The following is a 57,671-nucleotide window of genomic DNA, read 5'->3' on the forward strand; positions in this document are numbered from 1 at the left end:
ATAACCTGTCAGTATGGTAATGTTGGGTTTGGGTTTAGAATAATTTACCAAATAATTGAAAGTATCAATTGCACCATAATCAAAAGGATAGGGTTTGCCAGCCCAAATAATTTGAACAGGATAGTTGCCATTGGAAATTAGCCTTTCAAAACGCTCTATATCAAAAAGTAATAAGTCCGCTCGCTTATAAGCTGCAAATCGTCGTGCCCAAACTATAGTTAAAGTATTAGGGTCGAATTGCTTACCAGTTTGATTAAAAACCTCTTGGAAGAGCACTTTTTTTAATTCCTTTTTTCTTTTGGTATAGGCTTTTGCATTTTTTTTCGCCGCTGCTTTTTTTATACTGGTGTCTTGCCAAAATTTTTGATTTTGGGCGTTGGTAATGGGAATAATGTTACTGATTGCCTCAAAACCTTTCCACATATCTTTTGCAACCTTTGCATGCAATTTAGAAACCGCGTTCGATTTTTTAGCCATCCTAAGGGCAGCAACGGTATAATTTATCATTCCGCCATTAACAACCTCTTTTTCCAGTTCTTTTTGCGATAAAAATTTTCCAAAGAAACCACAGCGGTTTAAGTGACGAGCTTCACGCTCTTCGTTTCCTGCTGCAACCGGAGTATGGGTTGTAAAAACCATTTGATTTTTTTTAATGCCTTTATCTTTCAAATAATAAAAAGCCGGCAATGCATGACCTTCATTTAGATGATAAACATCCGCTCCTCCCAAGGCTTCTACGATTTTTGCACCTCCAATACCCAAAACAATGCTTTGTGATACCCGAGTTACTTCGTTCGAATCATATAAATGATTTGTAATTGTTCTTGATAAATGATCATTCCTATCTACATCCGTGGTCAATAAATAAATAGGTACCGTACCGAATATTTCTGGTTTTAACACCATGGCACGAACTTTTACCGAGGCATTGTCGTGAATTTTAATCTCAACTTCCAAGCCTGAGTCTTCTAAAAAATCATAATGTTTTTCAGTAAAATCAACTTTTAAGGTTTGATCGTCATTCCTGTTTTGGTCATAGTAGCCATATTTCCATAATATGCCAATTCCAATTTGGTTTTGTTTTAGCTCAAATGCCGATTTCATATGTGACCCAGCTAAAAAACCAAGTCCGCCAGAGTAAATCTTCAATGCTTGGTCAATACCAAACTCCATACTAAAATAAGCTACTTTTTTGTTAAATTGTTTTGCGGGTTTATAGGGATGGTACCATTTATTGTACTTAGAAGACATTTTATTAGGGATAAGGTTTAAGGTTTAATTTTACTTTTTAAAAGGGATTTCCAAATGTGTGTCACTTCCCGAAATAATATTGGCAATGACTCTGGTTTGAGGATACTGTTCTAAAATTATTTTTATAAATACAGTAATAGGAATAGACATTATCATGCCAGGAACGCCCCAAATAAAGCCCCAGAACATTAACATTACCAATACGGTTATAATATTTATGGAGAAGGATTTTCCCATGAAAATGGGCTCTAAAATACTGCCAAATAATACCTGTACACCAGTGATGGTTATTATAAAAAACAATAATATACTGTTCGGGTCTAATTCGACAAAAGCAAATAACGATAGTAAGATTACAGTGATAAAAGAACCTACCATTTGAACAAAATTTATTGTAAAAGCAAACAAGCCCCAAAAAATAGGAAAGCTTACATCAAAAAAGTAACAGGCCAATCCAGTACAGATTCCTGTACCTAAACTGACTAAAAACTTAACTTTTATAAACTTTGCAATATCCTTCTCAATTTTTATAAAAGTTTTTACAGAAGTGTGTTTTTGTTTAAGGATGGTGTTGTTCATTAATTTTTGAACATTAATAGATTCGGCCAACCAAAGTACCACAAAAAAGGCTGTCATCAATGTCATTGTTATTGTATTGCCTATATAACTTACTGTAGTGCCAAAATTGTCTTTGTTTAGAAACTGCTTTAAAAAATTTCTATCAGTTCCGTAATCAATTCCAAAAAACTGCTCTATTGAATTAAGCAGAGCCAACAATTTTACCTGTGCCTTTTCTATAAAAGCATCATTTGTCGCTATTATTTCCCTACTTGATAAGTGAATTAGTTCGCCAACAATTTTTAAACCTCCAATAATTATCAGTATAACAATAGAAATACTGATTGCTTTTGGTATTCCTTTTTTTTGGAGCCAACGTAACAAGGGTAAAAACAGTAAGGCAATAAACATTGAAAACACTAGTGGTATAAAAATAAACGATAGTATTTTTAACAAATAAAATACTACGGGTATCACTAGAATTAACAATAGTGTATTTGTTGTTTTAAGATTGTTCATTGTTGATGAATAATTTTAGTGGGCAAAGTTAATTAAAGATTTGATTTTTTAATCGCTTTTATCATTCTTTTGTTACCAAAAATATCTTTACGTAATTCAATAGTATTAAAACCTTTTTGGGCTAATAATTGCATTGTTTCTGAAGCCAAATATTGATTAATTTCTAAATAAATCAGTCCGCTTTCTATTAAACTTTCTTTTGCAAAATCGGCAATTTTATCATAAAACAACAATGGATTTTCATCTTTAACAAATAAGGCTAAATGAGGCTCGTTTTGCAATACGTTGTTATGCATTTCATGTTTTTCCAATTCACGCACATAAGGTGGATTACTAACAATAATATCATATTTTGTTGTAATTGGAGTTATATTACTATTCAAAATATCCTGTTCCATAAAATTAACTTCTACTTGGTTTAACGTTGCATTTTGCTTTGCAACAGCTAGTGCTTTTTTAGAAACGTCAATTGCAGAAATTTTTGATTTTGGTAAATTTTTAGCCAGACCGATAGCGATACAGCCACTTCCTGTGCCAATATCTAAGATGTTGGTAGATGATGAATTTATTAGGTTTTCTTCTTCCAAAATCCAGCTTACTAATTCTTCTGTTTCTGGTCTTGGAATCAAAATATTTTCGTGGACTTTAAAAGTCAGTCCATAAAATTCGGTTTTACCTATTATGTATTGTATTGGTTTTTCTTCTTTTAATAATTTTAAGGATTGTTTAAAATAGTTTAAATCGTTTTCAGAAATTTTCAGGTTTTGTTGTAAAATAATTTCTGTTTTTGGCAGCTTTAAACAATCTTCAATCAGCAAATAATAAAATGATAGTATTTCTTTTTTAGGATAACTATTTTTTAATACTTCAATAAAAAGAGATTTTAGTTCTAATAAGGTCATTCGTTTAGCTTTTTAAGCATCCAAACACCGCAAGCACAATGGCCAGTATTGCCCAATGGGCCTTCTAAATGGATAAATCCATTTTTTTTATATAAATGTATAGCAGCTTTCATGCTAGGGTCGGTTTCTATGTAGCATTGTGTATAGCCAAAACTTTTCGCTTTTTTCAGGCATTTTTCAATTAGTAGATTTCCGTACCCTTTTCCTCTAGCAATAGGGTCAAAATACATTTTTTGAAGCTCGCAGACATTATCGGAATTATTCTTTAAAGCTTTAATTCCAGCTCCACCCACTATTTTACCATCATTTTCTATAACAAGGTAAGTCTCATTGCTTTTTTGATAAGCTTCGTACATTTTTGTAGTTTCAATATCTTCATAGGCTGTTCCGGTAGTGGGCAGGCCAAATTCTACAATCGTTGTTTTGATGATTTGTTCGATTTGTGCATTGTCCGATGGTTTGATTTTTCTGATAATCATATCGTTTTAAATAATGTATTTTTGCGATGTGAATATACACGAAAAATACATAAAACGTTGTTTGCAATTGGCAAAAAACGGATTGGGCCTAACCAGACCGAATCCAATGGTGGGCTGTGTAATTGTACATGATAATAATATAATAGGCGAGGGATTTACAAATCCTTTTGGTGGCAATCATGCCGAAGTAAACGCAATTAATTCGGTTAGTGACAGAAAGTTGTTGCAAAAATCCACGCTTTATGTAAGTTTAGAACCCTGTAGTCATTTTGGAAAAACGCCGCCATGTTCTGATTTGATTATCAAACACAACATTTCTAAAGTAGTGGTCGGTTGTATAGATCCTTTTGAGGCGGTAGCGGGTAGGGGAGTTAAAAAGTTGCAAGAATCAGGTTGTGAGGTAATTTTTGGTGTTTTAGAAAAGGAATGCATTGAACTGAATAAACGGTTTTTTACTTATCACACAAAAAAAAGACCTTATATTATATTGAAATGGGCAGAAACCAAAGATGGGTTTATTGCTCCAACAACAAAAAGAAAAGAAAACAAACCTGTTTGGATAACGAATAAATATTCTCGCCAATTAGTTCATAAATGGAGGGCAGAAGAACAAGCTATTTTAGTGGGTACAACCACGGCTATTGAAGATAACCCGAAGTTGGATGTGCGTGATTGGATTGGTGAAAATCCGTTGAGATTGATTTTGGATAGAAACTTAAGAGTACCAAATAATTATAATGTTTTTGATGGAAGTAATCGGACAGTAGTATTTACCGAAAAAGATAAAAAGGACAAGAATAATTTAAAGTATTCTAAAATTGATTTTACTAAAAACATTCCGCAACAAATTTGTGATTATTTGTGTAAAAAAGAAATTCAATCAGTTATTATTGAAGGTGGTACGAAAACGCTTCAATCTTTTATAGATACTGACTTATGGGATGAAGCCAGAATTTTTACTGGAGATGTCTCATTTTCTGACGGAGTAAAAGCACCTATTATATATGGTAGAGATATTCTAAATAAAAAGATAAAATATGATACTTTAAAAATTTTACAAAACGAATAATCCTAAAGCCTTAAGTTAGCTAAAACAAAAATTTAGTTGAAAGAAAACGATACATATAAGACCATAACTAAACCTTCTGAAGAGGTTATTTTTAAAGATAGGGGCAGTAAATTCTTGGGATATGCGTTTCCGTTACAAAGTGAAGATGAGGTAAAACAGATTGTAGAAAATCTCAAAAATCAGCATCATAAAGCTAGACATTGGTGCTATGCTTGGCGAATTGGCATTGAGCATGTGCAATACCGCACTAACGATGATGGTGAACCTAATAATTCTGCTGGTCTGCCTATTTACGGGCAAATATTATCAAATAGAGTAACTAATGTATTGGTTGTGATTGTCCGTTATTTTGGCGGCACCAAATTAGGGGTTGGCGGATTGGTAAATGCATATAAAACTACTGCTCAACTGGCGTTGGAATCGGCTAGAATCACAACCAAAACAATAAATACACATTTTAAACTTTTATTTGAATATCCTCAAATGAATACGGTAATTCGGATTGTAAAAGACACCAATGCAACTATTGTAAAGCAAAAAATGGAATTAAAATGTGAGTTTGTTATAGCGATTAGAAAAAGTGAAGCAGAAAAATTACAATCTGCACTATCAGAATCAAGATTCATTAGTTGGAAAGTGATTTAATTAAAAAATGCACTTACTTTTTCTAAAATATAATCTGGAGCTTTAGTGGGTCTATTTCTTTCAGTATCAATAAAAACCAATGTCGTAGTGCCTTTTGTTAGCAGTTCTTTCGCTTCATTATAAAGCTCATAAGCAAAATCGATTTTAAATCCAGGCTTTTTTAACAATACGGTTTTAAGGGTAAGTAAATCGTCATATTTAGCTGGTTTTAAATAATTTATATTCAAATTGATAACGGGAAGCATTATACCCAGTTCTTCCATTTTTTTATAGGATAATCCCAGTTCACGAAGCCATTCTACTCTGCCCATTTCAAAATATTGGGCATAATTGCCGTAGTACACATATTTCATCTGATCTGTCTCTCCGTAGCGTACTCTAATATTTATTTCATGGTTCAACATAAATTTGCTATATTTGGCGTGAGAGTTTACTAAAAAAAAAATTGAAAAACAATAGAAAAAAAATTTTTTATACTAAATATTATTCACATTTTTGTAACGCAAAATAAGTGAGAGTGTAAACCCAATTTAATTCACTCTGTGTCTAACCAACAAAACTAATTAACACGAATGAGTAAAACTGCTACTTCAGTTTGGAATAATTGTTTGTCTTTTATAAAGGACAATATCAAGCCCCAAGCATATAAAACATGGTTTGAGCCAATTAAGCCGATAAAAATAGCTGGAGACGCATTAACAATTCAAGTTCCAAGTAAGTTTTTTTACGAATGGTTAGAAGAGCACTACATTAAATTGTTAAGAGTTGCCTTAGTGAGGGAGTTAGGTGATGATGCAAAACTGGTTTATGATGTGCGGATGGAAAATGCCTACAGTAGTAAAAATCCTCACACGGTTAAAATTCCAAGTTCAAATAGAAAGCCTTTCAATTCCCAAGGAATAACAGTTCCTTTAGAAATTGATAAAAGAGAGTTGCGGAATCCTTTTATTATTCCAGGAATTCAAAAAGTAAAAATAGAATCTCAACTTAATCCCAATTATAATTTTGATAGCTTTATAGAAGGCGACTCCAATCGTTTGGCAAGATCGGCAAGTATGGCTGTGGCCAACAAACCAGGAGGCACTTCTTTTAATCCTCTATTAATATATGGTGGTGTTGGTTTGGGTAAAACGCATTTGGCTCACGCCATTGGCGTTGATATCAAAGACAAGTATCCTGAAAAAACGGTATTGTATATTTCAGCTGAAAAATTCACGCAACAATATATCGATTCCGTAAAAGGCAATACAAGAAACGATTTTATTCATTTTTATCAGATGATAGATGTGCTGATTGTTGATGATGTTCAGTTTTTATCCGGAAAATCGGGCACGCAAGATGTCTTTTTCCATATTTTCAATCATTTGCACCAAAATGGTAAGCAAGTCATATTAACATCAGATAAGGCTCCTGTGGATATGCAGGATATTGAGCAGCGTTTGTTGTCTCGTTTTAAATGGGGGTTGTCGGCAGAGCTAATGGCTCCCGATTATGAAACCCGAATTTCAATACTACAGAAAAAACTATTTAGAGATGGTGTGGAAATGCCCGATGAAATAGTGGAATACATTGCTAAAAATATTAAATCAAACGTAAGGGAACTTGAGGGAGTGCTAATCTCTATGATTGCTCAAGCTTCTTTTAATAGAAAAGAATTTACATTAGCCTTAACCAAGCAAATAGTAGACAAATTTGTTAAAAACACTAAACGTGAGGTTTCTATTGATTATATTCAAAAAGTAGTTTCCAAATATTTTGAAATGGATGTTACTACTTTGCAATCTAAAACCCGTAAACGTCACATTGTTCAAGCACGTCAGTTGGCCATGTATTTTGCTAAGCGTATGACAAAAGCTTCATTAGCAAGTATAGGTTCTCAAATTGGAAGTAGAGATCATGCCACTGTACTACATGCTTGTAAAACTGTTGATAATCTTACCGAAACCGACAAGCAGTTCAGAAAATATGTTGACGATATAACTAAAAAATTGTCATTTTAATACCCTAACAATGACTCGTATCTTAATGGTATGTCTCGGTAATATTTGTCGTTCGCCATTGGCTGAAGGCATCTTAAAGTCAAAAGTTGATTCGCAAAAAGTTTTTATTGATTCTGCTGGAACTGGAGGTTACCATATAGGTAAATTGCCCGATAACCGCTCAATTGCCGTTGCCAAAAAATACAATTTGGATATCACGGACCAACGCTGTAGAAAATTTCGTCAGTCGGATTTTGATGAATTCGATTTGATTTATGTAATGGATGCTTTTAATAAAGAAGATGTTTTAAGTTTGGCAAGAAATGAAAGTGATAGGTCTAGAGTCAAAATGATTTTAAACGAGGTTTTTCCTAATGAAAATGTTGATGTTCCTGATCCTTATCATGATACGGAGCGAGGTTTTGAAAATGTATATCAGATGCTAAACAAGGCATGCACTATAATTGCCGATAAGTTAAATGATGGGGAGTAATAAAGGAAAATTGTATTTAATTCCCACTACGCTAGGAGATAACGAGCCTTTAGAGGTATTACCTATCTCGGTAAAAAAAATTATTGAACGCACTAACCATTATATTGTTGAGAACGAAAAATCAGCACGACGGTTTATAAAAAAAGTAACACCTAGAAAATCACAACCCAATTTAACCATTTATTTATTGGATAAATTTACTGATAATCTGGAGATTCAACATTATTTAGATGTTTGTACTGATGGTGTCAATGTAGGTTTGCTGTCCGAAGCTGGTGTGCCCGCTGTTGCTGATCCAGGTGCTGCAATTGTAGAATTAGCTCATCAAAAAAATATTAGCGTTGTGCCATTGGTAGGCCCGTCATCCATAACAATGGCAATGATGGCATCTGGTTTAAACGGACAGAATTTTGCATTTAACGGTTATTTGCCAATTGATAAAGCAGATCGTAAGAAAAGCATAAAACAGTTAGAGAAATTATCGTTTGATAAAAATCAATCTCAAATCTTTATAGAAACGCCTTACCGTAACGAAAAAATGGTTGAGGACTTATTGCAAGTGCTTTCTGATCAAACTAAATTGTGTATTGCAGTAGATATTACTTTGCCCACCGAGTATATTAAAACGATGTCCGTTAACGATTGGAAAAAGCAAAAGGTAAATTTGCATAAACGACCAGCAATATTTATTTTACATAAAATGTAAAAATCCTCAATTTAAAATTGAGGATTTTTTGTTGATAGTTAATGCTTTCTGTATTTCTTATATTACAGAACGGGATGCCTGTTCGCTTCGATAAACGAAGTGTCGTAACCAGCAAATTTCTTTATGTAGTAACTTATGCTACTACCATAAGCATCTTCAAAGGTTGTACGCCCGTAACTACGCAAGTATTTTTTTACATTACCAGCTCCAGCCAAGTGTGCGGCAGCCAAAATACCTGATTCCGTAATTGTTACACCATTAATTCTTTTGCCTACAAACCTTTTAATATCTCTTTTTAGAATCCATTTGTTTACCGAGCATAATGCTAGAAAGGCATCTTCTTGTAACTCAGCATCTTTTAAGAATTCAGCAGTATTATAAATTTTAAAACGTTTTAGTGTTCCTTTTCCAAATTGATATTTACCCAAATACCCAAAAGTGTTAACTCTGTTGTATTTCCCTTGAGATTCTTTAAAAGCCAATGCTTCTTTAAAACCAATAAAAGATTTACCGGTAGTTGGAGAATCAAAAAAAGTAACGGGTTCAATTTCTTGTGGTACGGTTGCAAAATAGTCAGTACTAGGTACATTGTATTTTGCTTCTTTAGTATCTATTTTGTACATACCAGTAAAACTGGATATTGTAAAAATGGTTACTAATAATACTAATAGTTTACTAGTTTTCTTTTTCATTGTTGATGCATTAAAGGGGTTAAACGCATTTTCAATTCAGCCCGCAAATATACAACAAAAATTTTAATTACCAAAATATTTTAAAAGACTGATTTTCAATTTATTAAAAATAAAATAAATGAAATTTGCTACGCCCTTTAGAGTTGATTTCGAGCGTAGGAGCAGGGATTTTGATAAAATTTATCGTAGAGAAGAGTGTTTTCAAAAATTTAGATTGTGTTTTTATTTTAGATAGGTCAACATCTAGACTTAAATAAAACTGTCTATAACGCTCGGGAGGGTTTGCAATACTATTATCAATAAAATAATCATCACTACTTGAAATCATTCCCTCAGCTCCATAACCAACTGCAATATTCAGCCATTTAGGGAAATTACTTTCTTTAGCAAATGACCATATATTGGCTGATAACCAATACGTTTGTCCGTTATAGTCTTTTAAGGTTTGTTCTAAGAAATTTTCTCCGAGTAATTCTGGACGTTGACTGGCATATTTTGTCGTATGGAACGAATATTTCATTAAAATACGCTGTTCGTCCCACAACAATTCTTGTCCTATTAACAATCCTGTACCCGTAGCATTAGCCAAAATATCAGAAGGTGAAAATCCCCATTCTTCTGAAAAACCATCAAAAATTTCTACAACGCTTAAAAAGCCGAAGCCTAAGGTAGCCCCATATAGTAATTGATTCTTTTTACTTTCACCAGCCCAATCCAATACATTCATTCCCACTTTACCCACATAATAGGCTCCCATCGCATGTCCGGCTTTATCCATTTGTAGCCAATCGTTACTGTCGTTTATGGTGTGGAAAGAAGAAGAATCATAATTGGCATACCACAATTGGTGCATACCAACCAAAGTAAGACCCGTCAAAGAAGCTTCTGTAATATAAACTGCGTTTCTTCTTTTGGTATTTAAACTATCTGATTTTTCCCAAAAAGATATATTTTGTTGTGCAACTGTTGTAAAACTAATAGAAAGCAGGAAAAGTAAGGTTGAAATTTGCTTATAACAGATACAACTAGACATAAACCTATCTGTTAATGCCTTGTTTATTAAGCCAATCATGGTATTTCCGTGCATTTCTGAGATGCTGGGCTTGAGTTCTTGCAAAAGCGTGTGCTCCAATATCGGTTACATTGGCACACATATAATAGTATTCGTGTTTTTCAGCATTTAGTACCGCATCTATCGAAGAAATATCGGGCATAGCAATTGGAGCAGGAGGTAAGCTTGCATTTTTATAGGTGTTATAGGGTGAATCGATTAAAAGATCATCATTCAAAACACGTTTTACCTCATAATCTTGACCATGTTTTTGTTTTAACGCAAAAATTACCGTAGGATCTGCCTGTAAAGGCCATCCATCCCGTAAACGGTTTAAATAAAGACCAGCCACAGTTGGGCGTTCACTAACTTTTGATGTTTCTTTTTGTACTATAGAGGCTAAAGTCATCACATTATTTTTTGTCATGTTTAGTTTTTTAGCCTTGGATATTCGGTCATCGTTCCAAAACCTATTGTACTCTTTTAGCATCCTGTCTCTAAAGCTTTTTGCCGAAGTATTCCAGTAAAATTCATAAGAATTAGGAATAAAAATACCTAATACCTTGGCTTTGGTCAGTTTATTTTTGGACAAAAATTCACTATCGGACAGAGTATTTAAAATTTGTATGGAGTCAGGTTCTATCTGAGAGGCTATTCTCCCCGCCAGTTTTTCTAGCGTGTCTTGATTGTTAAAGGTTAGAGTTAAAGGCGTTTGTTTTCCACTCCGCAATAAGTCAATTAAAGCATTATTGCTCATGCCTTTTTCAATGACGTATTTACCAGCTTTAATTACATTTGGGTAATTTTTTTGATTGGCTACCCAGATAAAACTATCCATATTATTGACAACAGGCTTAATAACTTCTTTTACTTCGTCAAAAGATGCATCTGTAGGTATATAAACTGCTATATCTTCTTTAACATTGGAACTGTATATTTTACCATAGAACTTATAAACAATTAATGATCCAACAATAAGGACTATTGCAATTACGGACGGTATTATTTTTTTAAGATTCATTTATTAAGTAATTGATATAAAACTTCATCTTTAAATTTTCCTTTACTAAAAATCCAATCCTTTTTGATGCCGATTTCGTTAAAGCTATGTTTTTTAAACAGTTTAATGCTCCTTTTATTGTCCGTGGTAATATTGGCAAACAATTGATGTAAATGGAGTATGTTAAAGCTATAGCCAATTAACAATTCAAGTGCTTCTGAAGCAAACCCTTTTTGTTGTTCGTTTTCTAATATTAAAATTCCAATTCCAGCACGTTTGTGTTGCGGATTAAAATCGAATAAATCGATTAAACCGACAGCTTTGTTGGTTTTATTATGAGCTATCACCAGACGCAGTTGCTTTGCTTCATAAACATCTTGATGGGCATTTGCCAAATATTGTGTTAACATATATTTGGAATAGGGTGCTTGTGTACTGCTAACTTCCCAAAAATTGGCATCATTTTCTACGGCATATAAAAAATCCAAATCCTCGGGTTCTAGAGCTCTTAAGTGAATAGTATTTCCAGTCAATACCTTCATTTATGCATTAATTTCAAATTCTCCATTAAAAACTTTAGTAGCTTTTCCTTTTAAAAACACGTTTTTATAAGAATTAGCATCAATATCAAAAGAAACTTCCAGAGTTCCCCCTAAGGTTTCTAGTGATATAGTTGTGTCATTTGTTTTGTTAGCTTTATGTGCAGCAATTGCAACTGCGGTAACACCAGTGCCACAGCTTAAGGTTTCATCTTCTACGCCACGTTCATAGGTACGCACTTTAAAGGTAGTATCATTCTTTTGTTCAACAAAGTTAACATTGGTACCTTTATCAAAATACGGAGCTCCGTTTCTAATTTTCTTACCCGTGCCATAAACATCAAAATTGTCAAGGTTTTTTACGAAGGCTATATGATGAGGTGAACCCGTATCTAAAAATAAATGGCTGCTGAAATCTTCAATCTTAGTAACATTTTTCATTTTTAGGCTGACTAAATCATCAGTAATGTGAGCTTCATGTAAACCGTCTATGGCATCGAAAGTGGTATTTTTATCTATTATACCTAATTGTTTGGCAAAAGCAACTATACATCTACCACCATTACCACACATACTACCTTCATTACCGTCAGCATTGTAATAAATCATGGTAAAATCCTGCAAATTTGACAGTTCTAAGAGTATTAAACCATCTGCACCTATGCCAAATTTTCGGTCACATAACCTTTCAATCAATTTGGTATCATTTTTGGGAAATTGTTGTTGACGATTATCAATCATTATAAAATCGTTTCCCGTACCTTGATATTTGTAAAATTCAATTTGGCTCATGTTGCAAATGTAAACATTTTTTTAATCCGCCTTGTTGAATTATTTTTTGTTAAAGTACAGTTAATATTGGCGTTAAAGTATAGTTAAAGTCAAATTTGATATAAAATAAGATGTTAATTTTGAGTGTTAAAAGAATACAATAATTTAAGAACATAAAATTTTTTGAAGATGAAAAAAATAGTAAGTTTAGTTTTTGCTTCCGTATTGGGCGGGGTTATGGCCTTAGGTGCTTATGTTTATGTAATTGGAAATGGTGAGATAATTAGTAATTCTGAAAATAAATTACAGCCTAAAGTAGTTCAAGCTAACTATAATATTCCAAGTTCAAACTATGCTGCTGAAGCCACTGATTTTACAAAAGCCGCAGAAGAAACAGTTCATGCTGTGGTTCACGTTAAAAATACAACCATGTCAAGATCAAATCCTTTAGTAGAGTTTTTCTACGGAGAGGGTGCAGGTGGAGGTGGAAGACCAACGATAGGAACTGGATCAGGTGTAATTATTTCACCTGACGGATACATCATCACCAATAATCATGTAATTAAAGGCTCTAAAAAATTAGAGATTACCTTAAATAATCAAAAATCATATCCTGCCAAAGTTATTGGAGCAGATGAGAGTACGGACATAGCCTTAGTAAAAATAGATGCTGAAGATTTACCTTTTGTTGCTATTGCTAATTCAGACAATGTTAAAGTGGGCGAGTGGGTGTTGGCCGTTGGTAATCCCTTTAATCTAACATCAACCGTAACTGCGGGTATTGTAAGTGCCAAAGCTAGAAATATTAATATATCCGGTGGTAAAATGGTAGAATCATTTATTCAAACGGACGCTGCGGTAAATCCTGGTAATAGTGGAGGAGCATTGGTAAATGTTAGAGGAGAATTGGTAGGTATTAATACGGCAATAAGTTCACAGACAGGGTCTTATGTTGGGTATTCTTTTGCGGTACCTTCGAATATCGCAAAAAAAGTTGTGGAAGATTTAATGGAATTTGGAGATGTACGTACTGCCTATTTAGGGATACAGCCTGCTGAATTGAACAGTGAATTGGTTAAGGAGCTTGGTTTAAATCAAACTCAAGGTGTTTTGGTAGCTAATGTAACAGAAAATGGAGGAGCTATAAAAGCAGGAATGAAAAAAAATGATATTATTATTCAAGTAAATCAGGTTAAAATTAATAAGTTTTCGGATTTAAAAGGGTTTTTAAGTACTAAACGCCCTGGTGATGTTGTTAATGTTACTGTACTTAGAGACAGTAAGGAAAAACAATTTGAAGTAAAATTAGGAAATCAGTTTGGTAAAGTTACCATTGATAAATTAGATTTTTCTAAAAACTATTTAGGTAACCTTGAAAAAATATCCAAGAAAGAAGCCGCTGAAAATCGTATCAATTATGGCTTAAAATTGAAAACGGTTAAAAGCCCCTACTTAATTGAGGGAGAAGTTAAGGCTGGAAATATCATACTAAAGATTGCCGGGGAGAAAGTTTACAATGTACAAGATGCTGAAGATGTTTTAAGAAAGAATAAGGGTAATCAAATTATGGTACAAGTGTTAAATAATGAAGGTTACGCTGAATATCATGCTATCTATGTACCTAATTAATAGTTTTATAATCTTAGTGAGAAATCCCTCAACTTAGTTGAGGGATTTTTTTATACTAAAGCTTTTACGAAAACGTTTGAAATAGTACTTTTGCAAAAACTTTTAATAGTATGTCAACAGACCAAACGTACGAATCAGAATTAGCCTTTCAAGCCGATAGAAGAAGGGCAACAGTAGAGTTTATTAAAATTGTTAGCGACCTTTGGTACGACAATGCTATTGAACTAATATTGTTCAGAAATCAATTGATTAATAGAAATGTTAGTGAAATCCTCAATTTGATTGAATACGCTAGTGAGTTTGTGCAAAAACCCATTTCTATTTTTGATGCTGTAGAAATTTCTAGAGCTATAAAAGAAGTAGATTTACCTCCGGCAAAATTAGATATTGGTAAACTGGCGTATGAGTTCCACCTTGCCGAAGATGAAGAAGACGTGGTGGATTTTGTAAGTAATAAATTAAAAGGAGCTGAAAAAACAAATGGTATAGAGCCTAAAGATGTTGTGTTATACGGTTTTGGTAGAATAGGCAGATTAGTTGCCAGAGAATTAATGGTAAGGACGGGTAAAGGCAAACAAATGCGTTTACGTGCCATTGTAACTCGTGGAGAAATTACCGAAACCATTTTAGAAAAAAGAGCTTCTTTATTAAGAAATGATTCCGTTCATGGTAATTTTCCCGGAACCGTTAAAGCCGATATTAAAAATAGTGCTTTGATAATAAATGGCACTACAGTCTATATGATTTCTGCCAATAACCCTGAGGATATAGATTATACAAAATACAGCATTAATGACGCTTTGATTGTTGACAATACAGGTGCCTTTAGAGATAAAGAAGCCCTTAGTCGCCATTTATTGAGTAAAGGAGCCGATAAGGTTTTATTGACCGCTCCGGGCAAGGGTGTGCCCAATATTGTACATGGTGTTAATCATTTTGAACATAATCCTGACGAGGTTTCTATTTTTTCTGCGGCTTCATGTACTACCAATGCCATTACACCTGTACTAAAAGTTATGGAAGATAGTTTTGGAGTTGTAAGTGGGCATTTAGAAACTATTCATGCCTATACCAACGACCAGAATTTAGTTGATAATATGCATAAAAAATATCGTAGAGGTAGAGCGGCAGCCTTAAATATGGTAATTACAGAAACAGGAGCGGGAAAGGCGGTTGCCAAAGCACTACCATCCTTAGAAGGTAAATTGTCTTCAAATGCCATTAGAGTTCCAGTACCTAACGGATCTTTAGCAATTTTAAATTTGCAATTAGATAACTCTACAAGTAAGTCAAGTTTAAATTCTGTAATGAAAAAATATGCCTTGGAAGGTGATTTAGTTGAGCAAATCCGATATTCACTAAGTAATGAATTGGTGTCTTCTGATATTGTAGGTTCTTCCGCCCCAGCCATTTTTGATAGCAATGCAACTATTGTAACTGATGATGGAAAAACGGCAATTATTTATGTTTGGTACGATAATGAATACGGGTACAGCCATCAAGTAATCAGATTAGCAAAGCATATTTCTGAAGTTAGACGGTTTTCGTATTACTAACGTGTAGAATTTCCATATCTTTAAGGTGTCAAATTGGTTTTTGGCTATAACTAACTGCATTAAATTATGGACATATCTATACTAAAACCCTCCGATGTTACCGAAAACCTTTCGTTACAAGTAAAAGAACTTTTCAATCAATTAAATTCAGAAATAAAACAGAAAGATTTATCGGAACTTTTTAATCCAAAAAATGAAATTGTTTTTGCCTGTTGTATGGATGGTGAAAAATTAGCAGGGATGGCATTAATGGCCACTTATACGGTTATTTCCGGGTATAAAGGCTGGGTAGAGGACGTTGTAGTAGATCCTAATTACAGGGGAAAGGGCCTGGGCAGAAAACTGATGAACAAATTACTAGAAAAAGGTAAAGAAATGGGACTTTCGGAAATATTACTTTTTAGCAATGAGAAACGCCAAGCAGCAATCAGCCTCTATAAGAGTTTAGATTTTAAACAAAAACATAGTGGATTATATATTCTTAAAATGAGTTAGGTTTTATTTTTGATTGACGGTAATTGTGACATAAATGGTTCGTCACCCTGTCTCGATAGCTATCGGGATTGTTTCAGGGTAGCAATGACGCTACTCAGTATTATCACTAATTAAGTATATTAAAAATTTATTTCTGCCTCAACAAAAAATCAACTGTTTGCTACAATTTTATTTAAAATTGTATCTTTAGCATTCAATTAATCCAATTAACTATGTTTCAAAAAATTGCCCTTTTCGTATTTGTATTCTGTTTTTCATTAAGTAGTTACTCACAACAAAAAAGAAGTTTAACCCATGATGATTACGATTTATGGAAAAGGATACAGAGTCCTCAGGTTTCAGATAACGGAAAATTGATTGTAACTACAGTAGCTACGGCTACAAGTAGAGGCGATGGTTATTTAAGGATTTATAATGCAAAAACAGGAAAAAGTAACAAGTTCCATAATGGTTACGGAGCAAAAATTTCCAATGATAATAACTACATTTTCTTTTTACAAAAACCCGATTACCAAACGGTTAGAAAAGAAAAAAAGAAAGAAGTTAAAAAGGACAAACAGTCTAAAAACAAATTGCTTATCTATGATGTAAATGCTAATAAAATTACTGACAGCATTTTAAGGGTAAAGAGTTTTGATATTCCTAAAAAATATGATGGATGGGTGGTAATAGAAAAATTTAAGAATTTAAAACCTAAAAAAGATACTACTAAGACAAAGACTGAAAAGAATAAAGATAGTATCAAGGAAGCTGTAAAAGAAAAGAAAAATAAAAAGAAAAATCCTGCATTGGAAGCCGATTATGGATTGGTATATAACCTAAAAAGCAAGACTTCTGATACTATTTTTCACATTAAGTCTTTTAAATTGGCTGAAGAAGCACAAGCCTTATATTTTACAAAAATGAAAACCAAAAAGAAAGGTGACATTGGTATATTTCTATATGATTTTCATGGTTTTGAAAGAGTTATTGATACAGGTAGATATGCCTATGATCATTTGGCCATTGACAAAAAAGGTATGCGTTTGGCCTATCTGTCGGCTAAGGATTCTGTTGCTAAAGATTCGTTGAAGTACGAATTATTCTATGTTGCCGATAATAATCTACAACAAATTACCGATACCTTAGGTAAAAATTTACGCAACGATTGGGAATTAAGTGGTGCACAAACACCGTATTTCTCGGAAAACTCAAAACGACTTTATTTTTATTCAAAACCGACTGTAACATTTAATATTGATACTACCTTGTTAGATGATGAAATTCCAGAGGTTGATGTTTGGAACTATAAGGACAAATTGATTCAGCCTGAACAAAAATCAAAATTAGAATCTTTAAAAGATAAGGCTTATTTGTCTTTTGTTAATTTGAGTACTAATAATGTAATCGCGTTACAAGACAAAAACATAGATAATCTGCTTTTAGATAAAGATAGGGAGCAGAAATATGTGTTGGGTAATACTTCTAGTCCTTATGACGTTTCAAGGTCTTGGGAATATCCTTGGCTGTCAGACTACTATATTGTGAACACTGAAACTGGTGCAAAAGAACTGGCCTTACAAGGTACTTCAGCTCGACCAAATTTATCTCCTGACGGTAACTATGCCGTTTATTTCGATCAAGAGAGTCAACATTGGTGGTCACTAAATTTAGCCACTAAAGAGAAAAGAAATGTAACACAAAATTTGAATGTGCCTTTTTATGATGTTGAAAATGATGTACCTGCAGCTGCTTGGTCATATGGTTTTGGAGGTTTTGACAAAGAGGGATATGCATTGTTGAACGATCAGTTTGATGTTTGGAAAGTTGATTTGTCAGGTAGTAAAACACCAATAAATATTACTAAAGACGGACGCACAAAAAATATAGAATACCGAACTTTACGATTAGATGTTGAAGATAGAAGCAAAGCTTCTTATTTTAAAAAGCAGTTATTGATTGAAGCTTTTGATAAAACAAAGAAAACGAATACCCTTTTGGGGCTTAATCCAAAAAACTATAGAAAAAAAGTGATATTAACTACTGAAAATATGTTGTTAGGAGGGTTCAGAAAAGCAAAAGAAACCGATGCATTGTTGTACACAAAGCAGAATTTTCAAACGTTTCCAGATCTGTATTATTTTGACGGAAGAAAATCAAAACGGATTACAGATGCCAATCCTCAGCAAAAAGAATTTTTATGGGGGACTTCAGAAAAGTTCAGTTGGACGGCATATGACGGTACAAAATTAGACGGAATTATTTACAAACCCGAAAATTTTGATGCCACCCGAAAATACCCTATGATTAGTTATTTTTATGAAAGACGAAGTGATAACCTAAACAGTTACCATACACCAAGGCCTAGTGCTTCAACAGTTAATATGAGCTTTTTAGCAAGTAATGGGTATGTGGTTTTTGTTCCGGACATTGTTTATAAAGAAGGGAAACCGGGTGGAAGTGCTTATAACTGTATTGTTTCGGGTATAGAAGCCGTTGAAAAATTAGGTTATATCGATTCCGATAATATTGCCATACAAGGGCAGAGTTGGGGTGGCTATCAAGTAGCACATTTGGTAACTAAAACCAATAAATTTAAGGCGGCTATGGCGGGTGCACCTGTAAGTAATATGACTTCGGCCTATGGTGGTATTCGTTGGGCTAGTGGTTTAAGCCGAGCGTTTCAGTATGAAAAAACACAGAGTAGAATTGGTAAAAACCTTTGGGAAGGTTTTGATTTGTATATTGAGAATTCACCATTATTTGGTATTCCAAATATAGAAACTCCTTTACTAATGATGCATAACGATGCCGATGGAGCGGTGCCGTATTACCAAGGTATAGAAATGTTTATGGGTATGCGTAGGTTAAACAAACCTGTTTGGTTATTGGTGTATAATAATGAAGCACATAATTTAAGGAAAAACAAAAACAGACAAGACTTATCTATACGTATGATGCAGTTTTTTGATCATTATCTAAAAGGAGCTCCTGCACCCAAATGGATGACCGAAGGGCTGCCCGCGGTTAGAAAAGGAAAGGATTTTGGTTATGATTTAGAGGGTAACTAGCAAAGCTAGTATTTTCATATAGATTGTTTCTTGTACAAAATAATTTCGGTTAAGCCCGTCTGTACGCAAGAAATAATGAGTGAAGAAATGGAGTTGCAGAGCGTTAGCTCTAAGCATGTAATTTCGAGAGCGAATGCTGCGAAGCAATTTCCTCGTACAGACTAGATTTTTTTGTTTCGTTTTTTCATCAATGGAAAAAATGAAAGAAATTAAGTTAAGTTCTTCGTTTTCCTATACAACCTATAATAATACCAAGCAGCAATACCACCAATAAAAGAAAATAACGCTAACATCCAAAATACATGTTGATGGCCTATTTTTCCAGGTGAACTATCCAATAAATACCCCATAACAGGACTGGCAAAAATATCTGGGGTATAGCCTATCAAAGAAATCAGCCCAACAGCAGTTCCCGTAAGTACTAAAGGAATTTGCCCGCGTTCCATTACCGCAAAATACAATGAACGTGCGGCGTAAACCCCCGTAGCCACAATCAGTATAGAGATAAAAAACAATGCTGTTAAAGAAGTAGAGACAACACCTGTGGCAAATAATAAGGCTCCGCAAAACGAAATGATAAAACTAACTAACAACCAAAAAGTAATTTGCGAACGGTCTGCCAAAATACCTATCAACACCCCAACAACAGGACGAATAAACAACAAAAACGTTCCTACTTTAGCAGATTCTACTTGGTCATAACCCATTACGTCTTGGGCATAAAGTGAAAAATCATCGGTTAATTTATAGCCCACATAGGCACATAAAATAATGATCGTCAATAGCCAAACGGAAGGTAAACGCAATACTTCACGTACTTGAGATAAGGTTATTTTTTCCAACAAAATAGCTTTTTCCAGTTTTTGGTCGGTTTTCATAAAGAACCAGACCAAAATTCCCACAACGCTAACTATACCCACCGTGGTTAAAATTACATATCTAAAAGCTGCTTTGCTTTCGGAGACTGTAGCTTCGGCAATATTGGAAACGATAAACAACGAAAAAATGAGTACACCCATAGCTCCGAACAACGCCCCTACCAAGCCACGACCGCCATCTAAAAACCCAAAAGCTTTACCTTGTGAAGTGTTTCCGCCCCAAACCCGTGTCGCTTTTATCATAGGTGCCCAAAATAAAAAGATAGTGGTAAAACCCCAATACCCATATAGTAGTTGCAATACGCCAACACTTGGAAACCTAGCATACACCAAACCACCTAAGGCGGTCATCCATAGGGCTACTGCAATTAATTTTCTGGGAGCAAATTTATCTGCCAAAGGCCCACCAAAAGGGTATGAAACCATGGCTACAATACCATAAACGGAATAACACAAGCCCAATTCTACATTGGTTAATGCAAAGGCATCTAAAACAGTGGGTCGAAATACCCGTGCCAATACAAAGGGCAGAATAAATACGGACTCCCCAGCTAATATCAGCAATACCAAATAATACCAAGGCGTTTTGTTGGGGTTCATGCTTTAAAAGTACGGTATATTTAGTAAATGGAAGTAGTAGGCTTGAGTTATGTCTCAAACAATGTCCAATATTTAGTCCAATGTACGTTTCTTGGTGTTAGTGCAAGGGTTACTGGTGTTGTGCCCCGTTATTTTAAACGATAGATTGTTTTATTTTTTTCTCCAATTTTTTCAAATAAGCCTAATTCAGTTCCTTTCTTTAAGTCTCTACTTGCTGTCGCTGAAGAAATGATTTTAAAGATATCCATATAATCTTTTCGAGTAAATTCAGTTTTATTTAATGAAATAAAATATTCTAATCTTTCTTTTACGTTTAAAGTTCGATTATTAAAATCTAATAATTCACTTAATGAAATGTCTATCACGTTTAGCATATATTCAATAAATTTTGTTGATTTTCCAGATTTATCACTTTCAGCCAAAGCTTTATAATATTTTTCTTGGTCTTTACTAATTAATGTTTCAAAGGGTAAAAACTCGAATACTGGATATTTTTCCATTAAAATTAAAGTTTGCCATAATCTTCCCATTCTTCCGTTTCCATCTGAAAATGGATGAATAAATTCCATTTCGTAATGAAAAACACAACTTTTTATTAATACAATTTCCTCTGACTTATCCAAGTAGTTAAAAACGTCTTTCATTAAGTAAGGAACATTTTCAAAAGGTGGTGCCAAATGCTCAACTTTTGAACCTTTTACAATTCCGACACTTTGATTTCTATATTTTCCGGCATTTTCAATAAGACCTTCCATTAAATTTTTGTGAGCTTTTAAAAAAGACTTTTCATTAGAAGGATTATATTCTTCTAAATTTTCATAGATTTTTAGAGCATTTAAAACTTCGAGAACGTCTTTTTTTGGACCCATAACTTTTTTATTTTCGAGAAGTGCTGTTATTTGTTCTTCTGTAAGTGTATTTCCTTCTATTTTTAAAGAAGAATGAATAGTTTTGATTCTATTCTGTTTTCTTAATTTAGGTGAAGGTCTATTTAATAAGTTAGCATTTACTTCACCTATTTTTTCTGAAATAGATGTAATTAATTTTAAAATGGAAGATGTTATTTCGTAAGGTGGTTTCATTAGTGATACTATCATTTGATACTATCAAAGATACAATCATTTAACCTAAATTATGGATTGAAACGGAATTTTTTAATTGGGCACAACGGTAAAAAATATTAAAAATCGTAGTATGAAAATTTATAGCACCTCTTAACATGGCCAAAAACCGGTCATTCATCAGTCCAATACGTGTTTTTAGGTGCTTGTGCCACGGTTAGCATTTTTGTAGCCAGTTATTTATTTTCTTGTTGTTATGAATTTAGCAATTCGATTATCTAGTTCAGTCTTTCTAACCCCAGTCACTATTGACTCTTTTCTATTCCCAACTGATGATTTTAATATTTTTTCAAAATTGACCAATGCGTCATTAAAATGAGTATCGAAATTGTTTTCTATTTCATTAAGTATTGTTTCTGAATTTTTCACAATACCTTTTTTTCCGTATTCTCCTTTGAGTATTGAGCTTAGAACAAAACAACCAAAATGTAATTTCCCATATGATAACATTGTAAGTTGATATTTATCTGTTATTTCATCGTCTCTTCTTACTTGTCTGATTTTTTGACTTAACTTAAGATCAACTTTTATGGGAATTAAATATAATAAAAAATTAATTGAATTAACTTCTGGTGAAGGAAAGACAGCATCATATGTTGCAATAAACATTGTTTTTGGTCTAGTCTTAACTTGCGATGGTTTTAATAGTATTTGAGAAGTAAATAATTGAAATAACTTTTGAATGTTAACGATATTCTTTTTTCCTTTATTCTTGTAGAAGTTTATTCTTCTCTCATACCAGATTTCATTATTTACGAGGTATTGCTCTATTAGCATTTGAATGTCGTCATTTGCTTTTAACGAAAACGCCTTAATTGGTGTTTGAGAATTTGTTGTTTCAGTAATTTTATAAACTAAATCGTCACTTTTTGTTTCAATAATTTTTACCAGAATCGTTGTTTGATCGTTGAATTGTAAATTTTCTTTTGAGTTTAGTTCTTCAGATTCTTTTTTTGTTAATTCTTCTCCTTTTTCAACTTTTCCTTTTAACTCATCAACTCTTTCTCTATTCTTTACAGCTTGGTAGATTGCATTTGATGTTTGACAACCATTTACAATTTGCAAATTGTAAAGTTTATACTTATCGTTAGGAAGTTCGTCAACTTTACTACAGGTCATTGTCAATCCATTATTAAAACTCCAAAAGAATTTAGCTTCTTCTTCACTAGAACTTGTCTCCGTAATTTTACTATTTAAACCACTTCGTTTGTAATAATCTCTGATATTAGCTTCAAAAATTGATGATTGATGTTTTCTAACTAATTCAGCAATTTCTTTTCCTTTTAAAATTGAAATATAACCATTGAGTTTATCAACTTTAGAAGAACCTGTTATATACTTAAATGTTTTTTCATATTCAATAATGTCAATGATTTGTTCATTGCTTGAAGATTTTATTAACTTTTGGCAATCAATAACATTTATCTCATTGTTAGTGAAACCATTATTCTGCAATAGTATTTGAATATTATTTAATTCTTCACGTAGTAAAGGATCTGAAGAAATATTTTTTTCTATACCACCAAATACAATATTGCATACAACCTTTATATTGTCAGGTGTGAAATCTTGATAAAGAGATGCTTTTATTTCATTTAAGTCAAGCATTCTATTATAAAAGTACAGATTATCAGTATCAGATATATCTTCATTAATGAGAACCTTTTCTATGCCATTTTTAAATTTTAGTAGATCTCCTTGAGAAACACCTGTGCCTTTTTTAAACTGAAATAAATGAATTACAAATTTAGTGTCTTCATTATAAGATTCTAATTGTTCAATATTTTCAATAAAATCTTTAGAACCTGTTATATAAATTGCATCAATTCCAAAATCATAAGTTTCACCTCTGTATGCACTATCTACAACTCCTAATTCAATTTCTTCCATTGAATTATTTCTAAATGACTGAGAAAGTGCATATAACATAAATTCAGATCCTTTTAAAATGTCTCCTTTTTTATCTGAAAGATATTCCGAGAAGTTTTCTGATTCAATTTTAATTTTATCTTCTAATACTTTAAAGATGCTCATATGTTTGTTTTAATTGGCTACAACAATGGTATAAACGCATTGCGTTTATACCGCTTATGGTTATTCTTTTACGCTAAAAAAATCGAGTTATTAAAAAAAATAAGTATTACGGGCAGTCTTCTTTTAGCGACAACAACCACAAAGTTAAGTGTTTAAGTTTAAAATCTGCTTATATTTTATTAACTAAGCGGTGGTTTTATTAACAAGTAGTTATAATACTAAGCCTTTTTTTGAGGTATCTCCTTTAAAATTTCTTGTATATACTTCCAAAATTTTTGTGTAGAACTAATACTTGCTCTTTCGTCAGGAGAGTGTGCTCCTTTTATGGTGGGTCCAAAAGATATCATATCCATATCTGGGTAGTTCTGCCCTAAAATACCACATTCTAGTCCCGCATGGCAAGCTATAATGTTAGCCTTTTCCTTAAATAAATTTTGATAGGTCTTATCTAATACTTTTAAAATGGCAGAATCAGGGTTTGGTTTCCAACCAGGATACGCCCCAGAGGTTTTTACCGAATAATGGGCCAATTGAAAAACAGCCGATATGGTATTTACCAAATTGTTTTTACCGGATGCTACGGAACTGCGGGTAAGGCATAATATCTTAATCTGTCCCTCTTTTACCAATACACGAGCAACATTATTTGAAGTTTCTACCAAATCAGCAATATCAGGACTCATTCTAAAAACACCATTATGTACAGCATAAATAGTTTTTAATAACGTGGCTTGTTCTTGTTTTGACAGTACATTAGCGGGTTTATCACAAGGTTGAACCGTAATTTCAATATCCTTTTCAATAGTGTTGTACTCCGCAATTATGGCGTCAGCAATATCCGTAAACCGATTGGTAAATTCCGCTTTATTTTGGGTTACAATTATGGCATTGCTTTCCCTTGGAATAGCGTTTCGCAAACCACCACCATCAATTTCAGCAATGGAAACCATATTCTTTAACGCAAATAATACACGGTTCATCAATTTATTGGCATTGCCAAATCCTCTATGGATATCCATTCCGGAATGGCCACCTTGCAATCCTTTAACGGTAATTTTAAATGCCTCGGCCTGCTCTTGTGTTTTTACAGGGTTATAGGATTTTGTGGCGGTAATATCTATACCACCGGCACAGCCCACACCAATTTCATCATCATCTTCGGTATCTAAATTCAATAAAATTTCACCTTCTAACCAGCCTGCTTCTAAGCCCATAGCACCTGTCATTCCCGTTTCTTCGTCAATGGTAAATAAAGCTTCAAGAGCAGGGTGTGCTATGTCTGTACTTTCTAAAATACTCATTATGGTGGCAACACCCAATCCGTTATCGGCACCCAATGTTGTGTCTTTGGCTTTCACCCAATCACCATCAATTTGCATTTCAATGCCTTGGGTGTCAAAATCGAAATTGGTATCATTGTTTTTTTGATGTACCATATCTAAATGCGATTGCAATACTACCGTTTTTCTATTCTCCATACCTTTAGTGGCAGGTTTTGTGATGATAACATTACCCACCTTATCTACTTTAGTGGGCAAATCTAATTTTTTGCCAAAATCGACCATAAATTGAATGACACGCTCTTCTTTTTTGGATGCTCGTGGCACTGCATTTAGGTCTGCAAAATTATTCCAAATCGCTTTTGGCTCTAGGTTTCTTATTTCTTTGTTCATTTTTAATCATTTTTTGTTTAATTGTGTACCTGTCATTCCCGCCTTTGCGGGAATCTCATAAAACATTCCTTGCTGTTTGTAAGGGACTTCGCTATGAGATAAAGCTCTCTATTAGCGGTTGTGAGATTCTTCGCTCATGTTGAATGATAATTAATAAAGAACCTTTCGTTTATTCACTCTGAATGAAAGATTCCAAAACGTTCTCGACTCCGCTCGAACTGACATTCGTTTTGACTATCAACTGCTACTGATCCCAATAGTCATCAGGACTATCTACCTTATAATCACCGTTTCATCAATAGGTTTTCTTACCTTTTTTAAGGTACTCATAAAATCGTCATCGGCTCTATACCCAACAGGTAATACCAAAACCGATTTTAAATTTTGTTTTTTTAGTTCTAAAATTTCATCAAACTTTTGGGCATTAAAACCCTCCATAGGGCAGGAGTCTATTTTTTCTAAGGCACATACGGTCATCAAATTGCCCAATGCAATATAGGCTTGATTAATAGCTGATTTCTGTTTTTCTAAGGTAGATTTATTTGCAAAAATATTTTTGAGTTGAGTTCTGTATTTACCTAAAATTTCTTCGGAAGTACCCCTAATTTCTTTTTCTAAATCAAAATAGGCATCAATATCTTCTAGTGTAAAATAATCGTGAATGCAAATAACCAGCACATGAGATGCAGTACTTACTTGAATTTGCTCAAAAGAATGCTCCATCAGTTGCTGTTGAAGCTTCTTATCACTGATAATTAGCATTTTAATGGGCTGCAAGCCGAAAGAAGTTGCAGTTAAATTGAATGCTTCTGATACTACCTCAATTTTATCATCAGAGATAACTTTCGTATCATCAAATTTTTTACAAGCATATCGCCATTTTAGGCTTTTGATAATATTGTTCAATGTATTATAATTTAATTTCGTAAGAGGCGATACACCGCATCTTTACTATTTCAGTTATTAAGGTTTTGACGCACTATGTACTCCTCCCCTTGGGGGAGGCTGGGTGGGGCTTTTAACCTAAGGACTGCATTTCAACTAATTTTTTATAGATACCATTTTTATCTAATAATTCTTGATGTTTACCTTGCTCCATAATTTCACCTTTTTGCAGTACAACAATGGTATCTGCTTTTTGAATGGTGGATAAACGGTGGGCAATGACTAGAGAGGTTCTATTTTTCATCATATTTTCTAAGGCTACTTGCACCAATCTTTCTGATTCGGTATCTAAGGCAGAAGTAGCTTCATCTAGCACCATAATGGGCGGATTTTTAAGTACAGCTCTGGCAATACTTAAACGTTGTTTTTGTCCACCTGATAATTTGCCACCGGCATCACCAATATTGGTTTCAATACCGTTCGGTAATTCGTTGACAAATTCCCATGCATTGGCAATTTTTAAGGCTTCGATGATTTGCTCATCTGTTGCATCTTCAGCCCCCAACAACATATTGTTCTTGATGGAATCATTAAACAGAATAGCATCTTGTGTTACAATGCCCAATTGAGCACGTAATGACTTTTTTGTCAAGTCTCTTATGTCAATACCATCGATACTAATTGTACCTGAATTCACATCATAAAATCGTGTAATTAAATTGGCCAGTGTAGATTTTCCACTGCCAGATTGCCCAACTAAAGCTACGGTTTTTCCTTTAGGGATAGTTAACGAAAAATCTTTCAGTACAAATTCATCTTCGTATTTAAAAGAAATATTCTCAAATTTTATTTCCGAATCAAAACCATCTTTTGTAATGGCATTTTCTTTATCTTTTAATGGGTTCTCCGTTTCAATAATTTCTAGGACCCGTTCTGCTGCGGCATTCCCTTTTTTAACACCGTAACTGGCTTTGGATATGGCTTTTGCAGGTGTTAAAATTTGATATGCTAAGCCCATATAGGTTATAAAAAGTTCGGGCTCAAGAGTTTTTTCTTCTAATACCATATTGCCACCATACCACAATAAAATACCGATTACGGTAATTCCTAAAAACTCACTAGTAGGTGATGCTAAATTTTGCCTGTTCAATAAACTATTTGAAAATTTATAAAACCGATCTGTTGATGCTCTGAATTTTTCGCCAAATATTTTTTCGGCATTAAAACCCTTGATGATTTTCAATCCTCCAAGGGTCTCTTCCAAAATAGATAAAAAATAACCTTGTTCTTTTTGAACTTTATCGGATTTTCGCTTTAACGATTTTCCGATAAGAGAAATTAAAAACCCGGAAATGGGCAAGAAAATAAATACAAACAACGTTAATTGTGGACTGATAAAAAGCATGGCAATAATTGTAAAAAGTATGGTCAACGGTTCTCTTACAATCAATTCTAAAATGGAAAGAAAAGAATGCTGAATTTCTAACACATCTGAAGATATTCTTGCTATAGTGTCCCCTTTTCGTTTTTCTGAATAAAAGGAAACCGGTAAATTAACGGTTTTATCATACAATTCATTTCTTAGGTCTTTTAAAACCCCATTACGTAAAAACGTAATGAAATACATGGCCAAATAACTAAAAAAATTCTTTAAGAAGAACATCAAAATCACCAAGCCTACCATATAGATTAAGGCATTACCTTCACCATCTCCAGACTTTAACGTAACAAAATAGTTCAGGTAATTTTCTACATAATCTTTGATATTACCCATACCAGCCCAAACAGGCTTTGTGGTAATCCTTTCCGTTTGATTAAAGAGTACCGACAGCATCGGAAATAAGGAAACCATTGCTAAGGTGCCAAACAGGGCATAAAAAATATTTGCTATAATATTACCAACTGCAAACCGTCTGTAGGGTTTGGCAAAACGTAGAATTTTTTTGAAATACTCCATTAATTCAGTTTCATCTCTCGGATAATTCTATCGATTTTTTGGGTGAGTAATTTTTCAACAACAACTGCTTCCTCCGTTTTTTCTAAAGGTAAATTCACGCTAAAATAGAATTTGATTTTGGGTTCTGTACCACTTGGCCTAGCCGCTACTCTTGTTCCGTCTTTAGTTTGATAGATTAGCACATTAGAGTTTGGTAAATCTATCTTAGTTTTCTCTCCAGTTATCAGATTATTGCAGATAGAAGTGTCATAATCATATAAAAATTCTACAGGAGATCCATCAATTTCCTTTACTGGATTTTTACGTAAATCAACCATCATTTGACTTATTTGTTGAGCTCCATCCATACCTTTTTTTGTCAAGGAAATTAGGTGTTCCTTGTAATAGCCATGCTTGGAATACAAGTTTAATAACTCTTTATAAATAGTAGAATTGTTATTTTTTGCATGAGCTGCAATTTCGCAAGCTAATAGTGTAGCAGTTACTGCATCTTTATCACGAATAAAATCGCCCACCATATAACCAAAACTCTCTTCGCCACCACCAATAAACTCTTGAGTGCCTTCTACATCTCTAATTAGTTTTGCAATCCACTTAAATCCTGTTAAACATGTTTTGGTTTCAACATTATAACTTTGGGCAATATTATTAACAAGTTCTGTAGATACAATAGTTGTTCCAACAAATTGTTTACCATTCAATCTGCCATCTTGATGCCATTGTTTTATCAGATAATCGGTCATTACTGCCATGGTTTGGTTACCATTTAGCAATTTTAAATTACCCTCTAAATCCCTTACAGCAATACCTAATCTATCAGAATCAGGGTCAGTACCAATAACAATATCAGCACCAATTTTTTCGGCTAAATCTGTCGCCATTTTTAAAGCTGCTGGTTCTTCTGGATTTGGAGATGCTACTGTAGGGAAATCGCCATCAGGCTTTTTCTGTTCTTTTACAAGACTTACATCAGAAAAACCTGCCAGTTTCAACACTTGAGGAACTGACATTATTGAAGTACCATGCAAAGAGGTAAATACAATTTTTAGGTTGTTTCTGTTGGGTGTATTAAAAGTTCCATTGGCAACAGAAGCTTTATTGAATTCTTTATCAACCTCTTTACCAATACTAATTAATAAATTTTCGTTGGCCTTAAAGTTAATATTAGCAAAATCAACAGCATTGACTTCATCTATTATTTTTTTATCGTGTGGCGGAACTATTTGTCCACCGTCGTTCCAATATACTTTATAACCATTATATTCGGGAGGGTTATGAGAAGCTGTTAAAACGATTCCCGCATCACATTTTAAATGCCTAACGGCAAAAGAAAGCTCAGGTGTTGTTCTTAAATCATCAAACAATAATGCTTTTATGTTATTAGCGGTAAGCACATCAGCCACCACTTTTGCTAATGATTTGCTATTATGACGACAATCATAAGCAATAGCTACTTTTAGCTCTTTATCAGGAAAAGTTTGATGTAAATAATTTGCCAACCCTTGTGTAGCTCTACCTAAGGTGTATTTGTTAATCCTGTTAGTACCTACACCCATTATGCCACGCATACCACCCGTGCCAAATTCCATATCTTTATAGAAACTTTCAGTTAAAGTTTCCTGATCATTATCTATTAATTCTTTTACATTCTGTTGGGTTTCTACATCAAAAGGTTCAGCTAACCATTGTCTGGCTTTTTCTAGTATTTGTTGACTGCTCATAAGGTTTAATTTTAAACAAATATAAGGATTTATTAGATGATTAAAAGATTAAAGAATAGTTAAAAAAGGAACGGTAAATAAAATACGAAATACGAGGAAAAACTTTGTACGTCCCTTATTTAGGCTGATCACTTAAACTTGCTCACTTATTTTATAGCGTTCATCATTTCGTTTAGAACGCAAAATAAGTTCTCCTAAAAAGCCTGCCAAAAATAATTGTGTACCAATTATCATGGCTACGATTGAAGCATAGAATTGAGGTCTGTCGGTAAGCAATCTTCCAGTTGTATTAAAAAACAATTTGTCTATACCTAAATACAATCCAAAACAGAATCCAATAAAAAACATAAAACTACCCAATAAACCGAATAAATGCATTGGGCGTTTGCCAAATTTTGATAAAAACCAAATGGTAATTAAATCTAAAAAGCCGTTTATAAATCTATCCATACCAAATTTTGTTGTTCCGTATTTTCTAGCCTGGTGTTGTACTACTTTTTCATCAATTTTGGTAAAACCTTCATTTTTAGCCAAAACGGGAATGTAACGATGCATTTCTCCATACACATCTATGCTTTTTATAACTTCGTTTTTATAGGCTTTTAGTCCACAGTTAAAATCGTGTAAATGTAATCCCGAAGTTTTTCTGGCAGCGGCATTAAATAATTTTGACGGTAAATTCTTTTTGATCTTAGAATCGTAGCGTTTTTGTTTCCATCCAGAAACAAGGTCTAAGTTATTTTCGGTAATCAGGTTGTATAATTCTGGAATTTCATCTGGACTATCCTGTAAATCGGCATCCATGGTAATAACCACATTGCCTTTAGCAATTTTAAATCCTGCATTTAAAGCTTGTGATTTACCGTAGTTTTGCTGAAAGCGTATACCTCTTACTGATGGATTTTTTTTTGATAATGCTTCAATAACTTGCCAAGAGTTATCGGTACTACCATCATCAATAAAAATAATTTCATATAAAAACTGATTGGATTGCATAACTCTTGCAATCCAATCATGTAATTCTTGTAAAGATTCTTCTTCGTTAAGTAGTGGGATAACTACTGAAATATTCATAGATATATTTGATTTTAGTGCATTTCTTCAGTTCTTTTCATTACTAATGAGGCTATTAAAGATACAACAAAACCTATAAAAAGGCTCCAAACTAACCCAACTGCTGCAATAATTGCTGGACTAGAAAATTTTCTTTGCATTTCTAAACCTTGATCAATTTGGTCTTCTGAAAGATTTGGATTTTCTAACATTTTCTGACGGCTAATTTCTAAAGTTTTTTCCATAAAATCTGGCTCTATCACATTTATAAAGATTAATGTATATGCTATACCGATTACAGCACCAATTAAAGCTATGCCAACACCAGTTTTTAATCCTTGACCTAAGCTAAGAAAACCATTATTAGCTTCTTTGTATTTTTTTATACCTAAAATAATTACTACTATGGTTATAATAAAACTAATAGAGCCAGTCTTCCAATCTTGCTTATAAGCCATACCCATGGCATAGATTATTACACTTAATAGAATTGAGGCAACTCCTAAAATTAGTCCATAATTTAAAGCTATGTTTTTTGTGGGTTTCTGTTGATTTTCCATTGTTTTAATTTTATAGTTAGTTACAGCAAATATAAGTATTTAACTATTAAACATTTAGTTTTTAAACAAAATCTATCTTTAAAATTTTATGAAAAACCCTTGCAGGGAACTAAATTGATTGTATTTTTGCCGTGGGTAAGTCCTACACAACCAGCTCCCTTTGAATCCTCCAGGGCAGGAATGCAGCAAAGGTATTAGGTCGTAGCGGTGTGATGTAGATCGCTTACCCATTTTTAATGAGACTTTAGTTTTAAGAGCGTAGCGAATTAAAACTAATTAGTCGTCCCGATAGCTATCGGGATAATCCCGCTGTATAGCGGGATCTCTTTGATTTAACTACCTCATTTTTTTGATTAATGATATTAAAAACCGTTAAGAGTCGAAGACGAATTGAAAATTGCTGGTCGTCCCGATAGCTATCGGGATTTCGTCAAGCTTTCCCCTAAATATTTTTTTACTAACCGCTACGCACTATCCACTAAAGACTGCTTAATTTCCTTACATTTGTATTTCAAAAGCATAACATGTCTAAAGTAGTATTAATTACAGGTGCTTCATCGGGAATTGGTAAAAGCATTGCCGAATATTTACATCAAAAAGGGATGCTGGTTTATGGCACTAGCCGTAAACCGAAAGAGAAGAATATGAATGGCGTTAAACTATTGCCTTTAGATGTAACTGATGTTGCTACAATTAAAAAAGCTGTGGAAACAATTATTGCTAATGAAGGTAAATTAGATGTGCTAATTAATAATGCCGGTATGGGTATTACGGGGCCTATTGAAGATACACCAACCGATGAAATGCGACGTGTTTTTAATACTAATTTTTTTGGTGCTATTGATGTTATTAAAATGGTTTTACCGCAAATGCGTAAACAAAAATCGGGATTAATAGTCAACGTTACTTCAATAGCTGGTTATATGGGTTTGCCCTTTCGGGGAATTTATTCCGCTAGTAAAGGAGCGTTAGAAATTATTACCGAAGCGACACGGATGGAAGTTAAACAATTTGGAATTATAATTACGAATATAGCTCCTGGAGATTTTGCAACAAATATTGCCGCAGGGAGGTATCATACCCCTGTTTTTGAAGACTCGGCTTATAAAGAAAAATATGCTGAAAATTTAGCTTTATTGGATGAGCATGTTGATAGCGGTTTAAACCCTCAAATTATGGCTGAATCCGTTTATAAAATTATAACGAAAAAGCAACCTAAAATCCATTATAAAGTAGGTGGGTTTATGGAAAAATTCTCCATAGTTTTAAAAAGAATATTACCAGATACTTGGTATGAAAAGTTGTTAATGAACCACTACAAGTTATAGCCGTAGTTACATTCAATAAGGTATAAACCTAATAACATTAACCAATATGTTAATAAGTTAGACGTTATCATTATAAGCAAATTTTATGTAAGCCTTATATTTGCCCAACCAAACTTAAAAAGAGATCAAAATATGAAGTTTTTTATAGATACTGCAAACCTAAATCAGATAAAAGAAGCCCAAGAGTTAGGTGTTTTAGATGGTGTAACCACCAATCCATCATTAATGGCTAAAGAAGGTATAACTGGCCATGAAAACATAATCAACCATTATAAGGCAATTTGTGAAATAGTTGATGGAGATGTTAGTGCTGAGGTAATTGCAACAGATTTTGAGGGTATGGTAAAAGAAGGGGAGGCATTGGCTAAATTGAATCCTCAAATTGTAGTAAAAGTACCCATGATAAGAGAAGGTGTTAAGGCCATAAAATACTTTTCAGATAAAGGAATTAAAACGAATTGCACTTTGGTTTTCTCGGCTGGGCAAGCTTTACTAGCTGCTAAAGCGGGTGCAACCTATGTATCTCCGTTTATTGGTCGTTTAGATGATATTTCTACTGATGGACTAGGTTTAATTCAAGAGATTAGGTTAATTTATGATAATTACGGATTTGAAACTCAAATATTAGCAGCCTCAATTAGACACACCATGCATATTATGGATTGTGCTAAAATTGGTGCTGATGTAATGACTGGTCCATTAAGTGCGATTGACGGATTATTAAATCATCCATTAACCGATATTGGTTTGGCAAAGTTCTTAGCTGATTTTAAAAAAGGAAATTAGTTTATACTATTCAGAAATTGAAAAAGTTAATTCTAAATCCCACTACTAGTGGGATTTTTTTGTTAGAACAAGATGCAAACAGGTGAAGGGACTTTAACTTCTTCTACAAAGGTTAGTAGCCCAGTTATTTTATCCCTTTTAAAAGACACAATATTTTCCGAACGTTGATTGGCTACCAGTAAAAATTCATTGTTTGGAGATAGTGCAAAATTTCTGGGCCAATCTCCTTTTACTGATTCATATCCTATAGCTTTTAAAGCTCCAGATTCTTGATTAATTTCAAAAATGGCAATGCTATTATGTCCACGGTTGGAGCCATACAAAAACTTACCGTCATTTGAAATATGAATGTCCGCACAGTAACTTTTTTCGGTATAACCTTTCGGTAAGGTAGAAAAGGAATTTTCTACTTCGTATTTTTCATCTTTATTTTTTCTTATTAAAGAAACAGTACTGTTCAATTCATTGATTACATATATCCAATCTTTTTTAGGATGAAAAGCCAAATGCCTAGATCCAGGATTTTCACCAGCTATTTGTAATGTTGGAGGTTGATTGGGTACTATTTTATCATTCTCAGTATCAACAGAAGAGAACCACAGTTGGTTTGTGCCTAAATCTGCTGAGATAAACTGATTGCTACCAATAAAATACGCAGAATGAGCACGAGCTGTTTTATCTTCGTTTTCTATATTTTTATTATGGTTTTGTGTGTCGAGTAATTCTGACAACCTTCCCATTTCGTTTAGTTTAAGTAAGCCCAAATTACCACTTGAATAGTTTGCTGTCAATACATATCCATTTTTATTTGTTGCAACAAAACAAGGATGTGCACCGCCCGATGATTGCTTACTGATTAACTCCAAACTATCACCAACAATTTTGTAAGACTCCACCGTACCCATTCCGTTTACTGAATTGAGTTCATTTACCGCCAATAAATAGTTGCCGTCAGTTGATTTGGTTAAAAAGGAAGGGTTTTCTGTTTTAGCCGCCAACCCAACTTTTTTAATTTTACCACTATCCGAAAGAGCATAGGTATAAACCCCTTCGCTCTTGGTATCGGTATAAGTACCGACGAAGAAAGACATCCTATTTTCGTTTTCTATTGAAGGTTTGGTATTCATTTTCTTGTCGTTTTTACAACTGAAAGTAATTATTAAAATAAGTATTAAGTAACTATATTTCATACTATTGAGCATTAAGAATATCTTTTATTATTTTAATGTGATGGTTGGTATGAATTTCTAAAAATCGAATGGTTTTTTTTAAGTGCAATTTTCCAAATATATGATGGTCAAAATTACTTTTTGTAGGTAATTTTTCAATAGATTTTAATAATTGTTCAGCTTTTTCTAATTCTAATTTCAAATCCTCTATTCTAATATTTTCTGGTGGACGAACTTTTTTAGGAGCTTTAGCTCTTCCTCGAGGAATTGACCCTTTTAAAAAGATAATGAACCTCCACTTGTTGAATTTCCATTTATATTCATTTGGATCAGAGGTGATTAAATAGTTACAGACCCTATGTATTACTTTTAGAGAATGGTCTATATGCCATGCTACATTACTTGCTGATATTTTAGTCGCTATTTTATCAGAATTACTAATTGCTCTTTCTAGAAATGATAACTCTTGTTGTAATAAAGGCATATTTTCGGGTTCTATAAAATTTCTTCCAATTCTAAATTATAATCGTATTGTAAATCTTCGTGCAATGTACCAATTGCTTTTTTTATAGTTAACACCTGTCTTTCAAAAATATTTAACAAACTAGTATTTCTATGCATTGACGGACGCATTTCTTTGAGTTGTTCACAAAAAAATAGCAGTAATTCTACTTCGGTTTCTTTCTTTTTGGAGTACCGGATGTATTTTTTTACCAGCCTTAAAATTTTCCGTACACTTTTCTTAATGTAGAAGTAACTAGAAGTGTTAATTTGATCGAACAATGCTACAATTTCATCTTTTACCCCTTGTATAAATACTTCTTCATTTTCAGCTTCAAATAGGAGGTAGGTAAGTAATTCTTTATTTTCTTTTTTAAACTTTGAAAGTGTTAAACATAAATTCAACAACTCATCTTTAGACTTATGCTTTAATTCTCTTTTGAGTTCAGTTACAGTAGCTGTTTTCATAGAATTCAAATTTAAGTTAATTTAAAGCATAAAAAAAACCTTGTCGTATCCAACAAGGTTTTTTTAGAATTATGTGTTGTTTATTCAGAATCTGTTGCTTTATCAACCACAATGCGTTCTGCACGATTTGCTAACTCCCAAGCAGTATGAAAAATTAAACGTGATCTGTTTTCTAATAAATCATATTCAATTTTATCTGGTGTATCTGTATGTTGATGATAGTCATCATGTGTACCATTAAAATAAAATATAATTGGAACATTGTTTTTAGCAAAATTATAGTGATCTGAACGGTAATAAAAACGATTAGGATCGTTTTCATCGTTATAGGTATAATCTAATTCTATGTTGGTATATTTTTTATTTACTTCTTCTGAAATATTATGCAAATCAGTACTCAACTTATCACTACCAATTAAGTAAATATAGTTTCTGTCGCCTTCTGTTCTTTTCGGATCTGTACGACCCACCATATCAATATTTAAATTGGCTACCGTATTTTCTAAAGGAAAAATAGGATCCATATCGGTATAATAGCGTGAACCAAGTAAGCCTTTTTCCTCTCCGGTTACGTGTAAAAACACAACAGATCTTTTTGGACCCTGTCCATTATCGGCGGCCATTTTAAACGCTTCAGCAACTTCTAAAAGGGAAACAGTACCAGAACCATCATCATCAGCACCATTATAGATTTTGCCATCTCTCATACCCACATGGTCTAAGTGAGCAGATATTACAATGTATTCATCAGGTTTTTCAGAACCTTTAATGTACGCAACTACGTTTTCCGAATTAAAATCTTCTTTATTGGTTTTATAATTTAAAGTAACTGGTGTTTTTACAACCTGTGATTTTTCATTTGTAGCAATATCGCTTACAATAGCTTCAGCTAAACTTGTGTTTACAAGCATAAAGTTCATTGTATCTTCTTTTTCTTCTTTGCTTTTAAGCCCCATACTGGTTCTGCCTTTACCAAAACGCTGAGCAATCATCCCGTAAACATCTGGGTTGTAATACAATGCTGCTTTTGCACCTTTATCTTTAGCAATTCCACTTTTAGAACTAAATTCTTCACGCATGTTTGACCATTTTCCGGTACTTTCTTCGGTGCCTGAAATGATGTATTTTCCATCTTTACCTTTTGGTTCACCATTTTTAAATAATACGATCTTACCAGAAACGTCAATATCTTTATAACTGGAATAGTTATCGTCTTCAATTCCGTAGCCTACATACACTACTTCATCGGTATTTATAGTGCCGTTACTACCAGCAAATGAAACAAAATTATCGACTGTTTTAAAATCCTTTCCGTTTACATTTAGGGTAACTACTGGTGCTGCTGTTCTTTCAAGAGGAACTTCTTGATAATAATCGTTATTTGGCAAAGCAGCAGGTATGCTCAATTCCACATAATGTTTCTTTAAAAATTCAATTGCCTTTTTTTGTCCAGGTTCACCTGTATCTCTTCCTTCAAACTCATCCGAGGCATATACATATAGAGCCTCTTTTAATTCGGCAGCCGTAATGGTTTTGGCAAAATCAGTAACCGTCATTGCTGGTTTAGCAGGTGCTGCTGTTGTTTGTTTTGAGCTACTGCAACCTACCAATAAAGCTGAGATTGCTACTAGAGATAATAATTTTTTACTCATTAATTTTATATTTCCTTTAAGGAAATCGTGATTTTTCTTTGAAAAGTTCATTTAATCTTAGTTTAGTTAACTATTTGTTATTGTATTGTTGATATTCAGAAACTTAGTGCTGAATTTTCGGTGTACGATAATACGAAAAAATATAATAGTATTAAAGGTTTTATAGTAGTTTTTGATTGAATGTCGGAATTAACAATTTAACTTGACCGCTCAGAGATTTTCATTACAAATGAGAATAAGTAGTTATATACCCTTATTTTGAACGATATGATTAATTTCAGATTTAGATAAACCTAACTTGTTTTCAAGTACTTGAATGTATTCTTTAGACATGTAAAGTGGGTAGTCGGTTCCGAAAGTTATTCTATTATAACCTAATTTATTACAGTAACTCTTGAGTTCTTTAAATTCACTTTTTGTAAGTTTTTCAACTCCCTCACTATCTTTATCTAGAGCAACTGCTGAAATATCAAATAATATCGTATGTCTATTTGAAATTTTATCATTTCTATAAAGCCCTACAAATGTGTCAATAACATTTCTAGTTTTTTGATTAAATCCACCTGAAGTTCCAAAATGAGCAATTGTCAACTTAATAGGTTTCAAATCGACTAAAATAGAATCGACTAAAATTTCCACATCAGGTTTTCCAAATTTTGGATGCCAATTGTCAAAATGTAGTAGTATAGGTAAATTATTTTCAGCGGCAATTTTAAAAATAGATTTTACTTTTTTCAGGTGCTCATTTTCAGTCAAATACACTTGAGATGAGCTAAAATGAAGTTTCAAACCCCAATCCACATCTAATTTTAAGCATCTGTCAATTTCTTTTATTGCATATTCTTTTAATGGATCTATTGAGAAAAATGGTTTTACTTTTTTTCGATACTTCTTTGAAACCTCAAAAAGGTAATCATTTTCATACTTCAGTTTTTGATACTCATTTTCACCTTGATAAAATTCAGGACTTCCATAAACATAACCCATTCCTATAAGGTTTATATTATCTGCTTGATTTATTTTGAGAATAGTATCTATATCTGAATAAAACCTTTCAGGTTTTGAAAAAGGGATGCCTAAATTTTTCCAATCTTTAATTAATTCGTGACTCATTATATGAACGTGACCATCATAAACAGAGTAATTACCCTCTTGTTCGGCTGAAACCTGCTTACTTTTTTCTTTACAAGAAATAAAAACTAGAGGAACGACCAATAATATTCTATAAATTTTATTCATTTCAATATATTTTATAGTTAACACCTTAGACCCAAGACCCAGTATTTACGCTTTATTATACTAAGGCCTGATTGCAATCAATTTCCAATTTGTTTTTTTAATTCTAACTTGAGTTCTTTCGGAATATCATCCCAATTTAAGTCTAATAAAGCACCTTCTAATGAATAAAGGTAATAACAAATTGGCAAACGCTTTTTATCGTTTTTCTCAACCATTTGTTTATAGGCATTCACGGGAGTAACCTTTGCAAGATCCGTAAGGCAATAAATTCCAATTTCATTTAAGCGTTTGGCTATTGTTGGACCAATGTTTTTTGCTTCATTTATAGCTATGTTAATTTTCGAGTTCATATTTAATTATTTTCTGGTTTAGTGTATTTTACAATATCAATTCCAATTCCATTTGGGTCTTCTATAGCAAAATGTCTATCTCCCCAAGGTTCATTTCTTATTTCAACTTTTATTTCAACTCCTTTATTTTTTAATTCTTCATAAAGAGTGTCAACGTCATCCATTTCAATGGTCAGGTACATTCCTTTTCCGCTGAAAGGTGTATGGAAAAATTCATGTTGCGTGGGATGATTGGGCAATAAAAATGAGAGTTCAGCTTGTTTGTTAGGCGTATGCATTAAAAGGTAAAATTCGTTTTCAAATGTTACTCCAAATCCTAAATTTTCGATATAGAAAGTTTTACTTTCTGCTAACTTCTCTGTTAAAATTCCTGCGTTTAATTTCATGATGTTATGTTTTTTTGATTAATAATACAGCAAATATCTTATAAGGTTGGCTACTAATATTGTAAAAAACGGACATTCACTCTCTACCAAAAGCTTTTGAGGGCGTTACACCATAGAAATTCTTGAATTCTTTTATAAAATGGGCTTGGTCAAAGTATCCTAAATCGAAAAAAATTTTATTCTTTCGTAAACTTTGAGTTGAAGGTTTTGCTTTTAAGATGTTTTGAAATCTAACTACTTTACTAAACGATTTTGGAGTAGCACCAATGTAATATTTAAAAAGCCTACGGAGCTGACGAGGACTTATGCCTGTATCTATATCTGATTCTAAGTTAACAACTCCGAAATTATCTAATATTATATTTATGGCATTATAAAGTCTATTGTCATTATTAAAATCATTTTTATTTATTGTTTCAACAAGAAGATGGTCTAGTAATTTTATTATCCGTTCTGAATCTATATTTGATTTAAAACTATTTGATATAAAATCAGAAAAAGGTTTAGATACATTCTGTATAGGTTGAAATTGGTTACTCAATTTAGAAGCATCTATCTTAAATAGTTGAGGAAATGCGGTAGGTAAAAAACGAATGCCAACATAATGAAATTCATTATCTAAAGAGAATTCTGTAAATTTTTTGCAAAAGCCCATTACATAATTCTCATTTGGGCGATTTAATTCAAAGAATATATCTATACATCCATCAGTTACTACTCGATAAGTGAAAGATTCTTTTAGTGATGTATTAGTTTTTAATTCCCAATAACAATAAATGTATGGTAGCAGTTCTGTTTGTGGCAAATGCTCACAGTAAGATACCTTGTTATTTGAACGCCTTACTGAAGGTTGTAAAGGAGTGTATAAATTTCTTATGCCTTTTATAGCGTCCAAAGCATTGATTTTATTTATTATTCTCAATTAAGAGTAACCATTCTTTTAGTAAATAATTTAATAAATACTAAAATTTAACTGGTGTATTTTGTCATACTAACAAATTGTTTAATCATGGCTTAGCTTCTGATTATTTTAATAAATCTATTTGTGTATAAATTTAGTCAATTCGTTTATACCATGTGCTTCATTGTACTCGTCTTCCCCGATACTGTTCGATTCATTTGAATCATAGTCCATTGTGATTTTCCAAATAGCATTCTCTTTTTTTAGAATAACATGAAATTGACCATAATAAGTTTGTTCATCAATTTTGTCTTTATTCCTAACCAATTTATAGATACCTCTTTCGCTGGCTATAGAATCGTTATTAATACGCTCAAAAAAACGAAGCGAAATAATATTTGTTATATTATTTTCTTTAGCATTTTTAAACTGTTTCTTATAACTCTCAATATAAGTTTTGTAATCTAGTATACGTTTTCCACCTGAAATACGCAACAGTTCTTTCGAATGGATTTTGGCCATCGGTTTGTAATCTAATGAATCAAACGCCTGATAAAATTGATACCAAACGATATTAATATCTTTTAAATTCTGTAATTTTTGAGCATCAACTCGGTTTGTAAATAGAGTTAACAATAAAATAGATGCTAAGCACTTTAGTAACATATTTGTAGTCTTTACTTTTTAATCCTTTAGCACACTCCTTGAAATCACAATCTTCTGAATCTCACTTGTTCCTTCATAAATTTGGGTAATTTTTGCATCACGCATCATACGCTCTACATGGTATTCTTTTACAAAACCATAACCTCCATGTATTTGAACAGCTTCGACTGTAATTCGCATGGCCATTTCGGCAGCGAATAGTTTTGCCATGGCACCTGATAAATCGTAATTTGTATGTTGGTCTTTGTCCCATGCCGCTTTTATGCACAAATGTCTTGCAGCTTCAATTTCGGTGACCATATCTGCCAATTTAAAGGCAATTGCCTGGTGTCGGCTAATTTCTTTACCAAAAGCTTTACGTTCTTTAGAATATTGCAATGCCAATTCATAAGCACCAGAAGCTATTCCCAATGCTTGTGAGGCAATACCTATACGTCCACCTGCCAAGGTTTTCATGGCAAATTTGAATCCGAATCCATCTTTGCCAATTCTATTTTCCTTAGGCACTTTTACGTTTGTAAACATTAAGGAATGTGTGTCAGAACCCCTAATGCCTAATTTATTTTCTTTAGGACCTACTACAAAACCATCCATTCCTTTTTCAACAATTAAGGCATTTATTCCTTTATGTCCTTTTTCAGCCTCAGTTTGAGCAATAACCAAATAAACACTTGCTGTACCGCCGTTGGTAATCCAGTTTTTTGTACCGTTTAATAGATAATGGTCATCCTTGTCAATGGCCGTAGTTTTTTGCGAAGTAGCATCACTGCCCGCTTCGGGTTCGCTTAGGCAAAATGCACCAATAATTTCTCCGGTCGCCAGTCGAGTTAAATATTTTTGTTTTTGTTCTTCCGTTCCAAAAGTTTCTAAACCCCAGCATACCAAAGAATTGTTAACTGACATTACCACAGAAGCTGAAGCATCGATCTTTGAAATTTCTTCCATTGCCAATACATATGATATGGTATCCATACCGCCTCCGCCATATTTTGGATCCACCATCATACCTAAAAAGCCAAGTTCTCCCATTTTTTTGATTTGTTCAGTTGGGAATTCCTGTTTTTCGTCACGTTCAATAACTCCGGGCAATAATTCTGTTCTGGCAAATTCACGAGCGGCATCGCGAATCATGATATGTTCTTCGGTAAGATTAAAATCCATTATGTAATATTTATTTGAATAAGTATTTTCGACATCAAATATACATTTTTTATAAAAATCTTGTTGTATTTTTACGGAATGAATAATTTGTAATAAAATCAGAAGTCTAAAATTAAGGTGCAAGACTTCTATTTTGAAAGAAGAACTGGAATAGAAAAATTAACAACCAAACTATATTAATAATATTATGAATCAGTTGTAGCTACATTAATGATGTTTTATTTGAAGAGAAGTAAGTTCTAATCTTGCTTAAAAGATGTTAATGTTTAATTGAATTGTAATAAGAATGAAAGATTTATTAAAAAAATACGAAGATAAACAGCCAGAAATTGTTTTCCATTGGCAAGATTCAGAAACGGAGGCAGAAGGGTGGACGGTAATAAATTCACTTAGAGGTGGAGCAGCTGGAGGTGGTACAAGAATGCGTAAGGGTTTAGACCGAAATGAAGTTTTGTCTTTAGCAAAAACTATGGAAGTCAAATTTACGGTTTCTGGCCCAGCCATAGGCGGAGCCAAATCAGGGATTAATTTTGACCCAAACGATATCAGGAAAAGAGGTGTGTTAGAGCGATGGTATAAAGCGGTTTCACCATTATTAAAACATTATTATGGTACGGGCGGTGATTTGAATGTTGATGAAATTCACGATGTAATTCCACTTACCGAAGAATGTGGTGTTTGGCATCCGCAAGAAGGAGTTTTTAATGGACATTTTCAACCCACAGAAGCTGAAAAAATTAATCGAATTGGTCAGTTACGCCATGGAGTTATCAAAGTAATTGAAGACACAAAATTTACCCCTAAAGTTTCTAGAAAATATACGGTAGCCGATATGATGACTGGTTATGGTGTAGCTGAAGCCGTAAAACATTATTACAATATATATGGTGGAGATATAAAAGGAAAACGAGCTATTGTTCAAGGTTTTGGAAATGTTGGTTCTGCAGCCGCATATTATTTAGATCAATTAGGAGCAAAAATTGTAGGTATTATTGATAGGAGTGGAGGCGTAATCGATGAAAATGGTTTTAGTAGTGAAGAGGTAAAACAAATGTTCTTGAATAAAAGAGGGAATATGCTGGTGTCTAAGAAAATGATTCCTTTTGAAGAAATGAACAAACGTATTTGGACTATCCCAGCCGAAATTTTCATTCCAGCAGCAGCTTCAAGATTAGTTACAGAAGAGCAAATCTCTACAATGATTAAAACAGGATTAGAAGTAATATCGCCTGGAGCAAATGTTCCTTTTGCAGATAAGGAAATTTTCTTTGGTCCTATTATGGAATATACTGATAAACAAATAAGTCTATTGCCAGATTTTGTTTCAAATTGTGGAATTGCTCGTGTTTTTGCCTATTTGATGGAGAGTAAAGTGGAACTACCGATGCGAGATGAAGCCATTTTTAAAGATACTTCAGATACTATTTATAATGCTTTAGAAAAAATTCATACTTTACATCCTTATAAAACAGATATTTGTAAAACTGGATTTGAGATTGCGTTGGAGCAGTTGATTTAATTTTATATATTTAACCCCAACTAAAAATCAAACCATGATCGCAGTAATTATTCTCGTTTTTGTAATTGGCTATTTAGCAATTACCTTAGAACATCCTTTAAAATTAGATAAAACCGTACCTGCCTTACTAATGGCAGCCATAATGTGGGCATTGTTGGCTATTGGTTTTCAGCAAGGGTGGTTTAATGTTGTAGATGGGCACGAAAATGTTTTTGACTTTTTAGGAGGTGGTGATAAGCATCATGCAGAGGAAGGTTTTACAAACATGCTGTTGCATCATTTAGGTAAAACAGCAGAGATTTTAGTATTCCTAATTGGAGCGATGACGATTGTTGAAATTGTTGACTTACATCGTGGGTTTGATGTGTTAAAAAGCTGGGTAAAAACTAAAAGTAAGAAAAAGTTACTATGGATTTTAGCCATTTTAGCCTTTATTTTATCAGCTATTATAGACAATTTAACGGCTACTATTGTATTAATAACATTGCTGAGAAAACTAATTCCAGAAAGAACAGATAGGTTATGGTTTGCTGGTATGATTGTAATTGCAGCTAATGCCGGTGGGGCATGGTCACCTATTGGTGATGTAACTACGACTATGTTGTGGATTGGTAAAAAAGTTTCCGCATTACATTTGGTAGAAAGATTGGTTATACCTTCAATAATTTGTATGGTAGTGCCTGTATTTATTGCTACTTTATTACCTGCTTTTAAGGGTAATGTGGAAACAGACACCAATGAGTATAATGAAGAAGATAAAAGTCTATTAAGCAGTAGAACCATGTTATTTTTAGGTTTGGGAATGATAGTTTCCGTGCCAATTTTTAAAACAGTAACGCATTTACCCCCTTATTTAGGTATGATGTTAGCACTTGGTGTTGTTTGGTTGGTGTCAGAGTATATTCATCCTGAAGAGGATTTTACAAACGAACGGAAACATTTGTATTCCGCACACAAGGCATTATCCCGTATAGAAATGTCCAGCATACTATTCTTCTTGGGAATTTTAATGGCAGTTGCTGCTTTAGAGGCATTGGTTTACGGAAGTGTAAATATTGATGGAGTAGAGGTTCAAGTTGGGACACTCAGATACGTGGCAGAAATATTGAACGGTGCCATACCAAATCAGTCAGTCGTAATATTTATTTTAGGGATTTTAAGTGCCATAATTGATAATGTACCTTTGGTAGCTGCATCAATGGGTATGTATACAGCACCTATGGATGCAAGTTTGTGGCATTTAATTGCTTATTCAGCAGGAACCGGAGGAAGTATGTTAATTATCGGATCAGCTGCAGGTGTTGCTGCAATGGGCATGGAAAAGATAGATTTCATATGGTATCTTAAAAAAATAACTTGGTTAGCGGCCATCGGATTTATAGTCGGTTATTTTGCCTTACTCTTCATGGAGTCCTTGTAAAAATATTTATCCCGCCAATTGGCGGGATTTTTTTTATTAATCAAACAATTTTTGCTAAAATAATTCGTTTACTATCTATTATCCCTTAAACTACTATTATTATATGTTATTCTCAATCCAACAAGGTGTTGATACTGCTCAAGAAAATTTAGATGAACTTATTCCAGATGAAAAAACGTTATCCATTTATGATCTCATTATGGAAGGTGGCCTGGGTGGTCAAATTATTATTGCCATTTTAGTCGTTTTACTTGCAGTTGCACTCTACATTTATTTTGAACGCTATTTAGCGATAAAAGCTGCTTCAAAAATTGATAAAAACTTCATGAACCAGATTAGAGACCATGTCTCTAACGGAAAATTAGAAGCTGCTAAAATACTTTGTGCTCAAGCTAAATCACCTGCTGCAAGGTTGATTGAAAAGGGCGTTTCACGTATCGGAAAACCTTTGGAGGATATTAATACAGCTATTGAAAACGCTGGTAAACTTGAAATTTATAAATTAGAAAGGAATGTAAGTGTAATAGCAACTATTGCAGGAGCCGCACCTATGATTGGTTTCTTGGGTACAGTTATTGGAATGATTGTTGCGATACATGAAATAGCTAATTCAGGTGGGCAAATTGATATTAAAATGTTGTCTGACGGATTATATACAGCCATGACAACAACCGTTGCCGGATTAATTGTTGGTATTATAGCGTACATTGCATATAACCATTTGGTGGTGAGAACCAATAAAGTGGTTTATCAAATGGAAGCACAGTCAGTTGATTTCTTAGACCTTTTAAATGAACCTGCATAAAGATGAATTTTAGAGGTAGAAATAAAGTAAGTCCAGAGTTTAATATGTCATCAATGACAGATATTGTATTTTTGTTATTGATATTTTTTATGTTAACATCAACGTTGGTTACCGTAAATGCCTTAGATATTTTATTGCCAAAGGCAGAAGGGAAAACAGAAAATAATAAATCTGTTGCCATAAGTATTACTAAAGGATTAGATTTTTATGTGGATAGAAAAAAAGTAGGTGAGAACGAAATTGAGCAAAATTTGGCTTCATTACTTTCTCAACAAGAAAACCCGACAATAGTCTTACGTGCAGAAGAAGGTGTGCCTATTGAGAAAGCGGTAAGTATTATGGATATTGCAAATAGAAATAAATACAAAGTAATTTTAGCGGTAAGACCGAATTAAAATGGAACTTTTAGATACAGAATACAAACGAAAATCAGCAGTATTAACGAGCATCATAATGGCGTTGATACTGTTTTTGATTTTTACTTTTGGATTAAAATATTTAGATCCGCCAGAAGAGTATGGCATTGCTGTAAATTTTGGCACTTCAAATGTAGGTAGTGGCAACACGCAATCAGAACCCGCACCAGCATCTTCTGAACCCCAAGAGCAAGTTGAAGAAGTAGAACAAGAACAAGTGGAGGAAGTAGTTGAAGAAGTTCAAGAAACCCCAACAGAGCCGGTTTCTACACCTACAAAAGCGGAAGACGTTATCACAAACGATAATGTAGAAACTATCAAAATAAACAAACAAAAAGAAGCAAAACGTAAAGCGGAAGAAGCTCAAAAGAGAATAGAAGAAGCGGAGCGGAAAGCCGAAAGAGAAGCCAAGTTAAAAGCTGATCGAATAAAAAAACAAAAAGCTGCTGAAAAAGCTGCTAGGGATGCAAAAGCTGCAAAGGAAGCAAAAGAAAAAGCAGATAAAAGAAAAGGGATTGACAATTTATTGGGAGGACTCAATAAAGGTAATAGTAAAGGAAACGGGACTGGAGGAACTGGTAACGGAGGTGATGGTGATGATAATGGGTCTGGTGATAAAGGCTCTTTAGATGGTAACCCATATGGAAATTCTTATTATGGCTCAGGAAGTGGCAGTGGTGGAGGTTATGGTTTAAATGGTAGAAACTTGACCAAATCTGGACAAGGATTTAAACAAGATTGTAATGAGTATGGTAAAGTTGTTGTCCGTATTGAAGTAGATAAAAATGGAAGAGTGATAAAAGCTACACCAGGAGTTAAAGGTTCTACAAATACCGACCCATGTTTGTTAGCTCCAGCAAAGAAATCGGCCATGTCATTCAGATGGAATGCTGACTCTAAGGCTCCAACAAAACAGATTGGATTTGTTATTGTTAGTTTCAATAAGTAGTTTTTTAATGACTTACAAAGCAACTTTAGATTGGATGTTTGCTCAGCTTCCAATGTATCAGTGTCAAGGCAAAACTGCATTTAAAAAAGATTTAACCAATATTTTGGCTTTTGCCGAAAATCTTAACAATCCACATCAAAAATTTAAGAGTGTTCATATAGCAGGCACTAACGGAAAAGGTTCAACTAGTCATATGATTGCTTCGGTTTTACAAGAAGCTGGATATAATGTTGGATTGTATACTTCACCACATCTTAAAGATTTTAGAGAACGTATTAAAGTTAATGGTAAATGTATCTCTAAAAAGAAGGTTGTTCAGTTTATATCGGAAAATAAAACTTTCTTAGAACAACAAAAATTATCATTTTTTGAAATGACTGTTGGTATGGCATTTGATTATTTTGCCAAGCAAAAAGTTGATATTGCTATTATTGAAGTTGGTCTTGGCGGGAGGTTGGATTCTACTAACATTATTAAACCCGAAGTTTCAGTAATTACCAATATCGGTTTCGACCACACACAAATGCTTGGTAATACCTTGCAAGAAATTGCCCATGAAAAAGCAGGCATAATCAAAGAAAACACTCCTGTCGTTATAAGTGAAAGACAGGAAGAAATACAGAATATTTTTTTAAAAAAAGCAGACGAATTGAATGCATCAATTTGTTTTACTGAAGATGAAATTCTTGAAACGTATAAGACGGATTTATTAGGATCTTACCAACTAAAAAATTGCAACGCCGCTGTCAAGACTCTAAATATTTTAAAAACCAAAGGATTTGACGTTTCAAGAAGTAATATAAAAAAAGGATTACAACAGGTAGTCAAAAATACAGGCTTGTTGGGTAGGTGGCAAATCTTAAGTCAAGAACCATTGATTATTTGTGACACGGCACACAATAGAGAAGGCTTAACGTATGTAATAAAACAGTTGCACGAGCAAAAATTTGATAATTTACATATTGTTATTGGAACGGTCAACGATAAGGACTTAAACAGTGTTTTGCCGTTATTTCCTAAAAAAGCTACCTATTATTTTTGTAAGCCTGATGTTATACGAGGTTTGGATGCAGAAAAATTACAAAAGAAAGCCAGTAACTGTCATCTTATTGGAGCTACATACAGCTCGGTAAAAGAAGCTTTTCAAAGTGCAAAGAATGAAGCAAAAACCAATGATTTAATTTTTGTTGGAGGTAGTACTTTTGTAGTTGCTGAAGTAGTTTAATAGTTGGAAAATATTTTATTAAAAAACCTTTGCGATAATGAAAAACTAATTTATATTTGCATCCGCTTTAGGGCAATTAGCTCATCCCGATAGTTATCGTGAGGTTCAGAGTTCAAAAGTAATGCAATGGGGCAATTAGCTCAGTTGGTTCAGAGCACCTCGTTTACACCGAGGGGGTCGGGGGTTCGAATCCCTCATTGCCCACATCAATCACAATCCCGATACAATTTCTTGTATTGGGATTTTTATTTTCGCATAACAAAGTTCGCTTTTGTTTAAATTAAAACTTTTATGCGAATTTTCTCCATTGAAAGATATATTAAAGACAAAATAAATCTTTAAATTTGAATAGTAATTTGGGTCATTAACTCAGTTGGTTCAGAGTGTTACCTTGACAGGGTAGAAGTCACTGGTTCGAATCCAGTATGACCCACATTGTATGCAATACAAATTCGATTATGTATATTTGTTGATATGACATTACATAAATGAATCAATCAACTAAAATACTTTTATTTCTAATTGTAAGTCATCTGTTAAGTTGTGGTTCTTCTAAATCAGATTTGCAATATATAGATAAAAACAAACCATCTTTAACTGCAAAAGTATTTGCACCAAATTTTATTTCTAAGGAAGATGAGTCTGAATTTGGGTCTGTTTTTTCAAAAGATGGCACCGAATTTTATTATGCTGTTGATACACACGGAAAGGCAGAAATAAGATACTCCAAGCTTGAAGGTGAAAAATGGACTATACCAATTACCATAATTTCCGACGAAAAATATGGCTATAACGATCCGTTTTTATCTCCCAGTGAAAATGAACTGTTCTATATTTCTGATATGCCTAGAAATGAGTTAGACACTATAAAAGATATTGACATTTGGTATTCAAAAAAAATAAATAATAAATGGTCTAAGCCCATCAATGCAGGTGATTTGATTAATTCTGATAAGAACGAGTATTATATTTCATTTACGTCAAATGGTAAAATGTATTTTGCCTCAAATAAAAATGCGGCTGTAGGTAGAAATCATGATTTTGATATTTATACTGCTACAAGAAAAGACAAAGTATTTGATAAACCACTAAAATTAAGCGATTCTGTTAATACAAAAAGATATGAAGGTGATGTGTTTGTTTCGCCGGATGAATCATATTTGATAGTTTCATCTGCACGTAGGGAAGGGTTAGGTAAAGGAGATTTGTACATTAGTTTTAACAATAAAGATGGTGTTTGGAGCAAAGCCAAAAATATGGGCGAGGTTGTAAATACTAGCGGTCATGAGATTTGCCCATTCGTTACGCATGACGGAAAGTATTTGTTTTATACGAGCAATCAAGATATTTATTGGATAAGTACTAAAATATTTAACAATTTTAAGTAGTATAAAAAAGTGATTATGAAAACTAAACTTTTTGAAGTTATACCTGTATTACCAAGTTCAGATATTGATAGAGATGTGACTTGGTATAAGCAGCAGGTAGGTTTTGAACCACTTTATAAAGACAATATGTATGCTATATTAAAACGAGAAAATATAACTATTCATCTGCAATGGCATGCTGATACTGTAGATGATCCACTATTAGGTGGTTCAGTTATAAGAATAGCTGTAAAAAATATTGAATCTATTTTTCAAGAATTTGTAAAAAGAGGGACGGTATCAGTCGATAAACTTCGCGAAAATACAGACTGGAATACTAATGAATTTGGTTTTTACGATTTAAATAAAAATGCCGTATTTATTTTTGAAGTTGTAAAGAAGATTAGTTAAAATCAAATCTTCTTTTTGGACTTACTCTAATAATTCTGTAAATGATTTTTAATATGCATTTTAATTTGTAGTAAAGTTACTATAGAAGAACTTGTATGTTACATTTAAAGAATTAATAGAAGTACTTTTTTTGCCGAAATTTAAATTTTATCACCTATTTTGTATATTTTTACAAAAATCAATATACAATAAATGAAACTTCATTTATTAAATAGAACAAGTTCTCAAGATTGCTCTTTTACGGTAACTCATAATAATTATCCTTACTTTTTAAAGGTATGGCATTACCACCCTGAATTAGAGTTGAGTTTAATTTTGAAAAGCACTGGTGCATTATTTGTTGGTGATGCAATAGTTGACTTTAAAGAATATGATGTGGTTTTAATAGGCAAAAATTTACCGCACATGTGGTTAAATAATGAAGTTTACTTTGATGAAAATTCTAATTTAAAATCTGAAGCCATTGCTATTCACTTTAACGAATTATTTTTAGGGGATGGTTTTTTTAATATCCCTGAAATGAAAAAAATAAATCAAATGATTAATAAGTCGAGTCATGGTATTAAATTTCTTGACATCGGAAAAGAACTTATTAATGACATTGTAGCTCTTAAATCGTTAGATGCATTTACAAGAATTACTAATTTTATTAAAATACTTCATAAATTATCTAAAACAAAATCTGAAAGTTTGGTGAGTTCAGGGTTCATTAAAAACTTTAATAGAACTGAAAATAAGACCCTAGACAAAGCTTATGAATTTATTTTCAATAACTTTAATGAACCAATTACCTCAAAAGATGTGGCTAATGTTGTACAAATGAATAGTTCTGCTTTTAGTCGATTTTTTAAACGTATGCACAGAAAAACATTTACTGGATTTTTAAATGAATTAAGAATAGGGTATGCCTGTAAATTATTAATTGAAGAAAAACAGAACATTACCTCAATTTGTTATGATTGTGGTTATAACAATATTTCCAATTTTAACCGTCAATTTAGAAAGATTAAGGGAATGTCTCCTTCACAATATCTAAAAGCATATTCAAATTAATATGGACTAAAGCAAAAAAAGTATTTGTTTTTTAATTATATGTGGTTGGTATAAAATTGGTGATACGATAACTTTGTTTTTTTAAAATAAAATGAATAAAAATATTATTATTACTGCCATTGAAGTAAAAGACATTCGTTTTCCTACGAGTAAATCTTTAGACGGGTCTGATGCCATGAATCCTGATCCTGATTATTCTGCCGCTTATGTTGTCCTTAAGACCAATCACCCTAAAAATATAGAAGGACATGGACTTACTTTTACCATTGGTAGAGGCAACGAATTGTGTGTTGCTGCCATAAAATCGATTTCTCCTTTAGTTTTAAACAAAACGCTTGAAAGTTTTACTAAAAATATGGGTGATTTTTATAAAATGATAACTGGTGATAGTCAATTAAGATGGTTAGGGCCTGAAAAAGGTGTTATCCATTTGGCAACTGGAGCAGTAATAAATGCAGTATGGGATTTATATGCCAAAGTAGAGCAAAAGCCGTTATGGAAGCTATTAGCTGATATGAGTCCCGAAGAACTGGTTTCATGTATTGATTTTACCTATATAACAGATGCTATAACACCTGATGAAGCATTGCAGCTATTGAAAGAAAAAGAGCAAACAAAGCAAGATCGAATAGATGATTTATTAAATAATGGATATCCTGCATACACAACTTCTGCAGGTTGGTTAGGCTATTCTGATGATAAAATGAGACGTTTATGTAGAGAAGCCAAAGAACAAGGCTTTAAACACATGAAAATTAAAGTAGGCTCTGATTTAGAAGATGATATGCGTAGGGCAGAAATCATTCGTGAAGAAATTGGGAGTGATTTAAAATTAATGATGGATGCCAATCAAAAATGGGATGTTGATGAAGCTATTGCCAATATGGAATCTTTAAAACAATTTGCCCCTTGGTGGATAGAAGAACCTACCAGTCCTGACGATATTTTAGGACATGCTAAAATTGCAAAAGCGGTACATCCAATTAAAGTGGCAACTGGTGAGCATTGTCAGAATCGTGTTATGTTCAAGCAATTGATGCAGGCAGATGCCATAGGGATTTGTCAGATAGATAGTTGTAGGGTAGGTGGTGTTAACGAGATATTAGCTATTTTACTCATGGCGGCCAAATTTAAAATTCCGGTTTGTCCTCATGCAGGTGGTGTGGGATTGTGTGAATATGTTCAACATTTGTCAATGATAGATTATATTTCAATTAGCGGATCAATAGAGGATAGAATTATTGAATATGTAGATCATTTACATGAGCATTTTTACGACCCCGTGGTAGTAAAGAATGGTGCTTATATGCCACCTTCTTTGGCAGGATATAGCATAACAATGAAAGAGGAATCATTAAAAGAGTATAGTTTTCCTGCTGGTAAAGTCTGGAAAGAAATTTTATCATAAAAAAATTATGAATAAAGATGAAAAAATTTAGTTTAAAAGATAAAATTGCTATTGTTACAGGCGGTGGTAGCGGTATAGGTGAGGCAATTTCTCTAGCTCTAGCTGAACAAGGAGCCACAGTTCATGTTTTGGACATAGGTATTGAAGAATCCCAAAGAACAGTTTCAACAATCAATTCAAATGGTGGTGAAGGGAAAGCATATCAATGTAATGTGGCCAAGCAAAAAGAAGTGAATGAAGTTGTCAAAAAAATTACTGAAGATGGTGAAATTGATATTTTAATTAACAATGCTGGTATTGCCCATGTTGGTAATGTAGAAAACACTACTGAAGTTGATCTAGATAAGATTTACAGCGTCAATGTAAAAGGTGTTTATAATTGTATTCACAGCGTTATGCCATCTATGAAAAAGAAAGGTGGTATAATAATAAATATGGCATCTATCGCTTCGTCGGTAGGGATATCTGATCGTTTTGCATATTCAATGTCGAAAGGAGCGGTTTTAACAATGACCTATTCCGTAGCAAAGGACTATTTAGATTTTGGTATTAGGTGCAATAGTATTTCTCCGGCGAGAGTACACACGCCATTTGTTAATGGGTTTATAAAGGAGAATTATCCTGGTAAGGAAGAAGAAATGTTTGAAAAATTATCTAAAACGCAACCCATCGGTAGAATGGGAAAACCAGAAGAGATTGCCAATTTGGCGGTCTATTTGTGTTCTGATGAAGCTTCATTTATTACAGGAACGGATTTTCCTATTGATGGTGGTTTTATTAAACTAAATGGTTGAAAAGGTACGTAATATGTTATTAAAAAAAATAAAATTAGCATCCAAAATTTTAACCCTAATACTGACTTTATTGGCACTAAATTCTTGTTCAGAAAAAGAGCTTGAACTTAAAGTTGGAAAAGCACATATTATGCCAAAACCGTTGAGTTATATTGAAGAAAAAGGACATTTTGAGTTAACATCATCTTCTATAATAAGTGTTGAAAATGAAGCTCAAAATACGATTGCAAGTCAATTTTTTAGTCAGTTTAACACTGTGGCAGGTTGGGTACCAAAAATAAACATAGGAGGTCAAGGAGATATTAGATTTGAAACTAATAAAAGTATTGAACCGGAAGGATATGAATTAAAAGTAACTACCAACAATATAATCATAAAATCAGGCTCAGAACCTGGTTTTTACTATGCATTACAGAGCTTAAAACAATTACTTCCAGTAGCTTTTTATAAAAAAATATTACAGGAAATAAGATGGGGCATTCCTGTAGTTGATATCAAAGATAAACCTGCATTTGGGTGGCGTGGGTATATGCTTGATGTATCAAGACATTTTTTTGATAAAGATCAAGTAAAACAGGTATTAGATTTTATGGCAGAGTTGAAAATGAATCGGTTTCATTGGCATTTGGCAGATGACCAGGGTTGGCGATTGGAAATTAAAAGTTATCCAAAACTTACAGAAATTGGAGCATGGAGAGTAGATTATAATATTACTGATGAAACCAAATCCAATTGGTGGGGCAGGCCAGAGCAAAAACCTAATGAAAAAGCAACATACGGCGGATTTTACACCCAAGAAGATGTTAAAGAAATAATTGCCTATGCAAAAGAACGTCATATTGAAATTATTCCGGAAATTGATATGCCAGGGCATGCTCAAGCCACTATTGCGGCTTACCCTGAAATTGGTAGTGTTAATGCGGCACCTTATGTGGCCACTGGAGGTGTTATGAAGAATAATACTTACAATCCTGGCAAAGAAGAAACTTTTGAGTTTGCAGAAAAAATGTTGAATGAAGTGATGGATTTATTTCCCTTTAAATATGTCCATATTGGCGGTGATGAGTGTAATAAGGAACAATGGAAACGTGATCCTTATGCACAACAAAAAATAAAAGAAGAAAAATTAAAAGACGAACATGAATTGCAAAGTTATTTTATAAAACGTATCGAAAAAATAATTAACAAACGTGATCGTATCATGATAGGTTGGGATGAAATATTAGAAGGCGGTTTAGCACCTAATGCGACAGTAATGAGTTGGCGAGGAGAAAAAGGAGGAATTATTTCTGCAAAGGCCGGTCATGAAGTAATTATGACTCCAAGTAATTATTGTTATATAGATTTAAAACAAGGACATGACGATTTAGAGCCGAATTTAGGATATTCTCGCTTATTACTTTCTAAGTCATATGGCTATAAAGTAATTCCAGATGCATTAACTCCAAAAGAAAGTAAATTAATCAAAGGTATTCAAGCAAATATGTGGACAGAATCTATTAGTGATTGGAGTAAACTAACCTATATGTCTTTTCCAAGAACTTATGCTATTGCTGAATCTGCATGGACATCCCATGAAAATAAAAATTGGAATGATTTTACGAATAGGTTGTACACTCAATTTGATAGGCTTGACGCTCAAGATGTTCGTTATGCTGTGAGTGCTTTTAGTCCATGGATAGACCATGTAGGAAATGGAAATGAAATAGAAGTACAAATGAAAACAGAGGTAAATGGATTAGATATTTATTATACGTTGGATGGTGAAACTCCAACGCCTCAATCTTTTAAATATAAAGATCCATTTACTATTGACAGTTCTGCTCACTTACAAGCAAGGGCATATAAAAAAAATAAAGCGGTTGGTTATCTTTCGTCTAAAAAATTTCAAATTCATAAAGCAAAAAATATGAAAGCTTTGGATGGTCAAGGCAAAGAAATAAAAAAACTAACAGATTTAAGTTATGGATCCCTTTCTAAAGGGGATAAGGCGTGGCATCATTTTTCTGATAAAGCAGAGATAAATCTTTTTTTTGATAGTGCAATTCAAGTTAAAGAAATACAATTTAATGCATTGAGATTTACTATTTCAGGAATTTATCCTCCAACATCCATAGAAGTTTTTGGTTCAACTGATGGAAAAACTTTTAAATCCTTAGCTAAGAAAGAGCAATTACAAAAAGGAACAGAGCAAGGTAGAAATAAGGTAAATACAAGTTTATCTTTTATTCCTGTTAATATAAAAGCATTAAAAATTAAAGCAACAGGTTTTAACGCTATTCCAGATGAACACCATCAAGGTGGAACACCATCACATATTTGGATAGATGAAATTATTGTCAATTAAACTAAAATGAAAAATATTTTTACATTTATCATAATTACGTCATCATTAATTTCTTGTGTTCAAGAAAAGGTAAAGGTTAATGCATCGCTAATGCCTGTTTCAAATACTATTAAGATCGATGATAATGATACCAATGACTCTATAATTCTCAAAGCGGCACATGTAGTACCCACTAAAAGTCAATATGAAGCTTTAAAAAATGAATTCATTGCGTTTATTCATTTTGGTCCCAATACTTTTACACGGATGGAATGGGGAAATGGTATGGAAGACCCAACGATATTTAATCTTCAAAATTTAGATACAGATCAATGGTGCAAAGCCATGGTAGCTGCCAAAATGAAAATGGTCATCATTACTGTAAAACATCATGACGGATTTGTTCTCTGGCAAAGTCGCTATACCAAACATGGTATTATGTCAACTCCTTTTCAGGATGGTAAAGGTGATATTTTAAAAGAATTATCAGAATCTTGCAAAAAGTATGGTTTAAAATTAGGCGTTTACCTTTCTCCTGCTGATTTATACCAAATAGAAAATAAAGATGGACTTTATGGAAATCTTAGTGAATACTCAGAACGAACCATTCCGCGTCCAGTTGAAGGTCGTCCGTTTGAAAATAGAACTACTTTTAGCTTTAATGTTGATGATTATAATGAGTACTTTTTGAATCAACTTTTTGAGTTATTGACGGAGTATGGACCTATCCATGAAGTATGGTTTGATGGTGCTCATCCTAAAAGAAAAGGAGGTCAAACCTATAATTACTTAGCATGGAAAGAGCTGATAAAGAAATTGGCTCCTAAAGCTGTTATTTTTGGGAAACAAGATATCCGTTGGTGTGGCAATGAATCAGGAGGAACTAGAGATACCGAATGGAACGTAATTCCATATTCAGAAGACCCCAAATTAATGAATCGCTTTGGAGACTTAACAGAGATAGACATAGGTAGTAGAGAGAAATTGTATGCAGGAAAATTCTTGCATTATCAACAAGCGGAAACTAATACCTCTATTCGAGAAGGTTGGTTTTATCGTGATGATGACAAACAAAAAGTTAGAAGTGCAGATGATGTTTTTGATATTTATGAAAGGTCTGTTGGTGGTAATTCCACTTTTTTATTAAACATTCCTCCAAATAGGGAAGGTAAGTTTTCTGATGAAGATGTTAAAGTATTGAAAGAAGTAGGGCAACGTATCACCACGACTTATGGTAAAAACCTGTTTCATGGAGCTGAGAGTTCAACCAAGGTGTTGGATAAAGAGATTTTGAGTTTTGAAGTATTAGATTCCATTAATGACGAAATTGTTATCAATACAAATGAGCCAATAACTATTAATAGGCTTATTATTCAAGAAGCTATTACAACCCATGGCGAACGTGTTGAGAAACATGCAGTTGATGCTTGGATTGATAGTGGATGGAAAGAAATCGCTACCGCCTCAAACATTGGCTATAAAAGGATTTTGCGTTTTCCAGAAGT

At 33.2% G+C, this 57,671-nt stretch carries 53 protein-coding genes, 2 tRNA genes and 1 other RNA gene (2 of these 56 cut by a window edge); 27 read left to right on the forward strand and 29 right to left on the reverse strand.

Features of this window, described 5'->3' with window-relative positions; all coding sequences use genetic code 11:
- The 4 genes in view from glgP to U5A88_RS04230 are tightly spaced (at most 32 nt apart) and all read right to left on the reverse strand, a layout consistent with a single transcriptional unit that may run on beyond the window.
- On the reverse strand, positions 1 to 1,251 hold the 5' portion of the coding sequence (gene glgP, locus U5A88_RS04215) for an alpha-glucan family phosphorylase (protein WP_354204049.1). It extends 390 nt beyond the left edge of the window; the window shows 1,251 of its 1,641 coding nt (coding positions 1-1,251); it begins with the start codon at positions 1,249 to 1,251; its stop codon lies beyond the left edge, outside the window.
- A 30-nt stretch (positions 1,252 to 1,281) separates the two neighbouring features.
- On the reverse strand, positions 1,282 to 2,328 hold the full coding sequence (locus U5A88_RS04220) for an AI-2E family transporter (RefSeq protein WP_354204051.1): 1,047 nt from the start codon (positions 2,326 to 2,328) through the stop codon (positions 1,282 to 1,284).
- A gap of 32 nt (positions 2,329 to 2,360) precedes the next feature.
- Positions 2,361 to 3,230 (reverse strand): peptide chain release factor N(5)-glutamine methyltransferase, encoded by an 870-nt coding sequence (gene prmC / locus U5A88_RS04225; RefSeq protein ID WP_354204053.1) that lies wholly within the window; start codon positions 3,228 to 3,230, stop codon positions 2,361 to 2,363.
- Positions 3,227 to 3,709 carry a GNAT family N-acetyltransferase gene (locus U5A88_RS04230; RefSeq protein ID WP_354204055.1) on the reverse strand — a complete coding sequence of 161 codons (483 nt, stop codon included), beginning with the start codon at positions 3,707 to 3,709 and terminating at the stop codon, positions 3,227 to 3,229. The genes prmC and U5A88_RS04230 overlap by 4 nt, the downstream gene beginning before the upstream one ends.
- Positions 3,710 to 3,722: 13 nt before the next feature.
- On the opposite strand from U5A88_RS04230, the gene ribD reads away from it, so the two are divergent.
- Both ribD and U5A88_RS04240 read left to right on the forward strand, forming a co-directional pair.
- On the forward strand, positions 3,723 to 4,778 hold the full coding sequence (gene ribD / locus U5A88_RS04235) for a bifunctional diaminohydroxyphosphoribosylaminopyrimidine deaminase/5-amino-6-(5-phosphoribosylamino)uracil reductase RibD (protein WP_354204057.1): 1,056 nt from the start codon (positions 3,723 to 3,725) through the stop codon (positions 4,776 to 4,778).
- Positions 4,779 to 4,814: 36 nt separating this feature from the next.
- The gene (locus U5A88_RS04240; protein WP_354204059.1) at positions 4,815 to 5,423 is read left to right on the forward strand and encodes an IMPACT family protein; all 609 of its coding nucleotides are present in this window, start codon (positions 4,815 to 4,817) and stop codon (positions 5,421 to 5,423) included.
- Here the strand turns inward: U5A88_RS04240 and U5A88_RS04245 are convergent.
- A complete protein-coding gene (locus U5A88_RS04245; RefSeq protein ID WP_354204061.1) occupies positions 5,420 to 5,827 on the reverse strand; it encodes an acyl-CoA thioesterase in 408 nt (135 codons plus the stop codon). The two genes, U5A88_RS04240 and U5A88_RS04245, sit on opposite strands and share 4 nt — an antisense overlap.
- Before the next feature lie 168 nt (positions 5,828 to 5,995).
- Here U5A88_RS04245 and dnaA point away from each other — a divergent pair, with 168 nt between their 5' ends.
- The 3 genes from dnaA to U5A88_RS04260 are packed head-to-tail and all read left to right on the forward strand — an operon-like array spanning position 5,996 to position 8,601.
- Positions 5,996 to 7,423: a chromosomal replication initiator protein DnaA gene (dnaA, locus tag U5A88_RS04250; protein WP_354204063.1), complete on the forward strand. Its 1,428-nt coding sequence runs from the start codon at positions 5,996 to 5,998 to the stop codon at positions 7,421 to 7,423.
- Positions 7,424 to 7,433: 10 nt separating this feature from the next.
- Positions 7,434 to 7,895: a low molecular weight protein-tyrosine-phosphatase gene (locus U5A88_RS04255; RefSeq protein WP_354204065.1), complete on the forward strand. Its 462-nt coding sequence runs from the start codon at positions 7,434 to 7,436 to the stop codon at positions 7,893 to 7,895.
- Positions 7,885 to 8,601 carry an SAM-dependent methyltransferase gene (locus U5A88_RS04260; protein WP_354208130.1) on the forward strand — a complete coding sequence of 239 codons (717 nt, stop codon included), beginning with the start codon at positions 7,885 to 7,887 and terminating at the stop codon, positions 8,599 to 8,601. Before U5A88_RS04255 ends, U5A88_RS04260 begins: the two co-directional genes overlap by 11 nt.
- 62 nt (positions 8,602 to 8,663) lie before the next feature.
- On the opposite strand, the gene U5A88_RS04265 is transcribed toward U5A88_RS04260, so the two are convergent.
- From U5A88_RS04265 to dapF, 5 genes are all read right to left on the reverse strand, one after another.
- Entirely contained in the window at positions 8,664 to 9,293 is a 630-nt protein-coding gene (locus U5A88_RS04265) for a peptidoglycan-binding protein LysM (protein ID WP_354204067.1), read from the reverse strand.
- Positions 9,294 to 9,396: 103 nt separating this feature from the next.
- Positions 9,397 to 10,326 (reverse strand): DUF2279 domain-containing protein, encoded by a 930-nt coding sequence (locus U5A88_RS04270; protein ID WP_451963469.1) that lies wholly within the window; start codon positions 10,324 to 10,326, stop codon positions 9,397 to 9,399.
- Between the two features lie 4 nt (positions 10,327 to 10,330).
- Positions 10,331 to 11,365 carry an endolytic transglycosylase MltG gene (gene mltG, locus U5A88_RS04275; protein WP_354204071.1) on the reverse strand — a complete coding sequence of 345 codons (1,035 nt, stop codon included), beginning with the start codon at positions 11,363 to 11,365 and terminating at the stop codon, positions 10,331 to 10,333.
- Positions 11,362 to 11,886, reverse strand: a complete 525-nt coding sequence (locus tag U5A88_RS04280) for a GNAT family N-acetyltransferase (protein WP_354204073.1) — start codon at positions 11,884 to 11,886, stop codon at positions 11,362 to 11,364. Before U5A88_RS04280 ends, mltG begins: the two co-directional genes overlap by 4 nt.
- Positions 11,887 to 12,675, reverse strand: a complete 789-nt coding sequence (gene dapF / locus U5A88_RS04285; RefSeq protein WP_354204075.1) for a diaminopimelate epimerase — start codon at positions 12,673 to 12,675, stop codon at positions 11,887 to 11,889.
- A gap of 168 nt (positions 12,676 to 12,843) precedes the next feature.
- On the opposite strand from dapF, the gene U5A88_RS04290 reads away from it, so the two are divergent.
- The 4 genes from U5A88_RS04290 to U5A88_RS04305 all read left to right on the forward strand — a co-directional run bounded on the left by U5A88_RS04290 (position 12,844) and on the right by U5A88_RS04305 (position 19,384).
- On the forward strand, positions 12,844 to 14,283 hold the full coding sequence (locus U5A88_RS04290) for a S1C family serine protease (protein WP_354204077.1): 1,440 nt from the start codon (positions 12,844 to 12,846) through the stop codon (positions 14,281 to 14,283).
- Between the two features lie 110 nt (positions 14,284 to 14,393).
- A complete protein-coding gene (locus U5A88_RS04295) occupies positions 14,394 to 15,839 on the forward strand; it encodes a glyceraldehyde-3-phosphate dehydrogenase (protein WP_354204079.1) in 1,446 nt (481 codons plus the stop codon).
- Between the two features lie 66 nt (positions 15,840 to 15,905).
- Positions 15,906 to 16,334 (forward strand): GNAT family N-acetyltransferase, encoded by a 429-nt coding sequence (locus tag U5A88_RS04300; RefSeq protein WP_354204081.1) that lies wholly within the window; start codon positions 15,906 to 15,908, stop codon positions 16,332 to 16,334.
- A gap of 212 nt (positions 16,335 to 16,546) precedes the next feature.
- Positions 16,547 to 19,384 (forward strand): S9 family peptidase, encoded by a 2,838-nt coding sequence (locus tag U5A88_RS04305; protein ID WP_354204083.1) that lies wholly within the window; start codon positions 16,547 to 16,549, stop codon positions 19,382 to 19,384.
- A 209-nt stretch (positions 19,385 to 19,593) separates the two neighbouring features.
- On the opposite strand, the gene U5A88_RS04310 is transcribed toward U5A88_RS04305, so the two are convergent.
- From U5A88_RS04310 to U5A88_RS04350, 9 genes are all read right to left on the reverse strand, one after another.
- Positions 19,594 to 20,862, reverse strand: a complete 1,269-nt coding sequence (locus U5A88_RS04310) for an MFS transporter (protein ID WP_354204084.1) — start codon at positions 20,860 to 20,862, stop codon at positions 19,594 to 19,596.
- A gap of 128 nt (positions 20,863 to 20,990) precedes the next feature.
- Complete coding sequence (locus U5A88_RS04315) at positions 20,991 to 21,944, reverse strand: Fic family protein (RefSeq protein WP_354208132.1); 954 nt, start codon at positions 21,942 to 21,944, stop codon at positions 20,991 to 20,993.
- Between the two features lie 219 nt (positions 21,945 to 22,163).
- Entirely contained in the window at positions 22,164 to 24,017 is a 1,854-nt protein-coding gene (locus tag U5A88_RS04320) for an AIPR family protein (protein ID WP_354204086.1), read from the reverse strand.
- Positions 24,018 to 24,235: 218 nt separating this feature from the next.
- Positions 24,236 to 25,690, reverse strand: coding sequence for an aminoacyl-histidine dipeptidase (locus tag U5A88_RS04325; protein ID WP_354204088.1), 1,455 nt, complete (start codon positions 25,688 to 25,690; stop codon positions 24,236 to 24,238).
- A 273-nt stretch (positions 25,691 to 25,963) separates the two neighbouring features.
- Entirely contained in the window at positions 25,964 to 26,596 is a 633-nt protein-coding gene (locus U5A88_RS04330) for an NAD(P)H-dependent oxidoreductase (RefSeq protein ID WP_354204090.1), read from the reverse strand.
- A gap of 112 nt (positions 26,597 to 26,708) precedes the next feature.
- On the reverse strand, positions 26,709 to 28,532 hold the full coding sequence (locus U5A88_RS04335; protein ID WP_354204092.1) for an ABC transporter ATP-binding protein: 1,824 nt from the start codon (positions 28,530 to 28,532) through the stop codon (positions 26,709 to 26,711).
- Positions 28,532 to 30,253 (reverse strand): phospho-sugar mutase, encoded by a 1,722-nt coding sequence (locus U5A88_RS04340; RefSeq protein ID WP_354204094.1) that lies wholly within the window; start codon positions 30,251 to 30,253, stop codon positions 28,532 to 28,534. Before U5A88_RS04340 ends, U5A88_RS04335 begins: the two co-directional genes overlap by 1 nt.
- A gap of 132 nt (positions 30,254 to 30,385) precedes the next feature.
- A complete protein-coding gene (locus tag U5A88_RS04345) occupies positions 30,386 to 31,327 on the reverse strand; it encodes a glycosyltransferase family 2 protein (RefSeq protein WP_354204095.1) in 942 nt (313 codons plus the stop codon).
- A gap of 14 nt (positions 31,328 to 31,341) precedes the next feature.
- On the reverse strand, positions 31,342 to 31,866 hold the full coding sequence (locus U5A88_RS04350) for a DUF4199 domain-containing protein (protein ID WP_354204097.1): 525 nt from the start codon (positions 31,864 to 31,866) through the stop codon (positions 31,342 to 31,344).
- Positions 31,867 to 31,999: 133 nt separating this feature from the next.
- Between U5A88_RS04350 and ffs the strand changes: the two genes are divergently transcribed.
- The 3 genes from ffs to fsa all read left to right on the forward strand — a co-directional run bounded on the left by ffs (position 32,000) and on the right by fsa (position 33,980).
- Positions 32,000 to 32,098, forward strand: an RNA gene (gene ffs / locus U5A88_RS04355) — signal recognition particle sRNA small type.
- Positions 32,099 to 32,390: 292 nt separating this feature from the next.
- Positions 32,391 to 33,194 (forward strand): SDR family oxidoreductase, encoded by an 804-nt coding sequence (locus tag U5A88_RS04360; protein ID WP_354204099.1) that lies wholly within the window; start codon positions 32,391 to 32,393, stop codon positions 33,192 to 33,194.
- Positions 33,195 to 33,326: 132 nt separating this feature from the next.
- Complete coding sequence (gene fsa, locus U5A88_RS04365; protein WP_354204101.1) at positions 33,327 to 33,980, forward strand: fructose-6-phosphate aldolase; 654 nt, start codon at positions 33,327 to 33,329, stop codon at positions 33,978 to 33,980.
- Between the two features lie 62 nt (positions 33,981 to 34,042).
- Here fsa and U5A88_RS04370 read toward each other — a convergent pair whose 3' ends face one another.
- The 10 genes from U5A88_RS04370 to U5A88_RS04415 form a co-directional block, all read right to left on the reverse strand.
- Positions 34,043 to 35,170: a lactonase family protein gene (locus U5A88_RS04370; protein WP_354204103.1), complete on the reverse strand. Its 1,128-nt coding sequence runs from the start codon at positions 35,168 to 35,170 to the stop codon at positions 34,043 to 34,045.
- A gap of 1 nt (position 35,171) precedes the next feature.
- On the reverse strand, positions 35,172 to 35,633 hold the full coding sequence (locus U5A88_RS04375; protein ID WP_354204105.1) for a DUF1569 domain-containing protein: 462 nt from the start codon (positions 35,631 to 35,633) through the stop codon (positions 35,172 to 35,174).
- 11 nt (positions 35,634 to 35,644) lie between these two features.
- On the reverse strand, positions 35,645 to 36,118 hold the full coding sequence (locus tag U5A88_RS04380; RefSeq protein WP_354204107.1) for a hypothetical protein: 474 nt from the start codon (positions 36,116 to 36,118) through the stop codon (positions 35,645 to 35,647).
- An 80-nt stretch (positions 36,119 to 36,198) separates the two neighbouring features.
- A complete protein-coding gene (locus U5A88_RS04385) occupies positions 36,199 to 37,821 on the reverse strand; it encodes a M28 family metallopeptidase (RefSeq protein ID WP_354204109.1) in 1,623 nt (540 codons plus the stop codon).
- Between the two features lie 192 nt (positions 37,822 to 38,013).
- Positions 38,014 to 39,009 (reverse strand): amidohydrolase family protein, encoded by a 996-nt coding sequence (locus U5A88_RS04390; RefSeq protein WP_354204111.1) that lies wholly within the window; start codon positions 39,007 to 39,009, stop codon positions 38,014 to 38,016.
- Positions 39,010 to 39,086: 77 nt separating this feature from the next.
- Positions 39,087 to 39,359, reverse strand: a complete 273-nt coding sequence (locus U5A88_RS04395; RefSeq protein WP_354204113.1) for a TfoX/Sxy family DNA transformation protein — start codon at positions 39,357 to 39,359, stop codon at positions 39,087 to 39,089.
- Between the two features lie 2 nt (positions 39,360 to 39,361).
- On the reverse strand, positions 39,362 to 39,745 hold the full coding sequence (locus U5A88_RS04400) for a VOC family protein (RefSeq protein ID WP_354204115.1): 384 nt from the start codon (positions 39,743 to 39,745) through the stop codon (positions 39,362 to 39,364).
- Positions 39,746 to 39,821: 76 nt separating this feature from the next.
- Positions 39,822 to 40,640: an AraC family transcriptional regulator gene (locus U5A88_RS04405; protein ID WP_354204117.1), complete on the reverse strand. Its 819-nt coding sequence runs from the start codon at positions 40,638 to 40,640 to the stop codon at positions 39,822 to 39,824.
- 144 nt (positions 40,641 to 40,784) lie between these two features.
- Positions 40,785 to 41,312, reverse strand: a complete 528-nt coding sequence (locus tag U5A88_RS04410; protein ID WP_354204119.1) for a nuclear transport factor 2 family protein — start codon at positions 41,310 to 41,312, stop codon at positions 40,785 to 40,787.
- 18 nt (positions 41,313 to 41,330) lie between these two features.
- Positions 41,331 to 42,473: an acyl-CoA dehydrogenase gene (locus U5A88_RS04415; protein ID WP_354204121.1), complete on the reverse strand. Its 1,143-nt coding sequence runs from the start codon at positions 42,471 to 42,473 to the stop codon at positions 41,331 to 41,333.
- A 286-nt stretch (positions 42,474 to 42,759) separates the two neighbouring features.
- Between U5A88_RS04415 and U5A88_RS04420 the strand changes: the two genes are divergently transcribed.
- The 15 genes from U5A88_RS04420 to U5A88_RS04490 all read left to right on the forward strand — a co-directional run.
- Positions 42,760 to 43,992 (forward strand): Glu/Leu/Phe/Val dehydrogenase dimerization domain-containing protein, encoded by a 1,233-nt coding sequence (locus U5A88_RS04420; RefSeq protein ID WP_354204123.1) that lies wholly within the window; start codon positions 42,760 to 42,762, stop codon positions 43,990 to 43,992.
- Between the two features lie 34 nt (positions 43,993 to 44,026).
- Positions 44,027 to 45,412, forward strand: coding sequence for a sodium:proton antiporter NhaD (gene nhaD, locus U5A88_RS04425; protein WP_354204125.1), 1,386 nt, complete (start codon positions 44,027 to 44,029; stop codon positions 45,410 to 45,412).
- A 103-nt stretch (positions 45,413 to 45,515) separates the two neighbouring features.
- The gene (locus tag U5A88_RS04430) at positions 45,516 to 46,217 is read left to right on the forward strand and encodes a MotA/TolQ/ExbB proton channel family protein (RefSeq protein ID WP_354204127.1); all 702 of its coding nucleotides are present in this window, start codon (positions 45,516 to 45,518) and stop codon (positions 46,215 to 46,217) included.
- Positions 46,218 to 46,219: 2 nt separating this feature from the next.
- Complete coding sequence (locus U5A88_RS04435) at positions 46,220 to 46,612, forward strand: ExbD/TolR family protein (protein WP_354204129.1); 393 nt, start codon at positions 46,220 to 46,222, stop codon at positions 46,610 to 46,612.
- A gap of 1 nt (position 46,613) precedes the next feature.
- Positions 46,614 to 47,582, forward strand: coding sequence for an energy transducer TonB (locus U5A88_RS04440; protein WP_354204131.1), 969 nt, complete (start codon positions 46,614 to 46,616; stop codon positions 47,580 to 47,582).
- 7 nt (positions 47,583 to 47,589) lie between these two features.
- Complete coding sequence (locus tag U5A88_RS04445; protein WP_354204133.1) at positions 47,590 to 48,807, forward strand: bifunctional folylpolyglutamate synthase/dihydrofolate synthase; 1,218 nt, start codon at positions 47,590 to 47,592, stop codon at positions 48,805 to 48,807.
- A 129-nt stretch (positions 48,808 to 48,936) separates the two neighbouring features.
- Positions 48,937 to 49,011 (forward strand) — tRNA-Val (locus U5A88_RS04450).
- Between the two features lie 154 nt (positions 49,012 to 49,165).
- Positions 49,166 to 49,240: transfer RNA gene (locus U5A88_RS04455), tRNA-Val, on the forward strand.
- A 55-nt stretch (positions 49,241 to 49,295) separates the two neighbouring features.
- Positions 49,296 to 50,195 carry a TolB-like translocation protein gene (locus U5A88_RS04460; RefSeq protein ID WP_354204134.1) on the forward strand — a complete coding sequence of 300 codons (900 nt, stop codon included), beginning with the start codon at positions 49,296 to 49,298 and terminating at the stop codon, positions 50,193 to 50,195.
- 15 nt (positions 50,196 to 50,210) lie between these two features.
- Positions 50,211 to 50,585, forward strand: coding sequence for a VOC family protein (locus U5A88_RS04465; protein ID WP_354204136.1), 375 nt, complete (start codon positions 50,211 to 50,213; stop codon positions 50,583 to 50,585).
- A 192-nt stretch (positions 50,586 to 50,777) separates the two neighbouring features.
- Positions 50,778 to 51,638 carry an AraC family transcriptional regulator gene (locus U5A88_RS04470; protein WP_354204138.1) on the forward strand — a complete coding sequence of 287 codons (861 nt, stop codon included), beginning with the start codon at positions 50,778 to 50,780 and terminating at the stop codon, positions 51,636 to 51,638.
- A 91-nt stretch (positions 51,639 to 51,729) separates the two neighbouring features.
- On the forward strand, positions 51,730 to 53,046 hold the full coding sequence (locus U5A88_RS04475; protein ID WP_354204140.1) for an L-fuconate dehydratase: 1,317 nt from the start codon (positions 51,730 to 51,732) through the stop codon (positions 53,044 to 53,046).
- Between the two features lie 17 nt (positions 53,047 to 53,063).
- Positions 53,064 to 53,840: an SDR family NAD(P)-dependent oxidoreductase gene (locus U5A88_RS04480; RefSeq protein WP_354204142.1), complete on the forward strand. Its 777-nt coding sequence runs from the start codon at positions 53,064 to 53,066 to the stop codon at positions 53,838 to 53,840.
- A complete protein-coding gene (locus tag U5A88_RS04485; RefSeq protein WP_354204144.1) occupies positions 53,833 to 56,187 on the forward strand; it encodes a beta-N-acetylhexosaminidase in 2,355 nt (784 codons plus the stop codon). The genes U5A88_RS04480 and U5A88_RS04485 overlap by 8 nt, the downstream gene beginning before the upstream one ends.
- 6 nt (positions 56,188 to 56,193) lie before the next feature.
- Positions 56,194 to 57,671: the 5' portion of an alpha-L-fucosidase gene (locus U5A88_RS04490; RefSeq protein ID WP_354204146.1), read on the forward strand. 772 nt of this gene lie beyond the right edge of the window; 1,478 of the gene's 2,250 nt are visible here — the first part of the coding sequence; its start codon is at positions 56,194 to 56,196; its stop codon lies beyond the right edge, outside the window.

This window comes from Aureibaculum sp. 2308TA14-22 (assembly GCF_040538665.1).
Lineage (GTDB): Bacteria > Bacteroidota > Bacteroidia > Flavobacteriales > Flavobacteriaceae > Aureibaculum.

What these genes read in the sequence shown, in the direction of transcription:
- dnaA (WP_354204063.1), top strand. Translation starts at nt 5,996, where the DNA reads ATGAGTAAAACTGCTACTTCAGTTTGGAATAATTGTTTGTCTTTTATA.
- U5A88_RS04345 (WP_354204095.1), bottom strand. Translation starts at nt 31,327, where the DNA reads ATGAATATTTCAGTAGTTATCCCACTACTTAACGAAGAAGAATCTTTA.
- U5A88_RS04390 (WP_354204111.1), bottom strand. Translation starts at nt 39,009, where the DNA reads ATGAATAAAATTTATAGAATATTATTGGTCGTTCCTCTAGTTTTTATT.
- U5A88_RS04290 (WP_354204077.1), top strand. Translation starts at nt 12,844, where the DNA reads ATGAAAAAAATAGTAAGTTTAGTTTTTGCTTCCGTATTGGGCGGGGTT.
- U5A88_RS04315 (WP_354208132.1), bottom strand. Translation starts at nt 21,944, where the DNA reads ATGAAACCACCTTACGAAATAACATCTTCCATTTTAAAATTAATTACA.
- U5A88_RS04280 (WP_354204073.1), bottom strand. Translation starts at nt 11,886, where the DNA reads ATGAAGGTATTGACTGGAAATACTATTCACTTAAGAGCTCTAGAACCC.
- U5A88_RS04270 (WP_451963469.1), bottom strand. Translation starts at nt 10,326, where the DNA reads ATGTCTAGTTGTATCTGTTATAAGCAAATTTCAACCTTACTTTTCCTG.
- U5A88_RS04430 (WP_354204127.1), top strand. Translation starts at nt 45,516, where the DNA reads ATGTTATTCTCAATCCAACAAGGTGTTGATACTGCTCAAGAAAATTTA.
- U5A88_RS04435 (WP_354204129.1), top strand. Translation starts at nt 46,220, where the DNA reads ATGAATTTTAGAGGTAGAAATAAAGTAAGTCCAGAGTTTAATATGTCA.
- mltG (WP_354204071.1), bottom strand. Translation starts at nt 11,365, where the DNA reads ATGAATCTTAAAAAAATAATACCGTCCGTAATTGCAATAGTCCTTATT.
- U5A88_RS04265 (WP_354204067.1), bottom strand. Translation starts at nt 9,293, where the DNA reads ATGAAAAAGAAAACTAGTAAACTATTAGTATTATTAGTAACCATTTTT.
- U5A88_RS04385 (WP_354204109.1), bottom strand. Translation starts at nt 37,821, where the DNA reads ATGAACTTTTCAAAGAAAAATCACGATTTCCTTAAAGGAAATATAAAA.
- nhaD (WP_354204125.1), top strand. Translation starts at nt 44,027, where the DNA reads ATGATCGCAGTAATTATTCTCGTTTTTGTAATTGGCTATTTAGCAATT.
- U5A88_RS04245 (WP_354204061.1), bottom strand. Translation starts at nt 5,827, where the DNA reads ATGTTGAACCATGAAATAAATATTAGAGTACGCTACGGAGAGACAGAT.
- U5A88_RS04260 (WP_354208130.1), top strand. Translation starts at nt 7,885, where the DNA reads ATGGGGAGTAATAAAGGAAAATTGTATTTAATTCCCACTACGCTAGGA.
- U5A88_RS04335 (WP_354204092.1), bottom strand. Translation starts at nt 28,532, where the DNA reads ATGGAGTATTTCAAAAAAATTCTACGTTTTGCCAAACCCTACAGACGG.
- U5A88_RS04485 (WP_354204144.1), top strand. Translation starts at nt 53,833, where the DNA reads ATGGTTGAAAAGGTACGTAATATGTTATTAAAAAAAATAAAATTAGCA.
- U5A88_RS04220 (WP_354204051.1), bottom strand. Translation starts at nt 2,328, where the DNA reads ATGAACAATCTTAAAACAACAAATACACTATTGTTAATTCTAGTGATA.
- ribD (WP_354204057.1), top strand. Translation starts at nt 3,723, where the DNA reads ATGTATTTTTGCGATGTGAATATACACGAAAAATACATAAAACGTTGT.
- U5A88_RS04410 (WP_354204119.1), bottom strand. Translation starts at nt 41,312, where the DNA reads ATGTTACTAAAGTGCTTAGCATCTATTTTATTGTTAACTCTATTTACA.
- dapF (WP_354204075.1), bottom strand. Translation starts at nt 12,675, where the DNA reads ATGAGCCAAATTGAATTTTACAAATATCAAGGTACGGGAAACGATTTT.
- U5A88_RS04255 (WP_354204065.1), top strand. Translation starts at nt 7,434, where the DNA reads ATGACTCGTATCTTAATGGTATGTCTCGGTAATATTTGTCGTTCGCCA.
- U5A88_RS04400 (WP_354204115.1), bottom strand. Translation starts at nt 39,745, where the DNA reads ATGAAATTAAACGCAGGAATTTTAACAGAGAAGTTAGCAGAAAGTAAA.
- U5A88_RS04320 (WP_354204086.1), bottom strand. Translation starts at nt 24,017, where the DNA reads ATGAGCATCTTTAAAGTATTAGAAGATAAAATTAAAATTGAATCAGAA.
- U5A88_RS04440 (WP_354204131.1), top strand. Translation starts at nt 46,614, where the DNA reads ATGGAACTTTTAGATACAGAATACAAACGAAAATCAGCAGTATTAACG.
- U5A88_RS04380 (WP_354204107.1), bottom strand. Translation starts at nt 36,118, where the DNA reads ATGAAAACAGCTACTGTAACTGAACTCAAAAGAGAATTAAAGCATAAG.
- U5A88_RS04460 (WP_354204134.1), top strand. Translation starts at nt 49,296, where the DNA reads ATGAATCAATCAACTAAAATACTTTTATTTCTAATTGTAAGTCATCTG.
- U5A88_RS04465 (WP_354204136.1), top strand. Translation starts at nt 50,211, where the DNA reads ATGAAAACTAAACTTTTTGAAGTTATACCTGTATTACCAAGTTCAGAT.
- U5A88_RS04360 (WP_354204099.1), top strand. Translation starts at nt 32,391, where the DNA reads ATGTCTAAAGTAGTATTAATTACAGGTGCTTCATCGGGAATTGGTAAA.
- U5A88_RS04475 (WP_354204140.1), top strand. Translation starts at nt 51,730, where the DNA reads ATGAATAAAAATATTATTATTACTGCCATTGAAGTAAAAGACATTCGT.
- U5A88_RS04445 (WP_354204133.1), top strand. Translation starts at nt 47,590, where the DNA reads ATGACTTACAAAGCAACTTTAGATTGGATGTTTGCTCAGCTTCCAATG.
- U5A88_RS04415 (WP_354204121.1), bottom strand. Translation starts at nt 42,473, where the DNA reads ATGGATTTTAATCTTACCGAAGAACATATCATGATTCGCGATGCCGCT.
- U5A88_RS04295 (WP_354204079.1), top strand. Translation starts at nt 14,394, where the DNA reads ATGTCAACAGACCAAACGTACGAATCAGAATTAGCCTTTCAAGCCGAT.
- U5A88_RS04350 (WP_354204097.1), bottom strand. Translation starts at nt 31,866, where the DNA reads ATGGAAAATCAACAGAAACCCACAAAAAACATAGCTTTAAATTATGGA.
- U5A88_RS04310 (WP_354204084.1), bottom strand. Translation starts at nt 20,862, where the DNA reads ATGAACCCCAACAAAACGCCTTGGTATTATTTGGTATTGCTGATATTA.
- U5A88_RS04420 (WP_354204123.1), top strand. Translation starts at nt 42,760, where the DNA reads ATGAAAGATTTATTAAAAAAATACGAAGATAAACAGCCAGAAATTGTT.
- U5A88_RS04480 (WP_354204142.1), top strand. Translation starts at nt 53,064, where the DNA reads ATGAAAAAATTTAGTTTAAAAGATAAAATTGCTATTGTTACAGGCGGT.
- U5A88_RS04395 (WP_354204113.1), bottom strand. Translation starts at nt 39,359, where the DNA reads ATGAACTCGAAAATTAACATAGCTATAAATGAAGCAAAAAACATTGGT.
- U5A88_RS04230 (WP_354204055.1), bottom strand. Translation starts at nt 3,709, where the DNA reads ATGATTATCAGAAAAATCAAACCATCGGACAATGCACAAATCGAACAA.
- U5A88_RS04305 (WP_354204083.1), top strand. Translation starts at nt 16,547, where the DNA reads ATGTTTCAAAAAATTGCCCTTTTCGTATTTGTATTCTGTTTTTCATTA.
- U5A88_RS04375 (WP_354204105.1), bottom strand. Translation starts at nt 35,633, where the DNA reads ATGCCTTTATTACAACAAGAGTTATCATTTCTAGAAAGAGCAATTAGT.
- U5A88_RS04300 (WP_354204081.1), top strand. Translation starts at nt 15,906, where the DNA reads ATGGACATATCTATACTAAAACCCTCCGATGTTACCGAAAACCTTTCG.
- prmC (WP_354204053.1), bottom strand. Translation starts at nt 3,230, where the DNA reads ATGACCTTATTAGAACTAAAATCTCTTTTTATTGAAGTATTAAAAAAT.
- U5A88_RS04325 (WP_354204088.1), bottom strand. Translation starts at nt 25,690, where the DNA reads ATGAACAAAGAAATAAGAAACCTAGAGCCAAAAGCGATTTGGAATAAT.
- U5A88_RS04470 (WP_354204138.1), top strand. Translation starts at nt 50,778, where the DNA reads ATGAAACTTCATTTATTAAATAGAACAAGTTCTCAAGATTGCTCTTTT.
- U5A88_RS04370 (WP_354204103.1), bottom strand. Translation starts at nt 35,170, where the DNA reads ATGAAATATAGTTACTTAATACTTATTTTAATAATTACTTTCAGTTGT.
- fsa (WP_354204101.1), top strand. Translation starts at nt 33,327, where the DNA reads ATGAAGTTTTTTATAGATACTGCAAACCTAAATCAGATAAAAGAAGCC.
- U5A88_RS04340 (WP_354204094.1), bottom strand. Translation starts at nt 30,253, where the DNA reads ATGAGCAGTCAACAAATACTAGAAAAAGCCAGACAATGGTTAGCTGAA.